This is a genomic window from Nostoc sp. FACHB-152 (genome assembly GCF_014697475.1).
In the GTDB taxonomy this organism is placed as follows: domain Bacteria; phylum Cyanobacteriota; class Cyanobacteriia; order Cyanobacteriales; family Nostocaceae; genus Nostoc_B.
In genome coordinates this window covers 1-57,671 of the sequence record NZ_JACJRV010000032.1, presented here as the reverse complement: position 1 = coordinate 57,671, position 57,671 = coordinate 1, and the positions used below count along the sequence as shown (strand labels likewise).

Here is a 57,671-nt window from a genome sequence, read left to right as displayed (position 1 = left end):
AGAAATAATTGTAGCAATTGAGCCTTTGGATTTATGCCACTTAACTGCTGCTGTTAAATCTAAGTCAATTAAAGCATCACCGCACAACACAACAAAGGTATCATCGAAAAACGGTGAAAAATCTTGGATGCGTCGCATCCCTCCAGCTGAACCAATTGCTTCCCCTACTAATTTACCGTCGTCAATTTTCCCTTCAAAAGAATAAGCAATCTGTACACCAAAACGTTGACCATCACGGAAGTAGTTTTCAATTTCCTCCGCCAAATGGCTAACGTTGACCATAATCTGATCAAATCCGTGTTGGCGCAAAAGTTCCAAAAGGAATTCCATCACTGGCTTTTGCAGGATGGGAATCATCGGTTTGGGAGTCGTGTAGGTAATCGGACGAACGCGAGTACCCTTACCTGCTGCGAGAATCATCGCTTTCATAAATTTTATTCCTCAACCACAAGCCAGTTTACTTTTAATGAGTGATACTTAACCATCAGTTTTATGTCTGTTCTAAGTAACTCCTAGAAACAGGGATAACAGGAATTTGCTGCTTATTGCAACGATAGCTGGAGATAGACTATAAGCGTAGGCATCGTCCATCTTTTAAAGATACTCAAATTTTGATGTTAACTTCAGTATCTCTGTTTAAATTACGTATATTTTCAGTGAATTATTAGTTTAGTTTATAGGTTGTTCTACGGGATTTTGGGTGTTATTTGTTTCACTAATAAGCTTAATTTTAATTTCTTGGTAAAATTCCTCTTGAAATAGTTCTACTTTAGATTGAGCTGACAACAGCAGTAAAGCCCAAAAAACACTAACTAAGTGGCTGTGTTCTGACTCATGGCTGGAATTATTGTCTTGCGGTTGCTGTTTTGTTTGAGACCATAACTGTACAAGTTGTTCAAGATTTAAATAATTCTGTTGTTGCAGTAAATCTTTACCAGCATAATGCAAGACTTGTTCTAATTCCCTAGCCACCTCTGTGAGATTTTCTTGGTGAGCCAATTCTAGTGCTTGACGCATCGTTCGGACACTAGGCTGACGCTTGGCACGGAGCGGTTTATCAGCTTTTTGAACAAGTTTTAATTGATTGGCCATCAGCTGCAATTGCTCAATTAGCTCTTGCAGGGTGACGCGGCGTTTGGGCGGCGGCATTGCAGAAGGACGGCGGCGCAGGTGTAACTCTAAAGGCAAACGACGCTGATGTAATAGACCGTTTTCGATCTCAGATATGGCATCATCTTCTAGAGTTTCTTGGACTTCTTCAGCCGTTGACCATTGCATCAAAGTGTTAGCTTTGAATAATACAAGCATTGATGCTGATAAAAAAGCTTGTCCAGACTGCGATAAATCGGCTTCGTAGCCTCTGGTTGTAGCCTCCGGTGCCATGAATTCTAAATAACGGTCAATCACCTCAATGACTTTGACATCCCAAGGGTCTATTTCCCCCCGTTCAGCTTGGTCAATCAGGAGTGTTATTGTCTCTAAAAGCTCGGAAGCATCCATTCTGATTTCCGAATTATGGAAGTTGTGATTTGAGGTCGGTGAAACAAATCCCAGCAAAATAGTGTAGTTAATTTTTTATTTATGGACAAACTAATATATCATTAGGTTTTTATACTGGAAGTTAAGTAAGATAACTTAATAAGTGCTTAGTCAATGGTCATTAGTTCTTTCCCCTCTGCTCTCTTAATTGCCTCCTAGTTTTTATCTTCATTGGGTGGATTGTGAGGAATAGTAACGGTTGATACGAAATTTCCTCCTTTATTGCTTTTGATCGCATCAAACGTGCCTTTGATAGTCCCAGCGATAGGAACAGCCACAAGTGTACCCAACAATCCGGCAATTTCAAATCCCATCAAAATAGAGACAAAAATCCAAATCGGATTGAGTCCAATAAAATCTCCTAATAATTTTGGGGCTAACAAATTATCTTTAATTTGCTGCATAATAATCGCTGCGATCGCAACTTGCACTGCTAACCAACCATTTTGTAGCATTACCAAAATTGTTACCAAACTAATGCCAAGGGCCGCCCCAATAAAGGGAATGAGTTCTGAGATGCCAATAACTATGGCAAACAATAGAGCAAAAGGTACTTTGAGTCCAATAAAGGTTGGGGTGAGAGTCAGCACCATGAATAAACCCAGTAATAATTGACTCAAAAAGAATCTTTGAAAATTTAGCTGCAAAGATACGGTTAAAGGTATTCCAATATGAGAGGGCAGAAGATTAATCAAACCGTACCAGACGCGCTCGCCATATAACAGCATATAAAATGCCAGCACAACCACTAACACAATATTTAATAGTCCTGATAGCAAAGTGCCGGCTACGCCGACTGCACTAGAAGCTAACTGCTGCACCAGACTTTGAATACTGCTATTAAGTTGACTGCTAAATAGTCGTAAGTCTAAGCGTAAGCGTCGCTGTTTGGCAAATGCCTCAAGCTGTTCTAGGTTTGCTTGACTAGCACTTAGCCAATCAGGAATTTTATTTAACAGTTGAATTGTTTGGTCAATAACTATCGGAACTAAAGTAACGCCTAAAATACCAACTAAAGTTAAAGTTGCCAGCAAAACTATGATTACTGCCTGGGTACGAGTAATGCGGGCGCGTTCAAAAAACTTCACTGGGTAATTAAGTAAAAACGCCAAAATCGCCGCGATACTAAGAATCGTAATCGGATGCTTAAAATAAGTGAACAGTACCGAGAGCAGCCAAACATTGAGAGCGAGAATTGGGCCGCTCAGACCGTAGAATAACAAAGTTTGCAGAGAGGCTGAACGGCGCATAGCATCTAATTAATTTAAATATTTTAAAAATAAGCTTATAAAACTGATATTGATACTGACAATGGTCATAGATATTTTTAACAAAGACCTGTATAAGTGTATCTGTTATAGAGAACATAAATGACGATGGACACCAGCATAGCCGACCTCCGCAAAGACTACACCTTGCAAGACTTAACTGAAACTGAGGTTGATCCTAATCCATTTATACAATTTAAAAAATGGTTTGAGCAGGCATTAGCTGCTCAACTTCCCGAACCTAATGCTATGACTTTGGCGACGGCAACGCCAGATGCCCAACCAGCAGCCAGAATGGTACTACTAAAAGACTTTGATGAGCGAGGCTTTGTCTTCTTCACCAATTACAACAGCCACAAAGGACAAGAACTCGCAGAAAATCCGCAAGCAGCGTTGGTTTTTTGGTGGGCAGAATTAGAACGCCAAGTCCGTATTTGTGGGCGTGTGGAAAAAGTATCTGAACAAGAGTCAGATGGATATTTTAATAGTCGTCCTCCCAACAGCCGCCTAGGTGCTTGGGTTTCTAATCAAAGTGAAGTTATCGAAAGCCGTGAATTTTTAGAACAGCGAATGCAGGAATTTCAGAGTAAGTATGAAAATCAGGAAATTCCCCGCCCTCCTCATTGGGGTGGTTTGCGCGTTATTCCTTCAGAAATTGAGTTTTGGCAAGGTCGCCCTAGTCGGTTGCACGATCGCCTGCTGTATACTCTTTTAGATGATGGCAACTGGCAGATTGAACGATTGTCTCCTTAGAAAGAAAGGGGGCAGGGGTTTAGGGGTGTAGTTTTTCAAAACTCGTTCACCCTTACACCCTTACACCCAATCTCAACAACTAACCTTCTTGTGTAAGTTCTACTGTAGCTGCTGGTTGAGGCGCATACTGAATTCTAGGATCGGGCATGAAGTTGTATCTGAGGTACAGTCCGCCCCAGACGAACAAAATAATTAACAAAGCACCAATACCGAGAGGGCTAGGAAGCCAAAACACTACTTCTATATGATTGAGTTCACCGGGTTGCAGTCGCCATACCAGTTGATTACCTTGCTTTTGGGGTTCGGCAGCATTTTCGGTGAGTTGAATATTTTTAGCACCCCAAGGGGTTTTTAAGCTAAATTCCAAATCGAGAATTGCGCCTGTATCAGCGAGGACGTTACCTTTACTGGCGATTAAGGCCAGCGATCGCAAGTCTAAATCATAAATTAAACGATTTCGGACTACCAGTAAAAAATTATTTTGAAATAACAGTAAATTCGATTCAATTTTTGGCAGTTCTGAATTCGTTTTGTTGGCGTTAACTTCTACTTTTTGAGTGTTATGGGAGCTAAAGAATTCGTTGAATTTAGTTTGTAACTCTTGCCCATTACTAAAGGGAATTGTAACTATGATTTCTTCTTGAGAAATTCGGCGGGCTTTGCCTTCAAGTTTACGAGCGCGATTTTCTATACTATCTAACCATGCATAGACGTAATCACCACTAAAACTAGTGAGTCGTTCTCCTAACTTAATATGCTGCACTAGTTCACCGCTATTTGAGTGATTAAAGTTCACACCTACATCGTACTTAACACATCCAGACAGCAGCAGAGATGTGATTACTACCAGCCATAGCATAGGCTTTCGGGTGAAAAAGCCACGGTTAATGCGATCGCGTTTGATTGTTGTTTTCGACAACCCAAATGGTCGAATTAACCACATAAATATCTTTTGCAAGTTAGAAAAATTCATCACTATGCTTCTCCCAAAAACAACTCAAGTATGAATTAAAAAGCTAACCAAGCTAAATAAGAAATAATTACACCAATAGCAGCGATCGCCACCCAAATAAAGCGATTATCTTTAGTATTAACCTGACTTAGATCAACAAATTCTGGTTCAGCAGGTTTTTTCTGGGGAGAAGATTTACCAGTATTAGGAGTAATACGTACTTTAGCTTCATTATCTGATAATGCACCCAAATCTGGAATTTCAGTCATCCATTCGCTGGGGCGTTTGAGCCTTGGTGCTTGTAAGATGTAGAGCAACCGCCGAGCTTGTTTATTAACTTCTGAGTGAGGATGTCGTTGGAGTTGTTTGCAAAGTGCGATCGCTTCTTCATTTCTGCCGGCTGCTTCATAAGCTGTTACTAGCCAAATTTGCGCTTCACCCCCTAAGCGGGAATTACGCGCTAACAATGCGCTTGCCTTTTCCAGATTTTCTATGGCTTCTCGATATTGCCCATTTTCAATAGCAACTCTTCCGGCTTGGTAACGCTTTCTGGCAATTTCTAAACTTTGTTCACTCACGTTCTGCATAAAAATTAGTACTGCCGTAATTTTGCCTATGCCAGTAATCTTTTTGTAATCTTTATGAGAAACTGGCACTCTTCAAGTAAATAAACTTTTAAAATTTTAACTAGTAGTCATCTGTAAAAATCCCTAATTATTCAATACAGGTGAGCAAAATATGGTTAAAATCAAGCTTTCTCAACCCCATTGGTTAGGAGCAGGAATTACTCTGGTATTGATGAGTACCGCAATTGCTCCAGCCTCAGCCCAAGAAGTAATTGTGATTGATCACAACAATCCTTATGGTGTGAGCCAGCCACCTGCTGTTGGTTCTTTTATTTATGGTAGTCCGATTCCCACACCCATGCCTGTAGATCCAGCAACAGGGCTTTTACCTAGCCGTACTACCTACCCCAGCACTATCTATCCTGGTTATGATCCTTACGTCAGGCATCACAGGTTTAATGATTCCATACTGGTGAACCCCACTATTGTCAATCCCACAATTAGAGATTCGACAATAGTTAATCCAGTGATTATTAATAATTCCTGGAGACGAACACCATTTAGAGGGCGATCGCGGGTAATTATTAGAAGTCCTTGGTAATGTTGTTAGTCCTTTGTCATGAGTCATTCGTTAAGACAAAGGGCTAACGACAACAAAGTTACATAAACTGCGAACCCAAAATCATCGTCCCGATACCAACATCGGTAAAGATTTCAAGCAACAGCGCGTGGGGAAAACGACCATCGATAATGTGTGCAGCACGAACTCCTTGAGCAAGCGATCGCACGCAACAATTGACTTTGGGAATCATCCCCCCACTGACTATTCCTTCAGCAATCAGTTCACGTGCTTCCCGAATATCTACTTTCGGAATCAACGTAGACGGGTCTTTGTAATCTTTTAAAATCCCTCTAGTATCGGTCAGCAAAATTAACTTTTCTGCCCCAAGTGCCGCAGCAATTTCGCCAGCGACAGTATCTGCGTTAATGTTATAAGCTTGTCCCGAATCGTCGGCGGCTACACTCGACACTACCGGAATATAGCCATTACTAGAAAGAGTTTCTAAAATTTTGATATTAACACCGCTAACTTCGCCCACAAAGCCGATACCTTCTTGACCTTGGGGACGAGCAGTAATTAAATTACCATCTTTGCCACACAGCCCCACAGCCATACCACCAGCTTGGTTAATCAAAGAAACAATCTCTTTATTAACACGACCGACTAAAACCATTTCCACCACATCCATTGTAGGAGCGTCGGTAACTCGCAAACCATTTTTAAATTGTGGTTCAATGCCTAATTTATCTAACCAACTGTTAATTTCTGGGCCGCCACCGTGTACAAGAATTGGGCGTAAGCCAACACAAGATAAAAACACAATATCCCGGATTACCTTGTCTTTAAGGGTGCTATCTTTCATCGCCGCACCACCGTATTTAACAACTACAGTGCGTCCTGCAAATTGTTGAATGTAAGGTAGTGCTTCGCTGAGTACCCGCACACGGGTAGCTTCAGCTTGCCTGATATACTCAGTATCGTTGACCATCATGGTTGAGATTTAAAACTTATGCAGTCAGTGTAAAAGACTTTTTCGCTGGTCACAATCTCTCTGTTAAAACTGACGCATGAAAAAGAAAAATCAAGGACTTGAGTAAATAGTGCAGGGATGCAAATGTTTACTCAGATTATTAAGAATCTATTCTGACTGCATCTGTTGGTTGCATAGAAAAATATACTAAAAGTAACCTGAGATCAGGATAAGCTCAAACGCTGATTCTTTCGTTGGTTTTGAAAGCCTGTAACTCTTATTTTCTCGTTCAAGGGATCAAAATTTAGTCTTTAACCCGAACTGAGGTTAAAAGTAAAACACACGCATCACTCAAACTTAAATGCAGGGTGTTTATGATATTAAAACTTCTTGGGATAGGGTCATTATTAGCTGCAAGTCTACTATCAGCAGCACCAGTCATGGCACAGGTTAGTTATCCAATGACTTGCCGTGGTGGCGGAACACTAACTATTAGCAACGATGGAAACAATGGTGTAAAAATCGGTTTTCAGCCAGGAAGAGGAGCAATATACGAGGGCTTGGAACCTGGTCAGTGTACTTGGTCAGATCGAAGTTTGCGTCCAGGTGAACCAACTGTTATTTGTGACAATGGAGCAAGATCTGCACAATACGTGGCTCGCCTAGTTCGTACTGACGGTTACATGACCGTAGATGTCTACAATAATGGTCAAGGCTGTATGCAAGTAACTCGATGGGTTACCTAGATATTGCACCAAAATAGTTGTTTGAAAAGTATTGGGCGAATATAATTCGCTACTACACAGGCAAAGTCCGCCTGCGCAGACTAACCAAAAATTAAGGGTTTCAATTCTAATAGGATAGCTTGTATTGATTGGCTCATAAGGCTTCTAGAAATCGCCCTCCCGGAAAGTGACAAAAGCGGGATAACATGAAAAAAGTTAGCGTTGCTGAGTGAAAATATGAATTTGTCTCACGCAAAGGCGTAAAGTTACAAAGAAAAAGAAAGGCTAATATTGACCACTCATGACTCAGCTTGCTGGTGAGATGCATTTGTTTTCAACACACTAGGAATTGCTTCCATAACTTTGTTAGCGATTTGTTCAGGTGTTTCGCCTGCTTGTACTATGATGTGCAAATCAGCTTGGGCGTAAAGTGGTTGGCGTTGTTCGAGGAGCGATCGCAATTTACCTTGAGGATCGGGATCTTGCAGCAGTGGTCTTGTGGTATCCTCAGCCAAACGGGCATAAAGTAGTTCCACTGGTACATCTAGCCACACAATTAAACCGTGACGCAGGTAACTCCAATTTTCTCGCCGCATCACAATTCCGCCACCTGTGGCTACTGTGAAATTGAGACGCGCGCTAACTTGTGCCAAAACATCACTTTCTAATTGGCGAAATGCTGCTTCCCCTTCTTCGGCAAATAGCTGATTGATGGATTTACCTGCGGCTTTAGAAATAACATCATCAGTATCGACAAAGTAATAACCCAACTGTTTTGCTAGTAAACGCCCTACCGTTGACTTACCAGCACCCATCATCCCAATTAAGTACAGGCTGACTCCTTGCAATAAGCTGCTCACCAGTCACTTTACTCCAGTAAATTCTCAATTCCTCACTTTACTTTAAATCTCGGCACTCAGACGAATCTCTGGGATATGGTTTTGTAAGTGGGCGGCAAAAATTGTCTGACTCATTAAAAAGTAGCTTTCTTGCTCTTCACTTAATTTTAAGTTTTCCTCGATTAAGCGTTCAATTATATACTCTGTTAACACTGGAGTTTGAGAAAAGCTACAAGCTTGTTTTTCGATGAGCGATCGCCTATGTAATAAATCTACAGCTTCTAAGATTAATCTTTGCGATAGCCTCGGTGATAAACCTGGGATGAGATTTTTTTGTAATTGGCGTACAGCAACAGCATTCTGATTCATTGCCAACCAGTACATCATATGCTTTTCTAGTTGCGACAATCGATTAAATTGTTGGTCTAATATGGCGCGCATCTCGCCAAAAACTACAGTTCCTTGGGCAATAAAATCATCAATATTACCATCAAACAACTCTTGAATTGTCGTAGCTACTAATTTTAAAAATAGGGGATTTCCTGCATACTTTTCTAATAAAATTCGACATTTATCTTCTGAGATATTAGCCAACCCTTTAAATTTCAGAATTGAAAGACTGTCTGATTTATTTAAACCAGTTAATCTTAAACAGTGAACAGGTAGAGTATTTCCTTCTAAAGCAGCTATTTCAGTGGGTTTTTCTCTGCTGGTTAATAGCAAGCAGCTTTGATGTTGAGATTCTCCGACGCGCCTAATTAGTTCTCCATATAATTCATATCCGGAACGATATTGAATTTGCGTCAGAGGAAAGGGAGAAATTACATTCTTGCTCCTTGGATGGCTAGCTGTGAATGTAGCATCATTATCGCCACTGGCTAAAATTGCCTCAAAATTATCAAAAATAATTAAACAGCGCGCATTACGCAAAAAATTGATCAATTGGGAAATGCGCCCTTCTAAAGTTTCTGCAACTACCGTCTCTGGTGTTGGCAATAAAATTTGAATTAACTGTTCAATTATCTGTCCTGGGGAAGGGGAAAGACGGAGCGATCGCCAGATAACATAATCAAACTGATCTTGAATTTCCTGTGCTAGTTTCACCGAAAAAGCTGTCTTGCCAATACCACCCATACCCAAGAGTAGTAGTAAGCGACAATCTTCTTGTAAAATCCATTGCTGAGTTTTTGCAAGTTCTGCCGTTCTCCCTTGGAAAACACTCACATCAATTGCCTCACCCCAATCTTGAATTGATGTCGATTTAATTTTTACTACCTCAGGATCTTTTGCTTTTTGTGGTGTTATTGGAATGATTTCTGCTGGTAATTGGAATTTTGTTTTTTTATACCCAGCCTTTTCCAGTAAATAAGTTACGCGGCTCCAATTTTTTACCTTAACTGCGTAGCCAGCTGCATTACTCAGCATTTCTTCTATATATTTATATAATCCATTAGATAGATAGACTCTAACAGTACTACTACTGCGACTTTGATAAACGATACTAGCAATTTCCGCCGGGCTACAACCACACAGTAATCCTCTAAGAAATTTCTTTTCTACAGGTGTTAAAGCTTTACCCTTACTAGAAGCTAAATCTACGTATAACTTTTCTAACTCCCAATTAGTTTTAGCCTCAACAAATTCCTCTTCTACTTGATTTGAATTAGGTGCTGCCATTATTACTAATAATGTATTTAATATCACTTAGGCAAGATCCTAACTATTATTCTATGAAGTCAAAATAAATAAAGAATAAATTTATAACAAATTTGCTAACTGTTGTTAGGTGACTTGGAAGTTATTACTTAGATATCTTTAGACTTAACGGAAATTTTATAAAGCTTGTTTGAAACTTTAAGCGAACAAATTCGGTCAATACAAATTTAGGGAACTTTTTAGTCTTGCTGTGAGAATTTGAACTTGGACTCATACCGTGTTTTTAACATTACAGTATGGTCATTCTAAAACTCGCAGAAATGTAGGGCGTACCATCAATAATTTTTACTGAACAAGGTGTAAAAAATGACTGAATTTTTGAGCTTGTATGACCTAATCTTTGCAAAATTGAAGGTTTAACACAAAAACCGATACATATTTTACTGGATTAAGCCTAAATCAATATGGTGTGTAAAGAGGCATCAACCATGACTCGAATTCGTGACGTTGTACATCAAGCTTTAACAACTGGCTATTTAACAGTTGAAGCAGAAAATCAATTACGGCATTTATTGGCTACTCGCTATGACTTGGAAGATTTTAATGCTTTCATGACTTTGCAGGAAGCCGCGATGAATGGCAAAGTCAAGCAACAGTCTCGTGAGCAATGTCGGCTTTAAGGAGCAGAGGGGAAAAAACTAATGACACTTGACTCTTGACTAATTACTTACGTGGCTTATTGTCATCCCCAAATTCATCGTCTTCAAAAAATGACCAGTCATCGTCATCGGCATTATTGGCTGGTTCCTCGTCATCTGATTGTTTATAGGGAGGAATAATTACTCGATAATCAGCATCGTAAACAGATTCCGTCTTCCCTACAGCAGTGTTTTTTGGTTCGCGGTAGCTGTAAGAGTAAACTGAACCAGTCTGAGAAGAACTTTTTGGTTCCCTTTGGCGTTCTTCTGGTTCAAAGTTCTTTCCAGGTTGAGTTTTTGGTCTCGGAGGAGTTTGTGGTGGCTGTTCCTCGAAGTCCCAATCATCGTTTGTATTGCGGGTTTCCCAATCATCAAATTCTTCGCTGGCAGCAGCCTGATTTTGACTTGCAGATGATGGAGAAGTAAAAGGTGTAGATGTAGGTTCTTCCCTGCGAGGTGTTTTGACACGCCGTGAACTTGCTGTTGATTTCGACGGATTTTGGCGTGGTTGCCCCTCAAAATAACTCGATAATTTGAATAATGTAGTTAACAATACAGATGTTAATGCACCTGCTGTTGTCACAAATAAAATCCACATCGCTAGGGGTAATGGTTGGGTACGCATCCCCAAAAATACTAACGATATAGCAGGCGACCAGTTTTGGACTAACAACAGTGTTAGCCCTCCTAGTATTGCCACCAATAAAATTAAACGAATTACAGCCATAAAAAAGGATGAATAATTAAGGACAAAGGATGAAGTATAAAGGATGAAATTTAGATTTCACACTTCACACTTCACACTTCATACTTTAACGATGACCTTGCCATCTTTGAATGGGGATACAGTCAATCTCTAATTGATCTAAAGTACGGGCGACGACAAAATCCACTAAGTCCTCGATGGTTTGCGGGTTGTGATACCAAGCTGGAATGGCTGGGACAACTCTCACCCCTGTTTCTGCCAAGGTGGTTAAGTTACGCAGGTGAATCAGGCTAAAAGGAGTTTCACGGGGAACGATGACTAGTTTGCGTCCTTCTTTGAGTTGGACATCTGCTGCCCGTTCTAGTAAGTCGGAACTTAAGCCCGTGGCTAGCTTGGCCACTGTACTCATACTACATGGGATGATAATCATCCCTAAAGTCCGAAAGGAGCCACTGGCAATATTGGCTCCCACATCACTCCAAGGGTGACAGCGTAGTTTGCCAGCAATGGCTACTCCAGCTTGTTCCCGCCAGAATTGCTCTTGTTGAGTTGGTTCGGCTGGCATCTTAATTTCCTGTTCTGCTTGCCAAACCATGTAAGTTGATTTAGAGGCAACTAATTCAATTTCATAGTCGGCAGCCAGCAAATATTTGAGAGCGCGAACGGCATAAATTAGACCTGATGCTCCTGATACGCCAATGATTAAAGGCTTGGTGTGATGTGACACGCGTTTTTCTTAACAAAACTTATTCATCATCAGCATAAGGTTCTAAATCGTTAGGTTCAAGTTCACGAGATAGATAAATCTCCTCTCTGTCATCATTGACATTAGAACTACTGAACCCTTTAGGTAGGCCATCACTACCGACAGTAACTAAATCAATTTGTTGGCGGTAGTAATCGACACTTTTCACTTGTACGGATACGCGATCGCCTAATCGATAAGAAGCGCGATTTTTACGACCAAACAGGGCTTGTTGTCTGGCGCGATATTCATACCAGTCATCTTTGAGCGAGCTGACGTGAACTAATCCCTCAACCCGTAATGGCGCACTGGGGTGTTTTTGTTTGGGCGTGTCTGTGGTTGGGACTTCAATTTCCACAAAGAAGCCGTAAGATTGTACACCAGTAATTACACCTTGGAAGACCTGACCGATGCGCTGTTTCATCAGTTGGGCTTTTTGCAACCCTGCTAAGTCGGCTTCGGCTTCTTGGACTTCTTTTTCGCGGTCGTTGAGTTGAATAATTACCCTGGTCAAATCGCTTTGCAGTTCTTGTTGCAATTCTGGGGGTAAGACGTTCCAGTTAACTTCGATGTGAGAAGAAGAGTGACGCAGGTTAACGCGGTCTTTAACACGAGTATTGCGGCGATCTCGTCCGTGTTCTATCAGTCGATAGTAAACTCGTTGCAAGAGCAAATCAGGATAGCGGCGCAAGGGCGAAGTACAGTGAGTATACTGCGCTAATGCCAAACCAAAGTGATTTCCCTTAGTAGTGCTGTATGCTGCTGGCTTGAGGGTGTCTTGCAACAAATAAGTTAACACCTGTTCAGAAGGAGATTCGGCAAACGCTCTCGTTAACAGCTGGTAATCTAGGGGTTGAATATCCGCTTCGGGGTCTAAGGTCAGTTCTACACCTAAATTGATGGCCAGTTTCAGCATTTCTTGGACATCTTCAGGATCAGGTGCGCCCTGAACTCGCCAAATAGCTGGAATCCCTAAAGCACTTAAATGTTCGGCCATTAGTTGATTTACTAATAGCGCAAATTCTGTCAGGAGCGATCGCACGGTTAAATCGTTCACGACAACAGCACCTAACATCCCTTCATCAAAGTAAGGATTTTGATTAGGTGGCAGATTTAACTGCAAACTACCACGTGCTAACCGCATTTGTTTGACAGCTTGATATAAACTGTCTAGGTTTTGTAGCAGTTGTACAACTTCCTCTGATTCTTTGGAAGTTTGACCACCCAGAATTGCTTCAGCTTTATCTTTATTGATAGCAATATCTACATTAATCACACTCGGCTGAATTTCCCATTCCACAAATTCACCCGATGTGGGATCAATAGTAATCAAAAATGAGAGTGTCAGGCGATCGCTGCCTGCAACTAACGAACAACGGTCAGCTACAGTTTCTGGTAACATGGGTAGCACTAAATCGCCCAAGTACACAGAACGTCCACGTTTTAGGGCTTCCCGATCTAAAATTTCATCTGGGTGAATAAAGTGAGAAACATCCGAAATATGGAAGCCCAAACGCCAGCCTTTGTTGGTTTTTTCTAAACTCAAGGCGTTTTCGACAACCTTAGCATCAGCGTTGACACCAGTAATTGCTAAGGTAAATAAATTGCGTAAATCTAATCTATTTTTGATATCAGCTTTCAGTATTCTTTTTGGTAACTTAGCAGCTGCTTCTTGAACCGCTTCTGAGAAATTGCGGGATAGGTCGTGTTTACAAGTTACCAAATCGATATCAGCTGCGGCTTCGGCATCGCTACCCAAGATTTGTACTACCCTACCCAGGGGCGGATACTGGGCTAAGGGATAACGCAGAACTTCCACATGGGCAAGATGGTCGATAGCTTCTGCCAAAGTCATGCCGTTGGTTTGCAGCTTGAGTTCAAACAATAGCCTGTCATCTAAAGGTACTGCCCGGAAACCGGTTTCTACTTGTTTAATCCGAGCCAGTAAAGTATGGTTAGAACGTTCTAAAATTAACTTAACTTCACCTTCAGGAGAACGGCGACGGCTGCCTTCTTTCAAAACTCTGACCAAAACGCGATCGCCATTCCAAGCATTACTTAAATGACTTTCACGGATGTAGATATCTTCCGCGCCTTCTACATCTTGAATCGCAAAGCAAAAGCCCTTACTAGAACAACGGAGTTTGGCTTCAATCATCCCTTCTTCAAACACGCGGCGATATTTGCCCCGTTCTTTGACCAAAATTCCGATTTTTTCCAGAACTTCTAAGGCAATATGCAGCTTTTGTAAACTATCCTCATCTTCGCAGCCAAGTTTCTTTTCTAATACTTTCCGAGCTACCAATTTATCATCGGTGAAATTGGCCAGGAGTGTAGCGATTGAAAATTCCATGCAGTGAACCGACCTTTGGTCAAAACATCATGTTGGCTTAATCTGGTTCTTTTCTGTATACCCTCACGGTCTACAGATACTAACTAACTGGAAACTAATTGCCCTGAGGCATGGGTTCCGAAGTTCCGCGCTAGGTAAATCAACTTACCCTGAGATACAGTCGATCCCGAAGACTTAGAACTTCTCACTGCACGAGCATTTCAGAGTTAGCTTGCGCTTTCTGCCCCTTCACTTAACCAAACTGATATAGTACGCCTGATAAGGGGGTTTTACCTACTAAGTAATTACGCGACGGGTTTTTGAGCAGCTGGCTTAGGATTACTCTCCACACTACCCAAAAGCCCCAGTTAGGAAAAACCACAGGTGTTTGATTGTCTAGCTTGAAGGTGCTTTTACGCCATCTGACTCTGATGTTTAACTAAGAGAAACTGCCGATAAACCTAATTTTCCCATCTGTAGAATCGGTAACAATTAGACCAGCAGCCGTACAAGCAGTGAGGGCGAACCTTATCTCCATTATTGTAGATGTAGAGCGTACTCCCAGGAAATAATTCTAAATAGAGAATTAGGTAAATAGTATAGCATTGAAGGTTATATCACCTAGCTAAGAGGGGCGGTAGTCGATAATTGGGTGAAAAAAGAGTTACTGCCGCAATTACAACACACAAATACGGCACAAAAATTACCTTGAACTTTAAGATATCAGAAAAATTGGCGCGAAGGTGCGGTGGTTAGAGCAGGCGATCGCATTGGATAACAAATAAATCTTTTAGATTTAATTCCCTTTTTCTCTGCCGAGAACGGAATGAGGGACTTAAAATTAAAATATTTCCATAAATTCACTGTGGACAACCTTGTTATCTCCCACTACAGTTTCAAATTTTTAAAACTTGGGTGATCAAGATATAAGTACACAGACCCAACAAACTGGGGCATATAGATAGCATGAACCCGGTGATTTAGCAGACATTAGATTTTGGTGACAGTATGATGTTGGCTCAATTTCAGAGCTTGTATCCCAACGGCAGTTTGATTTCAGAATTAGTAGATATTTTTCAAGGAAAATATATTGTTCGGGCTAGCGTGCAAATTGACGGTGTAATTCGTGCTACTGGGTTGTCAGCAGCAGAAACCGTAGAAGCCGCAGAAGACCAAGCTAGGACTAGAGCGTTGATGGTTTTGGGTGTTGCAAGTTCGCCACAAACTCAGGCTGAATCATCCCCTAAAACAACAATTCCAGTACAGTCGAGTCCTGCTGTTAACACAACAGTAGATTTACATGAACCCACTTTTGCTTCTAAAAAAGATAGGAACTTGGAATTAACAAGTAGTAAGACAGAAATACCTCTACCATCTTCTAGTATTCAAAATCCTGCCCCAGATTTATTTGCTACAAATACATTAAGTAACATTACAAGTGATACTTACACCCCAGATTTGAGTCCTAGCTTGCCTTTGACTACTAGCCGAGAACCAGCATTTGCTCCCCCTGCGGATGATTTGGAAATCGAAGTTACTCATCAGCCAGAAACTCCAACTTTTTCCGGGATGACTGCTAGTAATGTCACTCCATTTACACCGCGTAGTTACAGTTCTTCTGAAACTACAGCTACTTCAACAACAACCAGCAAAAGGAAAAAGAAAGCTGAACCAGTTGATTTATCTGATGTAATTGCCAAGACTGATGTTGAACTGCAACGTTTAGGCTGGACACCAGAACAGGGAAGGGAGCATTTGATTAAAACCTACGGTAAGCGGGGACGCACCTTGCTGACAGAAGAAGAATTGCACAGCTTTTTACAATACCTGCAATCTCAACCTGATCCGATAGCTGGGTTTTAAATGGTTGTTAGTCATTAGTCATTAGTCATTAGTCATTTGTCCTTTGTGATTGGTAAGGGCTAATGGCTAATAATTTGGCTATTAAAAACTATGGCATTTATGAAACCAGAAAATTTATCGCAGGTACTAGCTAAAACTGATGCAGCAATTCAGCGTTTAGGGTTGACAGCAGAGTGGGTAAGAGATTATCTGATGACAACTTATGGTAAGCAAGGGCGTAGTTTGCTAACGGAAGAAGAATCACGAGATTTTCTCAGCTTTTTAGACATTCATCCCACGCCACCAGACGATTTTCCACAACAACCATCAGAAGAATTTCTGGCTAAAGTGCTACCTAAAACTGATGCCCAAATGCAGCGTTTAGGCTTGAGTGTAGAGTGGGGACGAAATTATCTAATCAAAACTTACGGTAAGCGATCGCGCGTTTTATTAACTGAAGAAGAATTACTTGATTTTCTCCATTACCTTGAATCGCAACCCACACCTATAGATGAGTCTACATAAATTAGTAGGGTGAGAATTATAATTCCCACCCTACAACTTAATGACTAATAACTAATGACAAATGACCAATGACTAAACCACAGCCATCGGACGGCTACCAGCAGCGTGACGGTCAATTACTTGGTCAATCAAGCCGTATTCTCTGGCTTCGTCGGGTGACATGAAAAAGTCGCGTTCGGTGTCTTCCGCAATGCGCTCAATTGGCTGACCAGTGTGTTCAGCAAGAAAATCGTTGAGTCGCTTCTTGTGATACAAAATTTCCCGCGCTTGAATTTCAATGTCTGTTGCTTGACCTTGTGCGCCGCCTAAAGGTTGGTGAATCATAATCCGCGAATGGGGTAGACTCATCCGCTTACCTTTAGCACCAGCACTGAGGAGAAAAGCTCCCATACTTGCCGCTAATCCGGTACAAATGGTACAGACATCTGGACGGATATGCTTCATAGTGTCAAAAATACCCATACCAGCAGTTACCGAACCGCCAGGGGAATTGATGTACATATAAATGTCTTTTTCCGGGTCTTCTGCATCCAAGAACAGCATTTGGGCCACTATCAAGTTAGCTAAGTTGCTGTCAATCTGTTGACCCAAGAAGATAATCCGCTCACGCAACAGTCGTGAGTAGATATCAAAGGCGCGTTCGCCTCGACCCGATTGTTCAATAACGATAGGAATCATGCAGCGTTCTTGTAGCTAATTTACATCTATTTTATCGATGACAACGGTTAATGGCTGGTGTTACTTTCCGGAAACTCTATTTGTAGGGTGTGGTTTACCGCCTGTGCGGATGATCCTAAGACAACTAATGATTTCATTGAGTCTGCCAGATATCAATCATGATTTACAGGCACTTTTTCTCAAAGGAAGCGTCTGGAGAAATATCCTTGTTTGCTGAGGGTGGTCAATTAAATAATATTTGACGCACTTACTCTAGCAATTAGGAAATGCTACCCCCTTAGTTATCAGACTGCTGGAACAATATCTTTAAAAGTGGGTTCTGTCAGTAAACGGTAACTTTTTGCAATTTATTTACTAATTTTAGGGCGATCGCCTTGAAAACCCCGATAAATTCGGAATCTCATTAGTACGGGTTGTATTTAGAAAAACAGATTTTATTTGCAGTGCTATCACTTGAGGGAGACCTGCCATGCTCGAAAAACTTGTGCAAGCCGCCATCATTACTTTCTTGCTCCATCTGATAGCAGGAATTAATCATAATACAAAAATTCAAGCAAACGTCAAAACACCAGTACCGGAAACATCAACAACAATCATCAGTTTTAAGTGGCGGTCTTTGCCTTAGCCTGATTGTGTATGACCTTTGGTTTAGGTCTTTAGTTGAATTTTGTTGAGGTGGGTATCTCGCTTCATGCTTCAAGAAGGTAGACTGGGCAAATAAGGCATATATCTGAACAATATCATGACTAATCGCCTTGCTGAAGCTAAGAGTCTCTACCTGCGTAAACACGCCGAAAATCCGATTGATTGGTGGCCTTGGTGTGATGAAGCTCTCGCCACTGCAAGGGCTGAAGATAAGCCGATCTTTCTTTCAATTGGTTACTCCAGTTGCCACTGGTGTACTGTGATGGAAGGTGAGGCTTTTTCTGATGCTGCGATCGCTGATTACATGAATACCAATTTTCTGCCTATTAAGGTAGACAGAGAAGAAAGGCCAGACATCGACAGCATTTATATGCAGGCGTTACAAATGATTAGCGGTCAAGGTGGTTGGCCTTTAAATGTCTTTCTCTCCCCTGAAGATTTAGTTCCTTTTTACGCTGGGACTTACTTTCCTGTCGATCCTCGCTACGGTCGTCCTGGTTTCTTGCAAGTGCTGCAAGCTCTCAGACGCTACTATGACACGGAAAAAGAAGACTTACGCCAACGCAAAGCCGTAATTTTAGATTCCTTGCTCACCTCTGCGGTATTGCAAAATGATGATCCCCAAGAAGTTCAAGAAAATGAACTTCTTCGCAAAGGTTGGGAAACTAGCACAGCAATTATTAATTCCAAGCAACACGGTAATAGCTTCCCGATGATTCCCTATGCAGAATTAGTACTGCGAGGAACTCGGTTTAATTTGTCATCTGGGTATGACGGTAAGCAAGTTACTACACAACGCGGATTAGATTTAGCACTGGGTGGTATTTATGACCATGTAGCTGGCGGCTTTCATCGCTATACTGTTGATCCCACCTGGACAGTGCCTCACTTTGAAAAGATGCTTTATGATAACGGACAGATTGTAGAGTATCTAGCAAATTTATGGAGCGCAGGTATTCAAGAGCCTGCTTTTGCTAAGGCGGTGGCTGGTACTGTGCAATGGCTACAACGTGAAATGATAGCCCCGGAAGGATATTTTTACGCTGCTCAAGATGCTGATAGTTTCACCAGTGGTGATGTAGCAGAACCAGAAGAAGGTGCTTTTTATGTGTGGAGTTATAGCGAATTACAACAACTGCTAACACCACAAGAATTAACCCAATTACAACAAGATTTTACAGTTAGTTCTCAGGGAAATTTTGAAGGGCTAAATGTATTGCAAAGGCGTAACGCTGGACAATTGAGTACAGAAATAGAAACTGCACTAGCTAAACTATTCAAGGCTCGTTATGGTGACACACTAGAATCATTAGAGACGTTCCCGCCAGCGCGTAACAATCAAGAAGCCAAAACCTATAATTGGCCTGGTCGCATTCCTTCGGTGACGGATACAAAAATGATTGTGGCTTGGAATAGCTTGATGATTTCTGGGTTAGCCAGAGCTTACGGAGTATTTCAAGAATCTTTGTATTTGGAATTAGCAGCACAAGCAGCTAACTTCATTCTGGAGCATCAGTTTGTAAATGGACGTTTTCACAGGCTGAATTATCAAGGTGAGGCGACAGTGTTAGCGCAGTCTGAAGACTACGCCTTTTTTATTAAAGCGTTATTAGATTTACAAGCTTGTTGCCCAGAGCAGAAACAATGGTTGGAAAAAGCGATCGCTATCCAAGAAGAATTCGACGAATTTCTCTGGAGTGTAGAACTAGGTGGATATTATAACACATCGAGCGATGCTAGTCAGGATTTGATTGTGCGTGAACGCAGCTATGCAGATAATGCTACACCTTCGGCTAATGGAGTGGCGATCGCAAACCTTGTGCGGTTGGCATTACTCACCGATAATTTGCATTATCTGGATTTAGCAGAGCAAGGCTTAAAAGCTTTTAGAAGTATCATGAGTAACCATCCTCAAGCTTGCCCCAGCTTGTTCACAGCCTTAGATTGGTATCGTAACTCTACCTTAATTCGCAGCACCACTGAGCAAATTAAATCTCTCATTCCTCAATATTTGCCTGTAGCTGCGTTTAGTCCCATCTCAAATTTACCAGAAGGAAGCATCGCTTTAGTTTGTCAAGGTTTGAAGTGTCTTGCACCCGCGACAAGTTCCGAGCAAATGTTACAGCAAGTGCAGCAAAGCCAGACTAGAGGATGATTACTTTTTGTGAATCAGAAAACTGATAAAGTCTATCTACTACATAAAGCAAGATGGCAATGAAAACGGAACAAGAAAGAAAAGAAATAATTGAATCTATTAATGTGTTGTTAAACCAAGCATACGACAGTGTTTTAGATGAAATCCTCGCGTATTTACAAAAAATTGATGAGATAGAAGATGAGGAAGATTTACAAGCTATTCAAGAAGCTAGAGAAGATAGACGCATCAATGGGACTGTGTCTTGGAATGAATATAAAGGATATAACAAAGAAACGGCTTAATGTATCGAATTGAACTGACCAAGGGTGCTATCAAACAACTAAATAAACTACCAAACAACATTAAAGAACGCATCGATGCCAAAATTTTAGATTTAGCTATAGAACCGCGTCCAAATGGAGTTAAAAAAATAAAAGGTGATGAAAATTCTTATCGTATTCGAGTAGGATATTACCGCATAATTTATGAAATATATGATGATATTTTACTAATAACTGTAGTTAGAGTAGGGCATAGAAGTAAAATTTATAAAGAAGAAACATGACAAATCAGAAAATCTCAGGTCTAGTGGCAAAATTGAGATGCAGTAAAAGATAAGAATGTAGAATAACAAACAACAAATGACCAATGACTCACAACTGTTATCAGCCATTGTGTTAGCTGGCGGTAAAAGTTCGCGTATGGGACAGGATAAAGCTTTGCTTCCTGTTCAAGGAGTCCCTCTGTTACAGCGAGTTTGTAATATTGCGGCGGGTTGTGCTGATACTGTTTATATTGTCACTCCCTGGCCGGAACGTTATCAAAATTTACCATTGCCCCGTTGCCAGTTTATTCAAGAAGTGCCTTTGTCTGGTGAAACTGGGAATGAATCTTTAAACCACGGGCCGTTGGTAGGGTTTGCTCAAGGACTAGCAGAAGTAAAAACTGATTGGGTACTGTTACTCGCTTGCGATTTACCAAAGTTGCAGGTTGAAGCGTTGCAAGCATGGGTGGCTGAACTGGATAGTGTTGGGAAAGATGCGATCGCAGCTTTAGCACATCATACTAAAGGTTGGGAACCTCTGTGTGGTTTTTATCGCCGTCATTGTTTGCCACAACTCCTAGATTTTATCAACCAAGGCGGGCGATCATTTCAGCAGTGGCTTCAGCAACATCCTGTACAAATTTTGTCTGTCCCCGCCGAAGAAATGTTGCTTAACTGTAATACTCCAGAAGATTGGGCATTAATTCGGGAAAAACTATGAACTTTCCCTGTTCCCTTCTGTACGTGTAATTCCTTATCGACTCAATGGATTTTTGTTCTGTGCTGTTGAAGCTATAGTTTGTTCAATTCTCTTCAACCTAGTTTCTGGACGTTTTGCACTTTCAATCCAAGATAGAATATTTTTCTTCAAGGAATTACTAAATGCTGCAAAATTAACGTTAGCTGGAGAGTTGGCTTCTAACGCTTGTTGCAAATCTCTAGGAATAGTTAATGCTTCGATCGCATCTAAGGAATTCCATGAGCCATTTTTTTTTGCTTCTGCAATTTTAGCTAGACCAAATTCCGTCATTAAACCTGCTGCAATTAGCTCTTCAATATATTGCTTATTTAATTTTGACCAAACACTTTTCGGTTTGCGTGGCGTGAAAATTTGCTGATAGAGGTTTTCATCTAATGATTTAACTTTACTGTCAATCCAGCCAAAACATAAAGCTTCTTTGACTGCTTCGCTGTATCTGACGCTTGGTATACCACTTTTGACCTTATAGTAAATCAACCATACACCAGGGGAAGTGAGATGATTTTTTACTAACCACTCCCGCCATGCTTGGCGATCGCTAGCATAAACAGATTCTAATTGCTGTTCAAAGTTGGTCATAGTCAAAGGAATAATGTTGAATTTCTCTGTATTTTTACTTGAGTATTTTTGATGAAATAGTTAGCAGATAATATTTATATAAATGATTTTTATTGCCAGCTTTTCAGTGGAAATACATAATTTTTATAAGTAATTATAATTCAATCATCTCTATATAAAAAAACAAATAATTTAAACAAAACCATCTAGACAAATTAATATAAAATTCCTTATTAATAGATTCATGATTTAAGACAAAGGAAAGTCATGAAAAATTATGTTTTCACTAATTTATTCGCCGCAACAGCTTTGGTAACTGGCTTGTGGGTGGCTGCAAAACCAGCAAATGCTATTAATATCAAAAGCAGAGATGAAGCCCCAATTGATTTCAAAGAGAATATCCAAAACTTTAGAGATTTTGTGGGCAAAGAAGCTCGCTACCTATCACCTGAGACAATTGGCGCGCATAAAGTTGACCTAACTCAATCTCATCTTCAACTGAAATATGCTCACGATACTAAAGTCTTTTTTATTGGTGAAACAGCCGGTGGATATCGTAACCGTTTAGATTTTAAGGCAACTTCTGGTAACACAGTCACCACAGGGAAAATTTTTGGGGATACATCTTGTAGTACAAAAGATAGTTCTTTTCAAAATTTTAGCGATTTCTGCCAAAATCCTAACAATGCTTTAGCAAATAAAACCAAACAAGACAGCCCTTTAAATGTTGGTGATTGGGTAAACTTAGGTCAGTTCCAAGCTGGTACTACACTTGATTTTTTGCTGCACTCTAACGACATTAATGGCGGTATTTATGGAAAAAACCAACAAGGACAGACAGTGAAAGGCGTGTTTGGTTTAAATGACGCTAGTAATCCTGATGGTTTACAACACGTTATGTCTTATGTGTACAAAAACTTCTTAGTTTTAGGTTATGAAGACCTATGGGGAGGTGGCGATAAAGATTATAACGATGTCGTTTTTGCCATCGATATTGGCCAAAGAAACGCCCATCAATTAACAAAGGGTGTTAGTGTTCCAGAACCTTCTGCAACTATGGCGTTGCTTGGTATAAGTGCGATTGGTTTACTCAAAACTCGTCGTTCCATGAAAAAGGCCAAGAGCTAAATTAAGAATTTGCTGCCTGTGTCAAACTTTCCTAGCGTATCTATTCGCAGGAGAATTATGATTTCGCCTAAAATTCAGGGTAAGAAAAGAATTTTTCTGTTCTAAGTATGAAAAAATAGTAATGACTTCTGTGTATTTTTTCAGACATTATTTTGGCATCTGCGTGACGAAAAACCAAGCGATCGCTTTTTTCTTTCATTAAGAAGCGATCGCTTCTTTTCATAATAGATAGTTTGCGTAAATGTAGTTAATTAATAGCGAATTCTGGGATCAACATAAGCATTGATAATATCAATTAGAATACTTGCCCCAACAACGATCGCTCCAAAAAATACCAATACACCTTGAACTGTAGGATAATCGCGATCGCTGATTGCTTGATACAAACGATTGGCTAAACCAGGCCAAGAAAATGTCACCTCAGTTAAAATCGCTCCACCCAACAAAGAAGCAAAGGTTAACCCCAAGACAGTAATTACTGGAATTAACGCATTTTTTAAAGCATGAGCCACTAAAATTTTATTTTCTGGAATACCTCTGGCTCTAGCTGCTTCTACATAGTCAGCGCGGAGAGTTTGTTTTAAATTCACCCGGACAATGCGCTCAAAAATTCCACTGAGCAAAATCCCTAATGTCAGACTAGGAAGGGCAAGATGATGCAAAGAGGCAAAAAACTGAGTTAAGTTGCCACTAAGTAAACTATCAAATGTATATAGCCCGGTAATTGGCGATGGTGGCTGTAATGTCGGCGGAAAACGGTTAGAGTTAGGAAACCAACCCAGTTGTACAGAGAAAATTAACTGCAACAGCATTCCCGCCCAAAACATTGGTAATGCGTAGGTAATAATTCCGAATAACCGCCCTCCCACATCAAAATACGTTCCCGGACGAGAAGCGGAAAGTGTACCTACCAAAATCCCGACAACCAGAGCCACAGCCATACTAAATACGGCTAACTCCACAGTCGCCGGGAAATATTGCCCGATGATGTCCCAAACATTTTGTCCTCGACTTGTTAAAGAAGTTCCTAAGTCAAAGCGCAGTAAGTTGCTCAAATAATTTAAATACTGAAGCCAAATAGGTAGATTTAATCCCAATTGCTTGCGTAATTCTTCTTTTGCGGCTTCTGGCGCACGTCCGCCAAGAATCGCATCTGCGGGGTCTCCTGGTGTAGCTCGCAATAATAAAAATACGATAGTAATGATAGTTAACAGCTGAAGTGGTGCTAGGAGCAACCGCGACACAATGTAATACTGTAGGGCTTTCGAGCGAGACATATTTTAGTTATGAGTCAAAATTCAATGGTCAAGAGTCAATGGTGAGCCAGTGCGTTGGGCGGGTTTCCCGACTTGAAGCAACTGGCGTTAGCGACGCAGGAGCGTCACCCGAAGGGTCAAGAGTCAATGGTCAATAGATAATAATTACGCTAATTCAATGAATCAAACTTTTATAATTACTAACTTTTGACTATGGACTTTTGACGCTTGACTAATGACTATTTTTTGATTGTTTTATAAATCAAATTCTGGGTAGGATCAAGTTGCACATTACTTACGCCTTTTTGGGCAAATACGTAGTCTTTGTTTTGCCAAAGAGGAACATATGGCACATCATTAGCTACTTGCGTTTGAATTTCGGCAAAGATTTTTTGCCGTGCTGCGGGATTTTGTTCTTTGCGTTGTTGGTCGATGAGTTTATTAATGGTTTCGCTATAGTAAAACGAACCCTGTGTTTGACTACCACCATCTTCGCAGCCTTTAGCATCGGAACCTTTTTGACAAGCCAAGAACGGTTGGACGTAGTTATCTGGATCTAAAAAGTCTGGATACCAATCAAGCAAAGCGGCAGGATACGAACCTTTAGTAATATCTTTATAGAAAGTAGCACTTTCTACTGTGTTGACTTCTAATTGTACTATGCCGTCCATTTTAGTATCGGCAAGTGATTTGAGTGTCTGTGCTGCCAAACTGCGAGTTGGTGAACTTGAAGGATACCAAACTGGAATTTTGACCGGATTTTCTTTAGAGAAACCAGCTTTGGTTAATAATTCCTTAGCTTGATCAAATTTACCATCACCATATTTATCTTTAAATAATGGCTGGGAAACATTGAAAGTAGTAGGAATCATACTGTAAAGCGCATCAGCTTGACCGTATAAAACTCGCTCATTTATTAGTGGACGATCAATAATTGCCGCGATCGCTTGTCTAACTTCTGGTTTATCTAAAGGTTTTTGATTGCGATTTAATACCAGATAACTTACCACACTACCCTGTGCGCTAATCGCTTGCCAATCTCCTTTTTTACCGCCTTCTTCTAAGCTACGAATTTGATCAGGTTGTAGTGATAAATAAGCTACATCTACTGCACCTGTACGAAAGGCATTAAACAAGTTAACTGGACTCGTTTGAATTTGAACGTTAATTCCTTTATTCGCAGGTTTTTCTCCCCAATATTTATCAAATACATCCATACGCAGTGAATCTGTACCGTACTGCGCTAATTTGTAAGGGCCAGTTCCCACAAATGTATTTGGTTTAAATTTACCAGCACCAATTTCATAAGCTTTGGGTGAAACTGCACATACTCCAGAGAACGCTAGTAAAGAAGGAAATGCAGCAAAGGGTTTTTTAAGCTTAATTGTTAGCTCATTCTCACCTGTAGCGGTTACTGAGCCGACTGTATCAGCTAATAAAAAAGAAGGTTTACCTTTATTTTCAATAAATCGCTTAATACTAAACTCCATTGCTTTGGCGTTGAAGGGTGTGCCATCGTGGAACACTACTCCTTGGCGCAGAGGTATGGTGTAAGTTAAACCGTCCTGACTCACTTTTGGTAAACTTGTCGCCAACTGCGGTTTAATTTCTGTACTACCTGGTTCGTAAGTATAAAGGCGATCGCTCATATTAAACACTAAACCCAACGATGCCAACTCATAAGCATCTGCTGGGTCTAAAGTTCTCGGTTTTGCGGTTGTACCTACAGTTATACGACCATCCCCTGTAGGAGTATTGACAGCCCCTGATGGCGAGGTCGTTGTTTGTGGCTGAGGTTTACAACTGATAACGAAAATTAAACACAAACAGAAAAGAGATAGGAATTGTGTAATCCGAACCCAGCGTCGTAGGGACAAGGGAAATAAAGTCATACCTTTGATAGTTTTCAAATTAGCAGTCAGTCATTCTACTGTATGTGTGGCAATCATACCCAATTTTTTCTAATTAAGGCAGGCTCAAGGCAGTTCCGATGAAACAAATTTCACAGCAAAGCATGAAAGATGGGCTAGAGATTAGAGGTTAGGGAATAGTATTTTTACTCTTGACTCAGTACTTTCAACTCAGGCGATCGCGACTACTTCCCTGTAAAAATCACTGATGTAATTGGATATTACAGATAATCAAAACATCATTCTTTCATTTTGCTTAACTATTGAGTTATATCAAAAAATGTTACAGATACTCATGTTCATTGCTTCAGTATCGTTAATGTAATAAATGTAATATATAGAACGAAATTAGATTAATATTTAGCAAATTTATCAGACAGTATAGGCAGCAAAAATCCGAAAATTTGTATCCTTGAAGATAAATCTCATTAACTAAATAAAATTGTTTTAAATTACAAATATTTTTTAACAAAATTTGTTAAGCTGCTCAATTAGCTCTAGCTGTTAACATTTATAGCGAAAAGCAGAAGCTAGGTTCCAGCAGGCAGAAGGTAAAAATATTAGCGTGCCTCCTTCCTGGCATACACAATTTCAAAATGCCCTGAGTTATCTGACTACAACTATAAAGTTTAGCAATCAGCTATTGAGGGTGGTTTTAACAAGAATTATGAGTAAAATTGCCATCTTATCTTAAGTGGTAAAGTTTCTTTGTTTACAACATCTACCGTAAAAATTCTACTAAGGGTGTAGATATCAAAATTAATAGTCAAAATAGCGAGATGAAACCGTGAAATATTTTTTTCTTTCTGATGGATGGACTATAGGTAGAGTATGGTCATCTGGTGGATTGTGGCAAATTACTGCGTGGCGACGGCAACCAGATATCCAACAAATGAAGATTTGTATAGTAGAAAACAATGAATTGTTATGGCTTTATCGAGCTGAAGAGGCTGTTTTAACAGTGGAAGTTGTACCTATAACACCAGAAGTTGCCAGCCAAACAATCGGTCAAGTAGTGCTAAAGCGTTTAATGAGTTCTGAACAGGTAATTGAACGTCTAAATACAGCTGAAGCTAGGTGTCAGCTACAAAACATCCAATTGGTAACACAGTGATTTAGCTGAGTAATCGAAAAGAGGGGGGGCTTGGCCTTAAGTACCTCTCCTCTTACCCCTGCCCCCTGCCCTATTTCCTCTTCTGGCTCCCTACTCCCTTGATCTACGCAAATGAAATTGTGACGAAGATTTGTGGGAAGATAACACAGATGGGATACCGATCGCATCTATTTACACGCTTGCAAACAATTCCATCAATAGTTACACTTTTTAAAACATTCTCATTTTTGCATGGCGATCGCGTAGACGATCAAAAGGCAGCTGCCACAAGGGTGACTCGCTTGATTACCCAAATACCCGCAAGGTGTTTGCCGAGTTCTCTAAGAATCAGGGAGAGTTTTCTGAAAAGAACCTCTAGGGAAAGACAAGCAATATCTACCCAACAAGGTAAAGCTACCGCAGCGTCTAAGTGTTGCCAAAGCCACACAGTCTGAAATCATCAAGACTGAGCCGTGGTCAAACTCAGAACCCTGGCAATAAAAAAACTCAGAGATTTCTTTGACAAGCGGTATTCGCCCATTCAAAGAACTCAGTAAAAAAATTGCTTTGTAAACATAACTCTTCGAGGAGGAGCGTAGTCGATGGGACTACCTTGGTACCGAGTACATACAGTTGTTCTGAACGATCCAGGGCGGCTGATTTCTGTACACTTGATGCACACAGCCCTAGTGGCAGGCTGGGCTGGTTCAATGGCGCTGTATGAACTCGCTATTTATGACCCCAGCGATCCAGTTCTTAACCCCATGTGGCGACAAGGGATGTTCGTGCTGCCCTTCATGGCACGTCTAGGTGTTACCCAATCTTGGGGTGGCTGGAGCGTCACTGGTGGCCCTGCTACCGATCCTGGTTTCTGGTCGTTTGAAGGTGTGGCTGCTGCTCACATCGTACTTTCTGGTTTATTGTTCTTAGCCGCAGTTTGGCACTGGGTTTACTGGGATTTGGAACTTTTTAGAGATCCCCGTACTGGTGAACCAGCGTTAGACTTGCCAAAAATGTTTGGTATCCACCTGTTCTTATCTGGTTTACTTTGCTTTGGGTTTGGTGCATTCCACCTCACCGGACTTTACGGCCCAGGGATGTGGATTTCCGATGCCTACGGAGTTACGGGTAGCGTGCAAGCAGTAGCACCAGAATGGGGGCCAGATGGATTTAACCCCTTTAACCCTGGTGGTATTGTGGCTCACCACATAGCTGCTGGTGTGGTTGGTATTATTGCTGGTTTATTCCACCTGACAGTTAGACCCCCCGAAAGGCTATACAAAGCTCTGCGGATGGGTAACATTGAAACCGTACTTTCCAGCAGTATTGCTGCGGTATTCTTCGCGGCTTTCATCGTTGCTGGTACCATGTGGTACGGTAGTGCTACAACTCCTATTGAACTGTTTGGCCCTACCCGCTACCAGTGGGATCAAGGCTACTTCCGTCAAGAAATTGACCGTCGTGTTCAAGCTAGCGTGGCTAACGGTGCAAGCTTGTCTGAAGCTTGGTCACAAATTCCTGAAAAGCTGGCATTCTACGATTACGTTGGTAATAGCCCTGCTAAAGGTGGTCTGTTCCGTACAGGCCCTATGGTTAAGGGTGATGGTATTGCTCAGTCTTGGCAAGGTCACGCTGTATTCACAGATGCTGAAGGTAGAGAATTGACTGTACGTCGTCTACCCAACTTCTTTGAAACCTTCCCCGTAATTTTGACCGACAGCGATGGTGTTGTCCGCGCTGACATTCCTTTCCGTCGGGCAGAATCAAAGTACAGCTTTGAACAAACTGGTGTCACCGTTAGCTTCTACGGTGGCGACTTAAATGGTAAGACCTTCACAGATCCTGCTGATGTGAAGAAATATGCCCGTAAGGCTCAAGGCGGCGAAATCTTTGAATTTGACCGTGAAACCTTGAACTCTGACGGTGTATTCCGTACCAGTCCTAGAGGTTGGTTTACCTTTGGACACGCAGTATTCGCTTTACTGTTCTTCTTCGGACACCTCTGGCACGGCGCTCGGACAATCTACCGAGACGTATTTGCTGGTGTAGAAGCCGACCTAGAAGAGCAAGTCGAATGGGGTCTGTTCCAGAAAGTGGGTGATAAGTCAACCCGCCGGAAGGAAGCCCTCTAAAATAAGGATGAAGTATGCAGGATGAAGTATGAAATTCATTACTTCATCCTCATCACTTGAACCACTATGTTTCATTTATTACTGGCTAGATAAGCAGGAGCTTTTAATATGGAAAGCGTTGCATACATTTTAATTTTTACTTTGTGCATAGGCGTTCTATTTTTTGCGATCGCCTTCCGCGAACCTCCCCGCATTGAGAAAAAAGACTAGTAGTAGGTTACTATTACTAAGCTTTTCAAAGTTAAAATCCGCTGTTGTTATTTAACAGCGGATTTTTTTATTGCTATTCATTATTCTGATCAATAAATAAATATATATATATATAGCAATCATAGTAATTTTTAGGAGAACTCATTCTGATAAAATCTATGCACCAAAAGGCTTTTAAGCTTGTTTACTATATATTGTATTTTTTGTTTTAGCCAGAGGGAACAATAAGACAAGGTATTAAGTATTTCAGGCTGGCTCAAAACTTATCAAATGCATAAAATTTATATTCAAGCTCAAAATTTTATCAAATATTTAGCATCGGCTAGATGGCAATATATATACTACGCGCTGGCAGCATTTAACCTTCTAACAGTTTCAACTAGTTTATACCTCAACCATAAAATCATGAATATTTACACACATTCGGTTGAGGTCAATCATCAGTGGGCTAAAAGGCTACAATCTTATGCTGAAATCAATGAATTTTTAACGGAAATTAATGCTCCAGGGAATAATATTTTTGATTCTCGTGATATTGCTGGTGAAAGAAAAAAACTCAAAGCAGCCCAAGATTCTTTTCAAAAATTTGTTCGGCTGATTCGAGATGAGCTAACAACTCAGGTTGTTCCCACACAATCACAACTGCTGCTAGAAAATTTAGACGCAGCAGAAGCCGCAACAACAAAAATGGTGACAGAATCCCAACTAATTTTTTTCTATTTTAGTCAGCAACAACCAGAAATAGCTGGAAGACATATGGCGAAAATGGATCAGGAATATCACCAAGCTAATCAAATACTAGTTCAATTTCGCAGAAATATTAGCCAAATTCAACAGCAACTTTTAGAACAGCAGCAAGAGTATGCTAAAACTTTTTTACTGTACGAAATTGCGATCGCCACGGCAATCTTTATCATGGTTATTTGCGTGACGTTATACGGCCATCAGTTAGCCAATAAAATGAGATTAGATGCCCAATGTAAAGAAAAATCAATCAGAGATTCACAAACAGCGCAATCACTCTTAGAAGAACAAAAACGTCAACTAAAGCTGACTTTAGAGAATCTCCAAAAAACTCAATCACAGTTGGTACAAAGTGAAAAAATGTCTAGTTTGGGTCAGCTTGTCTCAGGGATTGCTCACGAAGTAAATAACCCTGTTAATTTTATTCATGCTAACCTCAGCTATCTCCAAGAATATTCTTTAAGTTTACTTACATTAATTCAACTTTATCAAAAGTATTATCCCAGTCCTGTAGCAGAAATTCAAAATCACGAGAACAAAATTGACCTAGAATTTTTGCAGAATGACCTACTCAAAATAGTTGATTCTATGTCAATTGGGACGCAGCGTATCAGTAAGATTGTGCAATCGCTACGTAATTTTTCCCGCATGGACGAAGCTGAGTGTAAACCAGTGGATATTCATGAAGGTATTGATAGCACCTTACTAATTTTGCAACACCGATTAAAAGCAACTAATACTCGTCCTGAAATTTTAGTAAACAGAGATTACAGCCATCTGCCAACAATAGAATGCTACGCTGGGCAGATGAATCAAGTATTTATAAATATTCTGGCAAACGCCATCTATGCTTTAGAAGAGGCCAATCAGAACCGAACTTATCAGGAAATTCAAGCTCATCCTCATAGCATTACTATTTCTACATCCCTGATTAACTCTGAATGGGTAGAAATTGCGATCGCAGACAATGGTAATGGAATTCCTGAAGCTATTCAACCACGAATCTTTGACCCATTCTTTACAACTAAACCTGTGGGTAAAGGTACAGGTATGGGTATGTCTATTAGCTATCAAATTATTACTGAACAGCATGGTGGGAAGCTAGAGTTTTCTTCTGTGGCTAACCAAGGAACAAAATTCGTGATTCAAATTCCTATTCAGCAAAAAGTGCCTCAGACTGTCTAGCTATTCAATTTTCCTTTATTTGTGCCTTCTACCCTATGGCAGATTGCAAGAGGCTATTTATCTTATGATATAATCTTCTATCTGGAAGTAGATATATGTTAACACTAGCTTTCTACGCTAGGATTAATAAGGGATGTAAGTGTACACTAGCATTCAGTGGCTAGCAGATACATCACGATTATGTCACAAAACTTTACGGAGACTAGAACCAGGAACAAATCAGCATGGTCAATCAGAACTTAACCGCTACAGAAATTGGATTTACTCACGAAGATTTCGCTGCTCTACTTGACAAATACGACTATCACTTTAGCCCTGGAGATATTGTACCAGGAACGGTTTTCAGTATAGAGCCGCGCGGCGCTCTGATTGACATCGGTGCTAAAACAGCAGCATATATACCCATACAAGAAATGTCTATTAACCGGGTAGACAGCCCGGAAGAAGTATTACAGTCGAACGAAACAAGAGAATTTTTCATCCTGACCGATGAAAACGAAGATGGTCAGTTGACCCTTTCGATTCGTCGTATTGAATATATGCGCGCTTGGGAGCGTGTGCGTCAGTTGCAAGCAGAAGACGCAACAGTTCGTTCTGGCGTGTTTGCCACAAACCGTGGTGGGGCGTTGGTAAGGATTGAAGGATTACGTGGTTTTATTCCCGGTTCCCACATTAGCACTCGCAAACCTAAAGAAGAATTAGTAGGTGAAGAGTTACCATTAAAATTCTTAGAAGTAGACGAAGAACGCAACCGCCTAGTTCTATCTCATCGTCGCGCATTGGTTGAGCGGAAGATGAACCGCCTGGAAGTTGGCGAGGTAGTAATTGGGACAGTTCGTGGTATCAAGCCTTACGGTGCGTTTATTGACATTGGCGGTGTTAGTGGCTTGTTACACATCTCAGAAATTTCTCACGAACACATCGATACACCTCATAGTGTGTTCAATGTCAATGATGAAGTGAAAGTCATGATCATTGATTTGGATGCAGAAAGAGGGCGGATTTCTTTATCTACCAAACAGTTGGAACCAGAACCCGGTGATATGATTAAGAACCGCGATTTGGTCTATGATAAGGCCGAAGAAATGGCAGCTAAGTATCGGGAACAACTGTTAGCTAAACAACAAGGCATTACTTTAACACCAGCTGCTGAAGAAGATATCCCAGCAGCTATTGAAGAAGACATCCCAGCAGCTATTGAAGAAGATATCCCAGCAGCTATTGAAGAAAATATCCCAGCAGCTATTGAAGAAGACATCCCAGCAGCTATTGAAGAAGAAATTCCAGTAGCTATTGAAGAGTAAGCTCAGTAAATAATTGCATTAAAGCCTGAAAAGAGAGGGTCAATCCCTCTTTTTTTATTTGCTGATTAGTGATGAGAGGTGATAGGAGACAGGTTACAGGTCAATACGGTTCCGGATAAGCATTTTGAACTAAGAATTGGTTTGGGGTAAGGGTTAAAGGTTTTTTCTGACCCTTTCCCCTTTAACGTAACCGTATTCGGTTACAGGTGACAGATTTAAAAGTCTTGTGTTGAATGGGGGAAAAATTTTGGTAACTATTCAATGTAAAAATGTGAGTTTTCCTAATATTCAGGCAATTTTTTTTGACAAAAATGGTACTTTAGAAGACTCAGAAGTTTATTTGCGATCGCTTGGACAAAAAGTAACACGGATTATCGATGCTCAATTTCCCGGAATTGGTGAACCATTATTAATGGCTTATGGGATTAATAGCGACTCCATCGACCCAGCAGGGTTATTGACAGTAGCTAGTCGCCGAGAAACCGAAATTGCTACAGCAGCCTATATTGCCGAAACTGGTAGAGGATGGTTTGAATGTCTAAGAATAGCGCGTCAAACCTTAGACGAAGCAGAAAAATATCTGGAAGAATCTCCCGCACCCATGTTTCCAGGGAGTTTGGAGTTGTTACAATCGCTGTCAGCCGCAGGAGTAAAACTCGGTATGATATCAGCAGCTAAAACAGGAGAAGTTAAAGCTTTTGTCGCCAGGTATAAGTTGAATGATTATATTCAAGCGCAATTAGGAGTGGATGAAGGCCCTGGCAAACCAGATCCATCCTTGTTTTTACAAGCCTGCGAAGTTTTGGGAGTAGAACCAGGTGCAGCACTAATGGTAGGAGATGCCGTTGGCGATATGCAAATGGCAAGGAATGCTAAAGCCGCAGGCTGTATAGGCATTACTTGGATTGGAAAATCAGATCATGTCCAAGGTGCAGATGTAGTGATTAATCAACTGAATGAAATTCAAGTTTTAAGTCTCTGATTTGAATCGTACTCCAGCCTGAACTGGATCAAAATCTGCGGGAAAATGAGTATTGCGATCGCAATCTGCTTTTTCTAGCTTCGCGCCTTGGAGATTAGCTTGGCGGAGATTAGCCGACATTAATAACGATCCCCGCAAGTCTGCATCTGTTAAGTCAGCTTGAGAGAGGTCACAATAGCTGAGGTCAGTTCCCCTAAGATTAGCACCTCGAAGATTTGCCGCATTTAAGTCAGCATAACTGAGGTCAGAACCTTTGAGGTTAACCCCTGGCAAATCCGCATCACCGAGTTCGGCTCTAACAAAATCTCGTTGCCCCTCAGCGTACTTTTCTAATAGAGTAGCCACTGTATTAATGGGCTGTTGATAATTTACTTCAGACATAAAACAGCCTCAAATATTTTTGATTCCCATTTATCATAAAACTGCGGATGCAAAAAATCACACTAGCAATTGCATCGATTTATCAAATTATAGAAATAGGAATTTACATAAATTTTTGCATTCCTCACAAGTTCCTCAATTTTTTTATATATGCATAAATATTAATCATGTTTTCAATTTCCAGATTTATAAATAATTTTTAAGTAGGAGATTTTAATATTTATAGTACCTATAAGTCAGTCTGCTAAGGAGCTTCATGGTTTTTCATTTGGCTTGACAGAGTTCAGTTTTTTCTGTTTGTTCTATTTAATATATTGAAATCGACCCAAAAATCCTGAATGCAACTATCATGGTGATCGGTTAAGGTATACAGTTATTGACCCCTAAGTTTGTAGGTGACATGACCCGGAATTAACTTTGAATTTGGCGATCGCATCTTAGACAAGGCGATCGTCCTGAGAAAAATTATGCAGGTTCTCGCCAAGTTTAAAAGTTTCTGGGTGAAATAAGACCTATGCTCAACGGGAGCATAGACTCCACGGCAAAAATTCCATCAATTTTTTACTCAGCACTTTTGACAAGGAGGATGAATGCAGAAAACTCTCAAACCAAAAAGCGATCGCGCCATAGATATATTGAAGGCAGAGAAGCTTAATCCCCTTGATGCTATTTTTGCACCGCAAACTGTAGCGGTGATTGGTGCTAGTGAAACGGTTGGTAGTGTAGGCCGCACCTTGCTGTGGAACTTAATTACTAATCCTTTTGGGGGAACAGTTTTTCCAGTCAATCCCAAGCGAAACAGTGTTTTAGGCATTAAAGCCTATGCAAAAATTTCTAATATACCCGAAGCCATTGATTTAGCAGTGATTGCTACGCCAGCACCAACAGTTCCCGGAATCATTGCCGAGTGTGTAGATGCAGGTGTGAAAAGTGCGATCATCATTTCTGCTGGCTTTAAAGAAGCTGGTGCTGCCGGCGAGGCTTTAGAACGAGAAATTATGGCACAAGCCCGTCGTGGTAACATTCGCATCATTGGCCCTAACTGCTTAGGGGTGATGAGTCCGTTGACAGGATTAAATGCTACCTTCGCCAGTGCAATGGCTCGCCCAGGAAACGTAGGTTTTATTAGCCAAAGTGGGGCTTTGTGTACGGCGATTCTTGATTGGAGTTTTCAAGAAAATGTTGGCTTTAGTGCCTTCGTTTCCATCGGTTCAATGTTAGATGTGGGCTGGGGAGACTTAATTTACTATCTCGGTGATGACCCCCACACTAAAAGTATTGTTATTTATATGGAATCTATCGGTGATGCGCGGTCTTTCATCTCCGCAGCACGAGAGGTTGCACTCACCAAACCAATTATTGTCATTAAAGCAGGTCGTACAGAAGCAGCAGCTAAAGCCGCCGCTTCCCATACAGGCAGTTTGGCTGGTAGCGATGCAGTGTTAGATGCAGCTTTTCGGCGTTGTGGAGTGTTGCGAGTTAATAGTATTTCTGACCTATTCGATATGGCGGAAGTATTAGCAAAACAGCCTCGTCCTCAAGGGCCGCGGTTGACGATTTTAACTAACGCTGGCGGGCCGGGAGTACTGGCTACAGATGCTTTGATTACGGCTGGTGGTGAACTGGCATCAATTTCACCAGAGGCGATCGCATCCTTTAACGAAATCCTACCAACTCACTGGAGCCATAACAACCCGATTGATATTTTGGGGGACGCTGACCCCCAACGTTATACTCAAGCTTTAGAAATTGCAGTGAATGATCCTAATAGTGATGGCTTGTTGGTAATTCTCACACCCCAAGCCATGACAGATCCCACCCAAACAGCAGAAAAATTAAAAGCCTACTCGCAAATCGCTGGTAAACCGATTCTTGCCAGTTGGATGGGGGGAGCAGAAGTTACTGCTGGCGAAACAATTCTCAACAGTCAACATATCCCCACTTATCGATATCCCGATACGGCGGCGCGGGTATTTAGTTATATGTGGCAGTCTAGCTATAACCTCCGTGGTATCTACGAAACCCCTGTATTAACTCCTGCCTGTCCTAACTCAGGGACACAAAACTGCAACTTGGTGGAAAACATCATCCAAGCTGCACATCAAGCCGGGCGGACACTGCTGACAGAATTTGAATCTAAGCAGATATTAGCGGCTTATGGCATTCCAGTTGTCGCAACTTGTGTAGCTACCAGCGAGGAGCAAGCTGTTAAATGTGCTGAGAGTATTGGCTTTCCGGTAGTTGTGAAACTGTATTCGCATACAATTACCCATAAAACCGATGTCGGCGGTGTGCAGTTAAACCTTCGGGATGCTGACGCAGTTAGACAAGCTTATCGCAGCATAGAATCTTCTGTGCAGGAAAAAATTGCAAAAGACCCTCATTACTCAAAACTGGGCAATCACAACTCACCACCGTTTTTAGGGGTGACAGTCCAACCGATGGTGAAAACAGATGGCTACGAACTGATAATTGGTAGTAGTCTCGATCCCCAATTTGGGCCAGTGCTGTTGTTTGGTGCAGGGGGACAACTAGTAGAAGTGTTTCAAGATCGAGCGATCGCATTGCCTCCCCTAAACACAACCTTGGCGCGACGGATGATGGAGCAAACAAAAATTTACAAAGCCCTCAAGGGTGTGCGGGGGCGAGAAAGTATTGATATGCCTGCCTTGGAGCAATTGATGGTGGCATTTAGCCAACTAGTAGTTGAACAACAGTGGATTAAAGAAATTGATATTAACCCTTTGTTAGCGGTTCCCCCAACTACCTTAAATCCGGGAGGATTAATCGCACTAGATGCGCGGGTTGTGCTGCACCCACCAGAGATGATCAAAGATCAACTACCCAAGTTAGCAATTCGACCCTATCCAATTCAATATGTCCAAGATTGGACGATGAAAGACGGTACACCAGTCACAATCCGTCCCATTCGCCCAGAAGATGAGCCGTTGATGGTGCAGTTTCACGAAACACTCTCAGAAGAAAGCGTTTATTTTCGTTACTTCCACCTGATTAAACTCAGCCAACGAATTACGCACGAGCGACTCATCCGCATTTGCTTTAATGATTACGATCGCGAAATGGCATTAGTAGCAGAACACCAAAACCCGCAAACAGGAACGCGGCAGATTTTGGGAATCGGCAGATTAAGTAAACTGCACGGTTCTGATGCTGCGGAATTTGCTACGCTGGTGAGCGATCGCTACCAGTATCAAGGTTTAGGCACAGAGTTAGTCCAGCGATTACTGCAAGTGGCGCGTCAAGAAAACATTAAACGGATTACATCTAGCATCTTGGCAGATAATTATGGAATGCAACGAATTTGTAAAAAACTAGGTTTTCACCTTGAGCCTACCAGCGACTCAACCGTGATCCAAGCTGAAATTGCTCTGCAATAACAGCGAATAGGAAACAATTCACTTCATGGAGTCGTTGACAGTTGAGTGTCAACATCATTCTATATGCACAATAAATATGGAGCAGCTAAACTCTAACACCTGTTATATGATGTGCGGATGATTAGTTATAGTTGGGTGTATCTGTGCAGAAACCGTAAAAACCCTCTCACCTGCACCCTTGCACCCCTGCGGCCTTAATCATAAGTCTTTCACCGAACACGATATTACCTGTCATCTACCATTTGTTATATTTTTATGTCTTTGTCGCCTCTCTTCCTGGTGCTTGTGTGCGGAAAAAACTCAGTACAGATGCTAACGACTGCACTTAAAACCTTACAGTATAGTACTTCAGGAACTTTTAACGTATAGTCAATCTTACGAAACTAACAAAAAACTTGATATAAAGTTCCGCAATTGCCACCAGGACAAGTGAATATGTATCATGTCATCTTTAACTAGAAAATAAGTACATGGTGTGAATTTACAAATTTCCACTACTGTCATAACGTGCAATATATATATTTAGCTTGTTCCTCCTATGGCCGCAAAAGACACAAAAATTCAATTTCCTCTTTGGCAGTATCTTAACCAACCATTATTTAGCCGTGATTATCAATTAGAATTAAATCCTCGCCGCTTTGCTCATAGCTGGCGCGTTGGACTGTTAAAAAGATGCTGGTATAAAGAATGTGATGCTAAAGGACATCAACAGTCTTAATTTTAAATATTAAATAATTTTGTAGAGTAACTGGTTGCCAAAAGTTTCATTACCTCGGAAAATGGCAAATATATTAGAGGTTTACATCGGTGGGTTTTATTAAAAAATTTCTACTTTTGTAAAAAATCTATCAATTATTTAAGGGTGTGTAACCCAGTTAACACACCCTTATATTTTTGTGATCAACAGCCAAAAAATTCACATTTTTGTTCACATATTTTACTTGTAACAATTCTCAAAAATTAAACATATGAATTATGAATTGGGATAAAGTTCGACTGTCTTGCTAATAGCTCACGCACTTCTGCATCGGTTGTTTGCGAAAAGTCTTCATACCAAATACCGATCGCATACAATGACTCTGGCATAACTAAACAAACTATTTCGTCTACTTCAGCTTGCAATTGCTCACAGGTTGAAGGGGGTGCAACAGGAACAGCTACAACAATACGTTGGGGTCGCTGTGGTTGCAATATAGCAATTGCTGCCAGCATAGTTGAGCCTGTCGCAATCCCATCATCTACTAAGATTACAGTACGATTTTTGACTTCTGGTAGAGGTCGATCGCCTCGGTAAGCGCGATCGCGTCGCTGCAATTCCCGCATTTCCTTAGCTGTTACTTCGTCAATTATTTTGTGATCAATACCCAAACTATTAATCACATCGTAATTTAAAACCCGCACGCCACCTGTAGCGATCGCACCCATCGCCAGTTCTTCATGATTGGGAACACCAAGTTTTCTCACTAAGCATATATCTAACGGTGCATTCAGGCTATTTGCTATTTCAAATGCTACGGGTACACCACCCCTAGGCAAACCTAACACTAACACCTCTTTACACTTAGCATAGATTGTTAGTTGTTGCGCTAATAATTTGCCAGCTTCAGCGCGATTGCGAAATTTACTGGTCATGATGCTCATCTCCTGCTAACAGTGATGCATAGCTGACATTGAAGATGAAAAATTGTCATTGTATTAGTCTTAACTTTGGATAAAGGCGATCGCTTTCAGAATCAAGGGCAAATCGCTATTCAGGTTAGAAAGTTTATCCAATACCTTTAATTAAACTTCTAGAATATCTCTTCTACATTAATAGTAGCTTCATATTAAGTTAATTGTTTCAAGTCGATAAAAAATCCCAAAACAACAATAATCTGATTCTGATGAAGCTAATATTAAAGCCAGAATGAGCAACTGACTTCTGCTTTGCGACTTAATTTATAATTACGCCATTCAGCCTATTTATAGTAGATTGCTGGTGAATGAAAAACGAATTTTTTGCAAAAAGCCTTATACTGATATGCTTTCAAGCCTGTAGCCAGTTACCTACTGTAGAAAATTTTTTGCTGATTATTGATATTATCTAGTAACAAGAATACTGTTATTTTCATTTAGTTAAAAACTTTACACTTATAACTTTAGCTTAATTTTATTAGCATAATTAATAACTCTTAACTTACAAGCACTCTAATGTGTAAAAAATTATCATAACTCTGATAGCGTTTCTCAGTACAAGATGTTAAATTCTTAATATCACCATAGTTTTGCTCCTTATTAGCCAAGGTTTAGCAGCCAAAGGCTAAACACACGTAGTTATATTTGCAACTCAAAAATTGCGTAATTAGCTGTCATCAGACTTAGACAAAGTACTACAGGATATACACCTGTTAGTAAATTGTATGCTCCTCTAACACGTGCGAAGTTTACAAGTCTTTTACTTAATCTTGGCGATTTACTTGCTATGGACACACTTGCTTACCTGCATTTAGCAGAAACTTATGAAGCGGCTATTAATTCCGGACAGGAAAATATTCCGGATTTTGATTTATGTTTTCCAGAAATAGACTGGGAACAAGAACAGCGAGGAGCTTTGATGCTATTGATCTCCTTGGCATTGGGAGTCAGTTCTTTAGGTTGGGCTAACACGGCTCAGGCTTTAAAAAAAGGTGAAAAAAGTCCACAAGTAGCGTCTGTGCAACAAAAATTGCAAGCAGCCGGATACTTTCAACAAGCTGTCACTGGATATTATGGCCCCATCACCGAAGCGGCTGTAAAGAGATTTCAAAAAGCTCATGGTATCAAGGCTGATGGAGTGGTTGGTTCTAAGACATTAGCAGCATTAGAATCTACTTTAGGAACAGTTAACCCATCATCAGTAACCACTAAGCCGGCTGTCACTAGTTCACGAACAGTTAATCCATCCCCAGGGAAAACTCAGCCTACTGTTAATATTTCAAAAAAGCTACCATCAGCTAGTTCTCAAGTCATCTTGCAAAGAGGTGATCTTAGCTATGAAGTGATGTCCCTCCAGCGCAAACTGCAAGCATCTGGATATTTTGACCAACCAATCACAGGAGATTTTAACGCGGCGACAGAAGCGGCGGTAATCAAATTTCAAAAAGCTCACGGACTTGTTGGTAATGGAATGGTGGATACTCGGACTTTAGCTGCATTGGAGTCTGGTGCAGCAAAAAAAGCGGTTTCACCCTCTCAGCCCAGCACCCCACCGGCTGTAGTTACTCCCCAAAAAAGACGATCGCCTCAGACTTCACTTTTACGCAGAGGTGATATCAGTACACAGGTGCAGTCTGTCCAAGAACAACTGCAAGCAGCTGGATATTTTGACCAACCCATCACAGGAGATTTTAACGCGGCGACAGAAATAGCGGTGATCAAATTTCAAAAAGCTCACGGGCTTATTGGTCATGGAATGGTGGACAAAGGAACTTTAGCTGCGTTAGAGTCTGGTGCAGCAAAAAAAGCGGTTTCATCCTCTCAGCCTAACATTCCACCAGCTGTAGTTACTCCCCAAAAAATGCGATCGCCCCAGACTTCACTTTTACGCAGAGGTGACATCAGCACTCATGTGAAGTCTGTCCAAGAACAATTGCAAGCGGCTGGATATTTTGAGAAATCTATTACCGGGACGTTTGATGTAGCAACAGAAATAGCTGTGGTTAAATTTCAAAAAGCTAACGGACTAATTGCTGATGGAATTGTTGGGCCGAAAACATTAACAGCACTCAAAGGCCAATCTAGTAAATCGGTGACTCCTCATCCTGGAGTGATAGATAAATCTAAACAACTCAAAAATCCAAATTTAGAAAAACTAGTACCTACACCAAAGGTGCATTCTACAAAAGTAGCATCTGCGCCTGATGTAGGCGATCGCCAAGATTCGCTAGTTAGCAACCAGCCTCAACAATTAGATAACTTAACCCAAGAAGCAACACCGCCTGCATCAGAAACTAATTCAACAAAGCTAATATCTTCACCTTCTGAAACTACAACAAAAAATTCTCCTAGTCATCCTCATAAGATGACGCTCAAAAAAGTTATTTCTGGACAGATTTCTCCTAAATCTGTTGTGCATTCTGGCAATGGCTTATTTTTTGCCCAAAATATGATGTATAACCACACAATCACGGTGTACAATCGACAGCATAAATTAGTCAAAGTCATTCCTGACAAAGTAGATTTATCAAAATATGGTTACTCTAAATTCAAGGGTAACTATCAAGGCGCACCGGTTGAAGCTAGTTTTTCTCAAGATGGCAAGTACGCTTGGATTTCTAACTACCAAATGTATGGACCAGGATTTAACAATCCTGGTAGCGACAAATGTAATCCATTGCAAAAAACTGACAAGAGTTTTTTATATCGGATAAATACAGAAACTCTGGAAATTGACCACGTTATTCAAGTTGGGTCTGTACCTAAATTTGTAGCCGCAACTAATGATGAACGTTTAGTACTAGTGAGTAATTGGTGTTCCTGGGATTTGAGTGTTGTAGATCCGGCCAAAAATCGGGAAATCAAAAGAATTAAACTTGGGCCTTATCCTCGTGGTATAGCAATAGATGCAGCGTCAAATAAGGCTTATATCGCCGTCATGGGTTCTTATGATATTGCTAAAGTTGATTTAAAAGATTTTTCGGTTAAATGGCTGAAAAATATTGGTCATTCACCACGTCATTTAAACATAGATCCCACAGGCCAGTATCTCTATGCTTCTTTAAACGGTGAAGGAAAAATAGCCAAGATTAATTTGCCTCAAGGAAAATTAATCGGTAAAGTTTCTTCAGGCAACGCTCCACGTAGCATGGTGCTATCGGATGATGGGGAGCTACTGTATGTTGTTAACTACAGCGATAATACAGTTAGTAAAATTCGTACTAGTGATTTGAAAGTAGTACAGAAGATTAATGTTGGTGCTAACCCCATTGGTATTACTTACGATCCACAAACTAGAGAAGTTTGGGTTGCCTGCTACTCTGGTAATATCATGGTATTTCAAGATTAAATATTAACTGTCTCTCCCGAATAAATACTAATAGCTTCTATACAAAGGAGAGACAGTTTCTGATATTGTTTCCTTGGGACGAAACCGCGCAGATGGTAGAATGAGGATATAACCTCACCTAAACAATTTCAAAAAATAATTATTAATTAGATTTATTAAGATAAGTAACGAATATCCAGTTGCAGAGCCTAATTTAAAAATTAATAGTTTGAAAATGGATAAATTACTTTTTATTTTAAAATCAGGATTTCCACGGTTATTCCTAAGGGTAAAGTTAATTAAGATAAGATCAATAAGATTTAAGTGTTGAAATATAGCAATTACATTTTTACTAACAAATAGTTTTTGTTAGATAGAAAGTAGAGAAAAGTTTGCCTAATACAGCTTTTCAACTGATTCTACTTTTGTTCTTACTGCTTTGATAAGTCTGACCAATATTGGTTGAGGAAAGCTATATATCAATCAATAGAAAATAGGGCAAATAAAAATTAGTTTGCAAGATTTAATTGCAAACTTATAAATTATTGCCAAGCACTATGTATGTAGAGAAAAAAATTTGGAGATGGCTGACTTGTGCATCATAGAAAACTAGTATGACTCACCCGGAATTAATGGTATCAAATAACGCAATTGATGAATTTAGAACTTGCACTCAGCTGCAATACAATGGCCAGCTGAATATCAAAAACCCTAAAGGACAAAAGTGGTGTTTTTATTATCGTCTAGGGCGCATAGTTTGGGCGACAGGAGGCACTCATCCTTTTCGGCGCTGGCGCAGACATATGGCACAGTATTGTCCGCAAATTGATGTAGAGAAAATGCAGTTTCGCCAGCAAGATCTATCAAGTAATTGCTGGGATTATTACATTTTACAAATTTTATACAAAAGACAAAAAATTCAAAGAGAACAAATTCAAGCTATTGTAGAAAGCACGATCGCTGAATTGTTGTTTGACCTAGCCCAGCACACAGATTTTGTTTCTATCAGTTGCGATCGCAATCAAGAAATTATTTTAGACACTCCCATGAGTTTTACAAGCGCAGATTTATCTGTCAAACAGATGCAAGACTCTTGGAAAATGTGGTCAGAAGCTGGTTTGGCAAACTTTTCTCCTGACTTAGCACCAGTGCTACGCAGACCAGAACAACTCCAACAACAAGTAAGTCCATCTGTTTACAAAAACTTTGTTAGTTTGATTGATGGTAAACAGACACTGCGAGATTTAGCAGCGAACATGAAGCAGAATGTTTTGCCTGTGAGTCGTTCGTTACTTCCCTACATTCTCAAAGGTATCATTGAATTAATAGAAGTACCTGACTTACCTGTGCTATTTTCGGAAAACAATAACCCTATTTCCACGCAACCAAAAAAATCCCATATTCCATTAGTAGCCTGCGTGGATGATAGTCCCCAGGTCTGTAAAATGCTAGAAGATATTGTGACTTCTAACGGGTTAAGATTTATGAAAATTCAAGACCCAATTCAAGCACTCCCGACCCTAATTCAAAATAAACCAGATTTAATTTTTTTAGATTTAATTATGCCAGTCGCTAGTGGCTACGAAATTTGTACTCAGTTGCGACGAGTATCTGCTTTTGCTAATACACCCGTGATTATCTTAACGGGCAACGATGGTTTATTAGATAGAGTACGCGCTAAAGTTGTTGGTTCTACTGATTTTATAGCTAAACCTGTAGTAGCCGATAGGGTAATGAGTGTAATACGTAAATATTTACCTGTGCAGACACTATCAACAGCTACACAATCAAAAGTTAGCAGAATACCTAGCTTAGAAGTGAAATTAAAACATTAGTTAATAATTTTTGATGATTGATAGGAGGTAAGCTACTAGTTAAAACTCATAATTAAATTAACAGTAGAGACGTAGTTTTATTTAATAAGTTGTCCCAGATGGAAATTATGTCACTTTCTCTAAATTTTTGAGAAAGTGCCAATTTTTGCTTCTAAATACATCATAAACTTAAGTGTTAGTTCTATAACATTTATAAAAGTAATCAATCAAAATTAGCTCAAGCAAAAACTTATATCTATCTCTTCCTTCCTTAACTTGTAATTGTTGTTTATATTTGAAGGCGAAGTTGTCAGGGAATTTCTATGAATACTGTTTTAGTTGTTGAAGATAGTTTGACCGATATGGAAATACTCAGCCGTTACTTGCAACAGGCTGGCTATTCTGTAATTAAGGCAACAAGCAGCGAAGAGGCTCAAACAAAGTTAGATCTAACTAAGCCAGATTTGATATTTTTAGATGTAATCTTGCCTGGTAAAAGTGGATTTGAAATTTGTCGAGAAATAAAATCTAATCCTGAAACTAGCAAAATACCTGTGGTTTTTTGTTCAACTAAAAATAGTGATGTTGATAAAATGTGGGGCAATATGCTAGGAGCAGAAGCTTATCTAGCTAAACCTGTTGATCGAGAAGAATTAGCAATAATACTGAAGCAATTCCTCAATTAACATTGGTTTAATTTAAACTAAGAATAATTAATAGTAATGCTTATAATTAATTATTCTTTTTCCCTAAAAATATTATTCAGATTTCAAGGAATAAATAGCTTTGGAAACACAAGAAAAATTTTTAAGCTTTACTTTAGGTAGCAACGATAAGGCAGTAATATCTTTGCAACACGTTACAGAAGTTTTGCAAGTTTCATTGACAGACATATGCAGTGTACCTCAAATGCCTAGTTGTGTTTTGGGTATATATAATTGGCGCGGCGAAATGCTTTGGCTAGTTGACTTAGAAGAGTTACTAGGCTATCCATCACTTTTGCAAGGATTCAATCTTATCTCCAAAATGATGACTGTCATCTTAGAAATCGATGGCAAGTATCTAGGATTTTTAGTACGAAATTTGATGGATATTGAATGGCTAGATCCTAATCAAATTAAGTTGCCATCTGCAAATTTATTCTCGCCTAAAATCTCTGAGTTTCTCCAAGGTTACTTTATAAATGCTGTGGAAGAAATGGTATTTAATCTTGATGCAGCAGCAATTGTTAAGTATCCTATGTGGGCAAGTCAGAATTGAACTTCAAATTTCTAAAAATACAGCCACTCAAGACTGTATTTGACAAATTATTTAATAATAAATGAGGTGTTTAAAAATGACAATTGCATATCACAACGGTAAAGAAGAAAATGATCAACAACTTCCGGCAGCAGAAGCTATAGAGCCTTTGGCTGTCAGCGATACAATCACACATATGTCTCATCTTGAAGTATCTACACTAAATGTAGTTGCTCAGGAATTTAAAATGTGGCGGCAGCAGTTACAAGCTATCACAATCGTAATGCGCCAAGCTACAGATATAGATAACTTACTCAAAGTTACTGTAGCTCAAGTTAGAGAAAAAATTACTTGCGATCGCACCTTAATTTATCAGTTTAATTCTCTAGATTCTGGCAGTGTTTTAGCAGAATCAAGAACATTAGGCTGGACACCTATGTTAGGTGAAAATTTACCTGGAATTATTTTTGGCTTATATAACAATCAAGATTATTTAGAATCTGTAACGATTGAAGATATCGACAAAATTCAAGTTACACCTTATCAAAAACAATTACTTGATAAATATCAAATTCAAGCAAGTTTAAGTCTGCCGATTATATTTGAAGGCAAAGTCTGGGGAGTAATCGCAGTTCATAATTGTTCTGGCAGCAGACAATGGCAGGAAGCAGAAATAACTTTTCTCTCACAAGTTGCTACCGAGTTAGCCTACAAATTGCAGAGCTTTGAATTTCAAAGAGAATTAGAATTTAAAACACAAGCTAAAAAATCTGTAGCGAAAGTTACTGAAAAAATCATTCACGTATCAGATATCGATAATATTTTTCAAACCACTACTCAAGAAATTCGGCAATTATTGCGATGCGATCGCGTTGCTGTATATCGATTTAATCCTGATTGGAGTGGCGAATTTGTTGCTGAAGCAGTAGGTCATGGTTGGGTAAAATTAGTAGGCCCAGGTATTAAAACTGTTTGGGAAGATACACATTTACAAGAAACCCAAGGCGGACGGTATCGCCACCATGAAAGCTATATTGTCAATGACATATATAAAGTAGGGCATTTTCAGTGCCATATTGAAATTTTAGAGCAGTTTGAAGTCAAGGCTTATATTATCGTTCCTGTCTTTTCAGGGGAAAAATTGTGGGGTTTATTAGCAGTTTATCAAAATTCAGGTTCCCGCAACTGGCAAGAATGGGAAGCTAACTTTTTAGAACAAATTGGTTTGCAATTTGGTGTAGCTATTGCCCATGCGGAATACCTTGAACAAATGCAAGTGCAATCTCAACAATTAGTGCAGATTGCTGAACAAGAAAAAGCCTTAACCAAGATAGTCAACCGCATTCGCCAATCTAAAGATGTGGAAAGCGTCTTTAAAACAACTACCCAAGAAGTTAGACAATCATTAAGATGCGATCGCGTTGCTGTTTATCGTTTTAATCCTGACTGGGGCGGCGAGTTTGTCGCTGAAGCAGTAGGTAGCAATTGGACAAAACTGGTGGGGCCAAATATCACAACAGTTTTGGATGATACTTACTTACAAGAAACTAAAGGAGGCCGATATGCTAAAGGTGAAAATTTTGTAGTTAATGATATCTACAAAGTTAGTCTAGCTTCCTGCCACATCGAAATTTTAGAGCAATTTGAAGCTAGAGCTTATATTATTGTGCCGATTTTCTTTGGCGAACAATTATGGGGCTTGTTAGCAGCATATCAAAACTCTGGCACTCGTGAATGGAAACCTTGGGAAGTTAACTTTTTAAATCAGATTGCCTTGCAATTTAGCATAGCTAAATCGCAAATAGACTATTTACAACAAGTACGAATTAAATCTGAAAAATTATCTCAGATAGCAGAACAAGAAAAAGCTTTTACTAAGATAGTAAACCGGATTAGACAATCATTAGTAGTAGATGAAATCTTCAAAATTACTACTCAAGAAGTCCGGCAATTATTACGATGCGATCGTATGGCAATATATCGCTTTAATCCTGACTGGAGTGGTGAATTTATTGCTGAGTCAGTTGGTCATAATTGGGTGAAACTTGTCGGGTTAGACATCAAAACAGTTTGGGAAGATACTCACCTCCAAGAAACTCAGGGAGGACGATATGCTAAAGGTGAAAGCTTTGTAGTCAATGACATTTACAAAGTAGGTCATTCTCCTTGCCACATCGAGATTTTAGAGCAATTTGAAGTTAAAGCTTATGTAATTGTTCCTATTTTCTTCGGTGAAAAATTATGGGGTTTATTGGCAGCTTATCAAAATTCCAATCCTCGTGATTGGGAAGAATCACAAGTAAGTTTGTTAGCACGGATTGGAGATCAATTAGGACTAGCTTTACAACAAACTGAATATCTGCAACAGCTACAAACACAGTCAGCAAAACTTGCAGAAGCAGCAGGACGGGAAAAAGCCGCTAAGGAATTACTGCAACAAAGATCTATACAACTGTTAATGGCACTTCGTCCCGCTTTAAATGGTGATTTGACAGTACGTGCGCCAATTACAGAAGACGAATTAGGCACAATCGCCGACGCTTACAATAATACTTTGCAAGCACTGCGGCAAATTGTCATTCAAGTGCAAGCTGCTGCCCAGCAAGTCGTACAAACTTCTGCTAATAGCAATGCTTCCTTGGCTGGACTGAACCAATTAGCACAACAACAGTCTGAAGACATTACTTCTGCTTTGGGTGATATTCAACAAATGGTAGATTCTACCCAAGCAGTGGTAGCTAATGCTGAGTTAGTGCAAATAGCAGTACAAAAAGCCAATCAAACAGTCGAGTCTGGTGATACGGCAATGAACCTGACTGTAAAAGCTATTGAAGCAATTAGAGAAACTGTTGCCCAAACTAGCAAAAAGATTAAGCGTTTAAGTGAATCGTCACAAAAAATCTCCAAAGTAGTCAATTTGATTAGCAGTTTTGCTACCCAAACCAACGTTTTAGCTTTGAATGCAGCCATTGAAGCAACGCGTGCAGGTGAATATGGCAAAGGCTTTGCAGTTGTAGCCGATGAAGTGCGTTCTTTATCTCGTCAGTCCGCAGCAGCAACAATTGAAATTGAAAAGTTAGTTCAGGAAATTCAAACCGAAACTGGAGAAGTCGTAGGAGCGATGGAAATAGGCATTCAGCAAGTTGTTGAAGGCACAAATTTAGTGAGCGAAACCCGTCAAAACTTAAATGCCATAGTTTCTGCAACTGCTGAAATTAGCCAATTAATTCAACAGATTACCGCAGCCACTCAAACACAAATGAGTCAATCTGAAACTGTGACGACATCAATGCAAGATGTTGCAGCTATTGCTAATAAAACCTTTGCTGAATCTCAAGAAATTGCTGCGATTTTCCAAGATTTATTAGGTATGGCGCAAGAACTATTGGTCACTGCAAGTAAGTTCAAAGTTAATTAATCAAAAGGGAGTAGAGAGTGGGGAAAAGAAAGTAGGGATTAGTAAATATAGAAGTTTTATAATTCACCACTTCAAATTCACCACTCCTTCAACACTCCTTCAACACTCCCCCAAATTATAATTATGATTACAGATGCTGAAATTCGTGAACAAGGTTATGTCTATTTCCTAGCAGAAGCCCCAGAATTATTACAAACAATTGAGCAAGAACTTTTGAGTTTTGCGGAAGGGGAAGGTAATAGAAAGAATAAAGTTCATTCTTTAATGCGGGCAACTCATACACTCAAAGGTGGTGCTGCTACTGTTGGGCTAGAAACAATTCAGATGATTGCCCACTCTTTAGAAGATGTATTTAAAGCGTTGTATAACCCAGATATAGTTATTGATGCTGATTTAAATACACTCTTACTTAAAGCTTACGAATGTCTGCGTTTAGCCATAACCGCAGAATTAACAAGTACTAACGTTGATGTTGAAGAAATTATTCAAAGAGTAACGGCTATTATTGTACAACTACAAGAAAAGCTTGGTGATGTTTTTGGCGATGATAATTATATTCCGACTTCTCAAGAATTAGGATTTGATGTGGTTCAGTCCATATTTGAGGTAGGAGTTCAAAAACGTCTAGAAAGTATTGCTACAGCTATTAATAATCCTCCTGATAATGCGGAATTTATCGATTTTTTAAACTCAGAAGCGGAAGTATTTCTTGGACTTGCGGAATCTTTAGATTTAAGTGGGTTAGGCGAACTTGCAAAGACAATTATGGCTGCGCTACAAGCAAACCCTGCTCAAGTTCAGCAAATTGCCACAATTGCATTACAAGATTTACAAGCAATACAAACAACAATATTATCAGGCGATCGCGCTTATATACCTACACTTTCGCAAGATTGGCAAAACTTAACGCAAAATTTTTCAAATAATTTAGCTACTGATCAGTTCGATAAAATTACAAATGAATTTTACGAGTTTTTAACCACATCTAGCAATAATACTCATGAGTGTATTAAGCCGGAAACTGCTAAGTTATATATTAAAATAGTTCAATGTATCTTGGGTTGGTTCCATCACCAAAGAGACATCCCCAAGCAAGAGCTTAATTTATCTCTGTTAGTTAGTAAAATAGATAGAGAAAATAAAATTAATTATATTGAAACTTGGCTAAAAGAATTTTTATCTTACGTTCAAAATCCAGAAGATAGTTATAATCTTTGCGTTTATCGTCACGGGATTATTTTTATTGTCCTGCTGGCAGTAGCTAAGTTTGAGTATGATAATCAAAAGACTGATAATTCCATAGTTTTAACCCAAAAATTACAAAGTGAAATCTGTACATTAGCAAAAGAATATAAAAATTATCCGCCGATAACTGCCCAAGAAAAAAATTGGCTGGATCATCCAAATTTACAAAAGCTTTTAGTTATTAAGGAAATATCAAAACCTGCATTTCATGAAACTGATAATCTTCTAGAATCAATCTGGGGAGGGGAAGCAGAAGATAAATCTAACCAGAGTGAAGAAATGGCAACAGTTGATGATTCAGATAACGTTAGTACTTTATCTACAGGCGAAGATACAGTTGTAGAGTTAATGCCAGAAGTAGTTAATAATATTAACGAACAAATAGAAGATAAGATTCAAATTAGCCCAAATAAAAAAGCACGTCAACATTCATTCGTGCGTGTTGATGTTGAATCATTAAGAAATCTCAACTACCTAGCAGGAGAATTGCTAATTCATCAAAAGAAACGTAATTTTTATGATGAACAAATGCAAGAAATGGTTGAGCAATTCTTACTACATCTGAACAAACACCAAACAGTATTAAATCAATTACGGGACTTACCGCTACATTTACAAAGCCGTACCGCTCAAGCTACGCAAAATTTTGCAACCGTGAATTTTGATTCACTGGAAATGGATGTATATACAGAATTTCATTTATCCTTGTATGAAGCAATAGAAGAGGCTTTACAACTCCAAGAAATTACAGAATCTCTCGATTTAATCATCAAACAAGCTACTCAATTAAGTGAGAAAAAACAAAATTTAGTTTTCAATATTATTGATAACTTAGTAGAAGCCAGGATGTTGCCTTTAGGCGATATTTTGAATCGTTTTACCCCAATGGTGAAAAAGTTAGGAAACATTTATCACAAAAATGTAACGCTACAACTGGTTGGTACAGAAGTACTTGTTGATAAAGCGATCGCTGAAAAACTTTATGAGCCATTATTACACTTAGTACGTAATGCTTTTGATCACGGTATTGAACCTCCAGAAGTGCGTCGAGAATTGGGTAAACCAGAACAAGGTTTAATTGCAATCCGTGCATATCATCAAAGTAGCCAAACTATTATTGAAGTTCAAGATGATGGACAGGGATTAAATCTAGAGAGCATTCGTAAAAAGGCAATTGAGATGAACCTTGTTACATCTCATGAGCATGAATCAGAATTATTAGATTTGATGTTTGCACCTGGGCTATCCACTGCTGAACAGGTAAGCAATATTTCAGGACGCGGTATGGGTTTAGATATCGTGCGTTCTCAGATGCAATCGCTCAATGGTTCAATTTCAGTTCAAACTTGGCCGCAAAAAGGCACAAAATTTATCCTTAAGATACCTTTTTCTATGACTACTGACCAATTAATGCTTGTTCAAGCAGGAGGCGTTGTTTATGCGCTGCTTTTAGACAGTGTTGAAAAAATCTTAATTCCGACATCGCAACAAATTAAGGAATTGGAAGGTAAAAGAGTTTTGCATTGGCATACAGACCAGGATGAAACTTTAGTCACTTTATTTCAACTTTCTGAGTTGATGTCTTATAACTGTTCATACATTAACAGTCATAGCCTTAATAATAGCCAAAATACACTTGATACAAGATTCATGAATAATCCTGTGTTGCTCCTCAAGCACAATCAAGGTATTTTTGGTTTAGAAGTTGACCAAGTAATTGGTGAACAAGAATTAGTAATCAGGCCTTTGGGCAATGCGATCGCACCACCAAAATATGTTTATGGTTGTAGTAGTTCTGCTAATGGCAATCTTATTTTAGTTATCGATGGTTCTCTACTTTTAGAATCTCTTAATTTGCCAGCGACACCTGCAATTACATCATTAGTAAGTCAACCAGAACCAACCGTAGAAGATGAGCTTGTATTGACTCCATTAAATAATAGAGAGTCATTAAACCAGAATCCAGAAGCTAATTACCAATCACCAAATGTAGTTTTAATCGTAGATGATGCTATTAGTTTGAGACAAACACTGTCTCTCACCCTACAAAGAAGCGGTTATCAGGTAATTCAAGCCCAAAATGGTGTAGAAGCCCTAGAACAGTTACAAAAAAATCCGCATATTCAACTTATTATTTCAGATTTGGAAATGCCGCGGATGAATGGTTTTGAATTATTAACAAACCTTACACAAAATCCAAATCTCGCTAAAATTCCTGTAGTAATTTTATCCTCTCGTAGTGCTGAAAAACATCGACAGTTGGCGCAGGAACTTGGGGCTAAAGCTTATCTAACTAAGCCTTATTTAGAATATGAGTTCCTTTCAACTATTGGTTCTCTAATTCATAATTAGTTAAAGATGAGCGATGTTGGTTAATGCAAAACATTAGTCAAGTCAAGGTACTATTGTTTTAGCTTCAATCAACTTTGACATAGTTATCCATGCTGAGAGCGATCGCAGTAAGAACAAACAAAAAACTACTCTCATCTGTACTTCTGTTTGTTCTATGCTTTACCTTGGTAAGCGTGCATTCGTTTGGGCAAACAATTATGACCGCAGCACCGCAACTGCTGACAGATCCATTTTTGCAACTGCCAACTGCAACATCAGTACGAGTAGTATGGTTTACTGAGTTTGCTGGTAATCAACATCTAGTCACCTACGGTGAAGATTTAGAGAAAACTGCTAAAGCCACTACTACTAAACTTAGCCGGACACGCGAAGACCAAAAATCTAGAGTCGGGAAGCAAACCCAAGATGGACAAGTATATCAACAACCTGTAAAGCGTGACATTTGGCGACACGACGCTGAAGTGACTGGTTTAAAGCCTGGAGTTAGGGTAAACTATCGCGTCACTAGTACCAGAGAAGATGGCGAAACTGTCAGCAGTGATGTGTTCACCCTTGCACCTAAACCTGAAGCAGGTACATCGTTAAAAATTCTCCTCACTTCCGACCATCAACTCAAGCCAATGACCGCCGCAAATTTGCAAAAGGTGGTCGAGACAGTGGGAAGAGTGGATGCTGTGTGGTTTGCTGGTGACTTAATTAATGTGAGCGATCGCGCTTCGGAATGGTTTGATGATAATCGGGGGAATGCTTTCTTTCCTGGTTTACAAGGTCGTGCTAAATATCAAATGCAGCATGACGGCGTGACTGCAACCTACACCGGCGGACAAATCATTCAACACGCACCGATGTATACTTGCATTGGTAATCATGAAGTCATGGGTAGGTTTGCCAGAAAGGGGAGTTTAGACCATGAATTTGATGATACATTTCCCCGTGCGGTGGCTCAAAGACTTTATAGCGGCAAATCTTTAATCGATAATTCTTACAATACAATTACCTACGAAGAAATTTTGACCTTACCCGAAAGTAAGGAAGGTGGAAAAAAATATTATGCAGTTAGCTTTGGTGATGTGCGGTTAGTAGTTCTGTACATTACAAATATGTGGCGCACCCCTAAGTTAAACGAAAACTATACAGGTAGATATCGAGAAGCCGAACAAAATTTAGATAATCCTGAAAACTGGGGTTATGGACAGCTGATTTATGAACCAATTGCTCAGGGTAGTACACAATATAATTGGCTAGCAGCAGAACTCAAAAGTCCAGAATTTCAACAAGCAAAATATAAAATTGTCATGTTCCATCATCCACCGCACACGCTGGGTGATAATATCGTCCCTGCATACACCGACCCAGTGCAAATTATAGAACGGGATGATCAAGGTAAAATTACATCAGTGCGTTACGAATATCCTAAAAATGCAGATTACATCATCCGTGATGTAATGCCATTACTAGAAGCAGCCAACGTACAGTTAGTATTTTATGGACATTCCCATTTATGGAACCGCTTCGTTAATTCTCAGGGAATGCACTTTTTAGAAACATCAAATGTTGGTAATAGTTATGGTGCGGCTTGGGGTGAAAGAAAGCGAGAAGTCCCAACAAATTATCAAGAGAAATATGTTGTACTTGGCGACCCCAATGGTTTAGAACCAGTAGTGCCAACCATTGCGCCTATCGTAGGTGAAGATGGTAAAGCAATGCCTTATATTGCTAGTAATGATATCACCGTTTTTAGTATTTTTGATACAGATACAGGCACAGTTAGCAGCTACCGTTTTGATACACGCAAACCTGATTCAGAAGTTATGAAGTTTGATGAATTTAAGTTGCAATAAATATCTTTTATTCATCTTCAATACCTAAAGAACGCAATCTTTCTGCTAACCGTTCAGCACGTTCCCGTTCCTGTTGCAACTGGGATTGTGCTTGTAATGCTGCTTCTTCTGGGGTTGGTACTAAAGCACCTTCAGCCGTAAAATAGCGTAATTTCTCTGCATCAATACCTAAATATAAACCTAATTCCTGACTCCAATACCAACCATTAACGTTAGGTGAAATCTCTTGATATTCACTACCAGCGCGAAAATCACGATTACGCAATTGTTGACGACTGAAATAAATTGTCAGATTCGCGCCGATAAAGTAATCATTGCGATCGCGCCATAACCATTCTAAACAAGTAACCAGAATTAATAGCTGGGCGTGCAGAGAACTTTCCATTTCTGGCTCATCGCTATATAGCTGACTAGCGTCAGGCATCATGGCATCTAATTGTTGAGGAGTTAAAACTATTTGCCTTACTTTACAACTTTTGGAAGTAATTTCTATTATCTTAGATAGATGCAGTTGCCTCACAATTTTTACTAACAAAAAAGCCAGAATGTAAAGCGATATTACAAACATTGCAAAAATATTTAGAAATTGTCTGGAAGCCAAACATGGCTCTAACGTAGAACCTATAGAGAGACTTGAGGCAACTGTGATGAACAAGGGCGATATTAAAAACTATCGATTTGTCTGTACCCTAACCTTTGGCGATATCTACGGTCAAATAATTGTCTGGTTAATTACAATCGTTATAAGTTTGGCATCTGCCTTAGCTTTAATGGGTGCTAGGCGACCTGTATATGCTTTGGCAACAGTAGGTTTAATTGTTCTGCTATCGTTACCTTTCTTACTGTTCGCTTTTGTAACTACATTGTTAAATCATATTGAACTAACTGCTATAGAACCAGGTACAAAAACCGAACCCATACCAGGTAATGTTTCTCAGCAACAACCTGTACAAGCTACTAGTTGAATGGTAGAAATTTAGTGGGTTTTAATAATTGTCTATGTTGAATAAATTAACTTCCCTGTCAGTTGACAGGGAATTTTTTTTGTCAAGATGCAAAATCTCTACAATAGAACAGCATCTTTTTGCAATCGGGGGCTAGTTATGTTGTCACATGATGTGATTATTGTCGGGGGTGGATTGGCTGGGTGTCGTGCGGCGGTGGAAATTGCCCGTACTGACCCTAGTTTAAATATTGCTGTAGTGGCTAAAACTCACCCTATTCGTTCTCACTCGGTTGCTGCCCAAGGTGGTATGGCAGCATCGTTAAAAAATGTTGATACCGAAGACTCTTGGGAAGCACACGCTTTCGATACTGTTAAAGGTTCTGATTACTTGGCAGACCAAGATGCAGTGGCAATTCTCGCCCAAGAAGCACCAGATGTGGTAATTGACTTAGAACATATGGGGGTTTTGTTCTCTCGTTTACCCGATGGTCGCATTGCCCAACGGGCTTTCGGTGGACATTCCCACAATCGCACTTGCTACGCCGCCGATAAAACTGGTCACGCAATTTTACATGAATTGGTAAATAATTTGCGGCGTTACGGTGTGCATATTTATCAAGAGTGGTACGTCATGCGCCTAATTTTAGAAGAAGGTCAAGCAAAAGGTGTTGTGATGTATCACCTTTTGGATGGACATATTGAGGTCGTCAGGGCAAAGGCGGTAATGTTTGCTACTGGTGGTTATGGTCGCGTTTATAACACCACTTCCAATGATTACGCTTCTACAGGCGATGGTTTGGCGATGACTGCGATCGCAGGTTTACCCCTCGAAGATATGGAATTTGTGCAGTTCCATCCCACTGGCTTGTATCCGGTCGGGGTATTGATTTCCGAAGCAGTGCGGGGAGAAGGGGCGTATCTAATTAATTCTGAAGGCGATCGCTTTATGGCAACCTACGCACCCAGCCGGATGGAACTAGCTCCTCGTGATATTACCTCACGGGCGATCACCTACGAAATTCGGGCTGGGCGTGGTGTTCATACTGATGGTAGTGCTGGCGGGCCTTTTGTCTATCTCGACTTGCGCCACATGGGTAAAGAAAAAATTATGAGTCGCGTTCCCTTCTGCTGGGAAGAAGCCCACCGCTTAGTCGGCGTTGATGCAGTGACTCAACCAATGCCAGTCCGCCCAACAATTCATTATTGTATGGGTGGTATACCTGTTAACATTGATGGTCGAGTTCGCAGTAGTAATGATGGTTTAGTTGAAGGCTTCTTTGCTGCTGGGGAAACAGCTTGTGTTTCCGTTCATGGGGCAAATCGTCTAGGTAGTAATTCGCTATTAGAATGTGTAGTTTATGGTAAACGAACTGGGGCGGCGATCGCTCAATATGTACAGAAACGTAAATTACCTACTATTGAAGAACAACGCTATATCAAAGAAGCCCAACAAGAAATCCAAGCCTTACTAGAACAACCAGGACAATATCGCATTAACCAAGTCCGCCAAGCTTTTCAAGATACCATGACCGAATTCTGTGGTGTTTTTCGTACTCAAGAATTAATGAGTCAAGGTTGGGAAAAAATCACAGAAATCCAGCAAAAATATAGTCAAGTTTATTTAGACGACAAAGGTAGTTGCTGGAATACAGAACTTGTAGAGGCTTTAGAACTGCGAAGTTTGATGGTTGTTGGGCAAACCATTCTAGCATCAGCCTTAAACCGCCAAGAAAGTCGCGGCGCACACTTCCGCGAAGATTTTCCGCAGCGAGATGATGTCAATTTCCTCAGACATACAATGGCTTACTATTCACCCGCAGGTATTGATATTCAATATCGCCCCGTGGTGATTAATATGTTTGAGCCACAAGAAAGGAAGTATTAGTTTTAGTAATAGGGTGATATCAAAATCATCCTATTGCTTGCTAATTATGTATGAGTGTTAAACAATGATCGTGCAAATATTAAGCCTCAATACGTAACATTATATGGCTCTCCCAGAGTAACTATGGTAAAATAATATAAGAAAATTAAATAAAACTTAGATAATTTAGATTGGTTAATAGAGAAAACCCAAGCTATAAACCGAAT

General features: G+C 40.0%; 48 protein-coding genes (1 of these 48 running past the window's edge). 30 read left to right on the top strand and 18 right to left on the bottom strand.

Translation table 11 applies throughout. The features are described 5' to 3' along the window. The 3 genes from H6G76_RS20390 to H6G76_RS20380 all read right to left on the bottom strand — a co-directional run. Positions 1-429, bottom strand: the 5' portion of a protein-coding gene (locus H6G76_RS20390; protein ID WP_190704652.1) for a sugar phosphate nucleotidyltransferase. 738 nt of this gene lie to the left of the window's left edge; the window shows 429 of its 1,167 coding nt (coding positions 1-429); the start codon lies at positions 427-429; its stop codon lies off the left edge, out of view. A 240-nt stretch (positions 430-669) separates the two neighbouring features. Beyond that, positions 670-1,500: a segregation/condensation protein A gene (locus H6G76_RS20385; protein ID WP_190704649.1), complete on the bottom strand. Its 831-nt coding sequence runs from the start codon at positions 1,498-1,500 to the stop codon at positions 670-672. Positions 1,501-1,694: 194 nt separating this feature from the next. Beyond that, positions 1,695-2,789 carry an AI-2E family transporter gene (locus H6G76_RS20380; RefSeq protein ID WP_190704646.1) on the bottom strand — a complete coding sequence of 365 codons (1,095 nt, stop codon included), beginning with the start codon at positions 2,787-2,789 and terminating at the stop codon, positions 1,695-1,697. 126 nt (positions 2,790-2,915) lie between these two features. Between H6G76_RS20380 and pdxH the strand changes: the two genes are divergently transcribed. Next, a complete protein-coding gene (pdxH, locus tag H6G76_RS20375) occupies positions 2,916-3,560 on the top strand; it encodes a pyridoxamine 5'-phosphate oxidase (protein ID WP_190704644.1) in 645 nt (214 codons plus the stop codon). A gap of 79 nt (positions 3,561-3,639) precedes the next feature. Here the strand turns inward: pdxH and H6G76_RS20370 are convergent, their stop codons facing one another. Continuing rightward, positions 3,640-4,533 carry a DUF3153 domain-containing protein gene (locus H6G76_RS20370; protein WP_190704641.1) on the bottom strand — a complete coding sequence of 298 codons (894 nt, stop codon included), beginning with the start codon at positions 4,531-4,533 and terminating at the stop codon, positions 3,640-3,642. Positions 4,534-4,568: 35 nt separating this feature from the next. Next, the gene (locus tag H6G76_RS20365) at positions 4,569-5,099 is read right to left on the bottom strand and encodes a tetratricopeptide repeat protein (RefSeq protein ID WP_190704694.1); all 531 of its coding nucleotides are present in this window, start codon (positions 5,097-5,099) and stop codon (positions 4,569-4,571) included. 151 nt (positions 5,100-5,250) lie between these two features. On the opposite strand from H6G76_RS20365, the gene H6G76_RS20360 reads away from it, so the two are divergent. Beyond that, positions 5,251-5,679, top strand: coding sequence for a hypothetical protein (locus H6G76_RS20360; RefSeq protein WP_190704638.1), 429 nt, complete (start codon positions 5,251-5,253; stop codon positions 5,677-5,679). A gap of 58 nt (positions 5,680-5,737) precedes the next feature. On the opposite strand, the gene argB is transcribed toward H6G76_RS20360, so the two are convergent. Continuing rightward, positions 5,738-6,631, bottom strand: a complete 894-nt coding sequence (gene argB / locus H6G76_RS20355; protein ID WP_190704635.1) for an acetylglutamate kinase — start codon at positions 6,629-6,631, stop codon at positions 5,738-5,740. 353 nt (positions 6,632-6,984) lie between these two features. Here argB and H6G76_RS20350 point away from each other — a divergent pair, with 353 nt between their 5' ends. Continuing rightward, positions 6,985-7,356 (top strand): hypothetical protein, encoded by a 372-nt coding sequence (locus H6G76_RS20350; protein WP_190704633.1) that lies wholly within the window; start codon positions 6,985-6,987, stop codon positions 7,354-7,356. Positions 7,357-7,634: 278 nt separating this feature from the next. Here the strand turns inward: H6G76_RS20350 and H6G76_RS20345 are convergent, their stop codons facing one another. Continuing rightward, complete coding sequence (locus tag H6G76_RS20345) at positions 7,635-8,195, bottom strand: shikimate kinase (protein ID WP_190704631.1); 561 nt, start codon at positions 8,193-8,195, stop codon at positions 7,635-7,637. 42 nt (positions 8,196-8,237) lie between these two features. After that, positions 8,238-9,851: an NB-ARC domain-containing protein gene (locus H6G76_RS20340; RefSeq protein ID WP_190704629.1), complete on the bottom strand. Its 1,614-nt coding sequence runs from the start codon at positions 9,849-9,851 to the stop codon at positions 8,238-8,240. Positions 9,852-10,318: 467 nt separating this feature from the next. Here H6G76_RS20340 and H6G76_RS20335 point away from each other — a divergent pair, with 467 nt between their 5' ends. After that, the gene (locus tag H6G76_RS20335; RefSeq protein WP_190704627.1) at positions 10,319-10,510 is read left to right on the top strand and encodes a hypothetical protein; all 192 of its coding nucleotides are present in this window, start codon (positions 10,319-10,321) and stop codon (positions 10,508-10,510) included. 43 nt (positions 10,511-10,553) lie between these two features. On the opposite strand, the gene H6G76_RS20330 is transcribed toward H6G76_RS20335, so the two are convergent. The 3 genes from H6G76_RS20330 to H6G76_RS20320 all read right to left on the bottom strand — a co-directional run bounded on the left by H6G76_RS20330 (position 10,554) and on the right by H6G76_RS20320 (position 14,332). Beyond that, the gene (locus tag H6G76_RS20330) at positions 10,554-11,255 is read right to left on the bottom strand and encodes a LapA family protein (protein ID WP_190704625.1); all 702 of its coding nucleotides are present in this window, start codon (positions 11,253-11,255) and stop codon (positions 10,554-10,556) included. Positions 11,256-11,340: 85 nt separating this feature from the next. Continuing rightward, the gene (locus H6G76_RS20325) at positions 11,341-11,961 is read right to left on the bottom strand and encodes a flavin prenyltransferase UbiX (protein ID WP_190704623.1); all 621 of its coding nucleotides are present in this window, start codon (positions 11,959-11,961) and stop codon (positions 11,341-11,343) included. Between the two features lie 19 nt (positions 11,962-11,980). Continuing rightward, a complete protein-coding gene (locus tag H6G76_RS20320) occupies positions 11,981-14,332 on the bottom strand; it encodes a ribonuclease R family protein (protein WP_190704620.1) in 2,352 nt (783 codons plus the stop codon). A 990-nt stretch (positions 14,333-15,322) separates the two neighbouring features. Here H6G76_RS20320 and H6G76_RS20315 point away from each other — a divergent pair. Both H6G76_RS20315 and H6G76_RS37770 read left to right on the top strand, forming a co-directional pair. Beyond that, positions 15,323-16,174, top strand: a complete 852-nt coding sequence (locus H6G76_RS20315) for a hypothetical protein (protein WP_190704691.1) — start codon at positions 15,323-15,325, stop codon at positions 16,172-16,174. A gap of 90 nt (positions 16,175-16,264) precedes the next feature. Further along, positions 16,265-16,678 (top strand): hypothetical protein, encoded by a 414-nt coding sequence (locus H6G76_RS37770; protein WP_190704696.1) that lies wholly within the window; start codon positions 16,265-16,267, stop codon positions 16,676-16,678. 72 nt (positions 16,679-16,750) lie between these two features. Here H6G76_RS37770 and clpP read toward each other — a convergent pair whose 3' ends face one another. After that, a complete protein-coding gene (gene clpP / locus H6G76_RS20305; protein ID WP_190704617.1) occupies positions 16,751-17,356 on the bottom strand; it encodes an ATP-dependent Clp endopeptidase proteolytic subunit ClpP in 606 nt (201 codons plus the stop codon). Positions 17,357-17,825: 469 nt separating this feature from the next. On the opposite strand from clpP, the gene H6G76_RS20300 reads away from it, so the two are divergent. The 5 genes from H6G76_RS20300 to H6G76_RS20280 all read left to right on the top strand — a co-directional run bounded on the left by H6G76_RS20300 (position 17,826) and on the right by H6G76_RS20280 (position 21,403). Continuing rightward, the gene (locus tag H6G76_RS20300) at positions 17,826-17,981 is read left to right on the top strand and encodes a hypothetical protein (protein ID WP_190704614.1); all 156 of its coding nucleotides are present in this window, start codon (positions 17,826-17,828) and stop codon (positions 17,979-17,981) included. Positions 17,982-18,098: 117 nt separating this feature from the next. Then, the gene (locus tag H6G76_RS20295) at positions 18,099-20,156 is read left to right on the top strand and encodes a thioredoxin domain-containing protein (protein WP_190704611.1); all 2,058 of its coding nucleotides are present in this window, start codon (positions 18,099-18,101) and stop codon (positions 20,154-20,156) included. Between the two features lie 53 nt (positions 20,157-20,209). Beyond that, positions 20,210-20,440 carry a hypothetical protein gene (locus H6G76_RS20290; RefSeq protein ID WP_313934806.1) on the top strand — a complete coding sequence of 77 codons (231 nt, stop codon included), beginning with the start codon at positions 20,210-20,212 and terminating at the stop codon, positions 20,438-20,440. Beyond that, the gene (locus H6G76_RS20285) at positions 20,440-20,703 is read left to right on the top strand and encodes a type II toxin-antitoxin system RelE/ParE family toxin (protein WP_190704609.1); all 264 of its coding nucleotides are present in this window, start codon (positions 20,440-20,442) and stop codon (positions 20,701-20,703) included. The genes H6G76_RS20290 and H6G76_RS20285 overlap by 1 nt, the downstream gene beginning before the upstream one ends. A 76-nt stretch (positions 20,704-20,779) precedes the next feature. Further along, complete coding sequence (locus tag H6G76_RS20280) at positions 20,780-21,403, top strand: molybdenum cofactor guanylyltransferase (RefSeq protein WP_190704607.1); 624 nt, start codon at positions 20,780-20,782, stop codon at positions 21,401-21,403. Positions 21,404-21,436: 33 nt separating this feature from the next. On the opposite strand, the gene H6G76_RS20275 is transcribed toward H6G76_RS20280, so the two are convergent. Continuing rightward, positions 21,437-22,021: a YdeI family protein gene (locus tag H6G76_RS20275; RefSeq protein WP_190704604.1), complete on the bottom strand. Its 585-nt coding sequence runs from the start codon at positions 22,019-22,021 to the stop codon at positions 21,437-21,439. Between the two features lie 246 nt (positions 22,022-22,267). On the opposite strand from H6G76_RS20275, the gene H6G76_RS20270 reads away from it, so the two are divergent. Beyond that, positions 22,268-23,128 carry a DUF4114 domain-containing protein gene (locus H6G76_RS20270; RefSeq protein ID WP_190704602.1) on the top strand — a complete coding sequence of 287 codons (861 nt, stop codon included), beginning with the start codon at positions 22,268-22,270 and terminating at the stop codon, positions 23,126-23,128. Positions 23,129-23,379: 251 nt separating this feature from the next. Here the strand turns inward: H6G76_RS20270 and H6G76_RS20265 are convergent, their stop codons facing one another. Beyond that, complete coding sequence (locus H6G76_RS20265; RefSeq protein ID WP_190704599.1) at positions 23,380-24,405, bottom strand: ABC transporter permease; 1,026 nt, start codon at positions 24,403-24,405, stop codon at positions 23,380-23,382. 218 nt (positions 24,406-24,623) lie between these two features. After that, a complete protein-coding gene (locus H6G76_RS20260; RefSeq protein ID WP_190704596.1) occupies positions 24,624-26,276 on the bottom strand; it encodes an ABC transporter substrate-binding protein in 1,653 nt (550 codons plus the stop codon). Positions 26,277-27,081: 805 nt separating this feature from the next. Between H6G76_RS20260 and H6G76_RS20255 the strand changes: the two genes are divergently transcribed. The 7 genes from H6G76_RS20255 (at position 27,082) to H6G76_RS20225 (ending at position 33,944) form a co-directional block, all read left to right on the top strand. Beyond that, entirely contained in the window at positions 27,082-27,408 is a 327-nt protein-coding gene (locus tag H6G76_RS20255) for a hypothetical protein (RefSeq protein ID WP_190704593.1), read from the top strand. 119 nt (positions 27,409-27,527) lie between these two features. Beyond that, positions 27,528-27,842: a hypothetical protein gene (locus H6G76_RS20250; RefSeq protein ID WP_190704591.1), complete on the top strand. Its 315-nt coding sequence runs from the start codon at positions 27,528-27,530 to the stop codon at positions 27,840-27,842. A 147-nt stretch (positions 27,843-27,989) separates the two neighbouring features. Then, complete coding sequence (gene psbB, locus H6G76_RS20245; protein WP_190704588.1) at positions 27,990-29,519, top strand: photosystem II chlorophyll-binding protein CP47; 1,530 nt, start codon at positions 27,990-27,992, stop codon at positions 29,517-29,519. Between the two features lie 108 nt (positions 29,520-29,627). After that, positions 29,628-29,729 carry a photosystem II reaction center protein T gene (locus H6G76_RS20240; RefSeq protein WP_190704585.1) on the top strand — a complete coding sequence of 34 codons (102 nt, stop codon included), beginning with the start codon at positions 29,628-29,630 and terminating at the stop codon, positions 29,727-29,729. A gap of 405 nt (positions 29,730-30,134) precedes the next feature. Next, positions 30,135-31,658 carry a sensor histidine kinase gene (locus tag H6G76_RS38075; RefSeq protein ID WP_199337457.1) on the top strand — a complete coding sequence of 508 codons (1,524 nt, stop codon included), beginning with the start codon at positions 30,135-30,137 and terminating at the stop codon, positions 31,656-31,658. Between the two features lie 224 nt (positions 31,659-31,882). Further along, positions 31,883-32,962: a 30S ribosomal protein S1 gene (locus tag H6G76_RS20230; RefSeq protein ID WP_190704580.1), complete on the top strand. Its 1,080-nt coding sequence runs from the start codon at positions 31,883-31,885 to the stop codon at positions 32,960-32,962. Positions 32,963-33,209: 247 nt separating this feature from the next. Continuing rightward, the gene (locus H6G76_RS20225; RefSeq protein ID WP_190704576.1) at positions 33,210-33,944 is read left to right on the top strand and encodes an HAD family hydrolase; all 735 of its coding nucleotides are present in this window, start codon (positions 33,210-33,212) and stop codon (positions 33,942-33,944) included. On the opposite strand, the gene H6G76_RS20220 is transcribed toward H6G76_RS20225, so the two are convergent. After that, entirely contained in the window at positions 33,933-34,325 is a 393-nt protein-coding gene (locus tag H6G76_RS20220; RefSeq protein WP_190704573.1) for a pentapeptide repeat-containing protein, read from the bottom strand. The two genes, H6G76_RS20225 and H6G76_RS20220, sit on opposite strands and share 12 nt — an antisense overlap. A 590-nt stretch (positions 34,326-34,915) precedes the next feature. Here H6G76_RS20220 and H6G76_RS20215 point away from each other — a divergent pair. Together H6G76_RS20215 and H6G76_RS20210 are read left to right on the top strand one after the other, a co-directional pair. After that, positions 34,916-37,723, top strand: coding sequence for a bifunctional acetate--CoA ligase family protein/GNAT family N-acetyltransferase (locus H6G76_RS20215; RefSeq protein WP_190704570.1), 2,808 nt, complete (start codon positions 34,916-34,918; stop codon positions 37,721-37,723). Positions 37,724-38,261: 538 nt separating this feature from the next. Then, positions 38,262-38,441 (top strand): hypothetical protein, encoded by a 180-nt coding sequence (locus H6G76_RS20210; RefSeq protein ID WP_190704567.1) that lies wholly within the window; start codon positions 38,262-38,264, stop codon positions 38,439-38,441. 242 nt (positions 38,442-38,683) lie between these two features. Here H6G76_RS20210 and H6G76_RS20205 read toward each other — a convergent pair whose 3' ends face one another. Then, entirely contained in the window at positions 38,684-39,355 is a 672-nt protein-coding gene (locus tag H6G76_RS20205; protein ID WP_190704562.1) for a phosphoribosyltransferase, read from the bottom strand. A gap of 829 nt (positions 39,356-40,184) precedes the next feature. Between H6G76_RS20205 and H6G76_RS20200 the strand changes: the two genes are divergently transcribed. The 7 genes from H6G76_RS20200 (at position 40,185) to H6G76_RS20170 (ending at position 54,634) form a co-directional block, all read left to right on the top strand. After that, the gene (locus tag H6G76_RS20200) at positions 40,185-42,746 is read left to right on the top strand and encodes a peptidoglycan-binding protein (protein ID WP_190704559.1); all 2,562 of its coding nucleotides are present in this window, start codon (positions 40,185-40,187) and stop codon (positions 42,744-42,746) included. Positions 42,747-43,339: 593 nt separating this feature from the next. Continuing rightward, on the top strand, positions 43,340-44,560 hold the full coding sequence (locus H6G76_RS20195; RefSeq protein ID WP_190704557.1) for a response regulator: 1,221 nt from the start codon (positions 43,340-43,342) through the stop codon (positions 44,558-44,560). Positions 44,561-44,862: 302 nt separating this feature from the next. Further along, complete coding sequence (locus H6G76_RS20190) at positions 44,863-45,225, top strand: response regulator transcription factor (RefSeq protein ID WP_190704554.1); 363 nt, start codon at positions 44,863-44,865, stop codon at positions 45,223-45,225. A 100-nt stretch (positions 45,226-45,325) separates the two neighbouring features. Beyond that, positions 45,326-45,799, top strand: a complete 474-nt coding sequence (locus H6G76_RS20185) for a chemotaxis protein CheW (RefSeq protein ID WP_190704551.1) — start codon at positions 45,326-45,328, stop codon at positions 45,797-45,799. Between the two features lie 76 nt (positions 45,800-45,875). After that, entirely contained in the window at positions 45,876-49,196 is a 3,321-nt protein-coding gene (locus H6G76_RS20180) for a GAF domain-containing protein (protein ID WP_190704548.1), read from the top strand. 123 nt (positions 49,197-49,319) lie between these two features. Beyond that, positions 49,320-52,793: a hybrid sensor histidine kinase/response regulator gene (locus tag H6G76_RS20175; RefSeq protein ID WP_190704545.1), complete on the top strand. Its 3,474-nt coding sequence runs from the start codon at positions 49,320-49,322 to the stop codon at positions 52,791-52,793. A 197-nt stretch (positions 52,794-52,990) separates the two neighbouring features. Then, on the top strand, positions 52,991-54,634 hold the full coding sequence (locus H6G76_RS20170) for a fibronectin type III domain-containing protein (protein WP_242056466.1): 1,644 nt from the start codon (positions 52,991-52,993) through the stop codon (positions 54,632-54,634). Between the two features lie 7 nt (positions 54,635-54,641). On the opposite strand, the gene H6G76_RS20165 is transcribed toward H6G76_RS20170, so the two are convergent. Next, on the bottom strand, positions 54,642-55,091 hold the full coding sequence (locus tag H6G76_RS20165; protein ID WP_190704685.1) for a Uma2 family endonuclease: 450 nt from the start codon (positions 55,089-55,091) through the stop codon (positions 54,642-54,644). A 190-nt stretch (positions 55,092-55,281) separates the two neighbouring features. On the opposite strand from H6G76_RS20165, the gene H6G76_RS20160 reads away from it, so the two are divergent. After that, positions 55,282-55,599, top strand: a complete 318-nt coding sequence (locus H6G76_RS20160; protein ID WP_190704540.1) for a hypothetical protein — start codon at positions 55,282-55,284, stop codon at positions 55,597-55,599. 138 nt (positions 55,600-55,737) lie between these two features. Further along, positions 55,738-57,465 (top strand): succinate dehydrogenase/fumarate reductase flavoprotein subunit, encoded by a 1,728-nt coding sequence (locus H6G76_RS20155; protein WP_190704535.1) that lies wholly within the window; start codon positions 55,738-55,740, stop codon positions 57,463-57,465. The last annotated feature ends 206 nt before the right edge of the window (positions 57,466-57,671 follow it).

What these genes read in the sequence shown, in the direction of transcription:
- H6G76_RS20365 (WP_190704694.1), bottom strand. Translation starts at nt 5,099, where the DNA reads ATGCAGAACGTGAGTGAACAAAGTTTAGAAATTGCCAGAAAGCGTTAC.
- H6G76_RS20160 (WP_190704540.1), top strand. Translation starts at nt 55,282, where the DNA reads ATGAACAAGGGCGATATTAAAAACTATCGATTTGTCTGTACCCTAACC.
- H6G76_RS20280 (WP_190704607.1), top strand. Translation starts at nt 20,780, where the DNA reads ATGACCAATGACTCACAACTGTTATCAGCCATTGTGTTAGCTGGCGGT.
- H6G76_RS20195 (WP_190704557.1), top strand. Translation starts at nt 43,340, where the DNA reads ATGACTCACCCGGAATTAATGGTATCAAATAACGCAATTGATGAATTT.
- H6G76_RS20270 (WP_190704602.1), top strand. Translation starts at nt 22,268, where the DNA reads ATGAAAAATTATGTTTTCACTAATTTATTCGCCGCAACAGCTTTGGTA.
- H6G76_RS20285 (WP_190704609.1), top strand. Translation starts at nt 20,440, where the DNA reads ATGTATCGAATTGAACTGACCAAGGGTGCTATCAAACAACTAAATAAA.
- H6G76_RS20380 (WP_190704646.1), bottom strand. Translation starts at nt 2,789, where the DNA reads ATGCGCCGTTCAGCCTCTCTGCAAACTTTGTTATTCTACGGTCTGAGC.
- H6G76_RS20240 (WP_190704585.1), top strand. Translation starts at nt 29,628, where the DNA reads ATGGAAAGCGTTGCATACATTTTAATTTTTACTTTGTGCATAGGCGTT.
- H6G76_RS20190 (WP_190704554.1), top strand. Translation starts at nt 44,863, where the DNA reads ATGAATACTGTTTTAGTTGTTGAAGATAGTTTGACCGATATGGAAATA.
- H6G76_RS20210 (WP_190704567.1), top strand. Translation starts at nt 38,262, where the DNA reads ATGGCCGCAAAAGACACAAAAATTCAATTTCCTCTTTGGCAGTATCTT.
- H6G76_RS20215 (WP_190704570.1), top strand. Translation starts at nt 34,916, where the DNA reads ATGCAGAAAACTCTCAAACCAAAAAGCGATCGCGCCATAGATATATTG.
- H6G76_RS20290 (WP_313934806.1), top strand. Translation starts at nt 20,210, where the DNA reads ATGGCAATGAAAACGGAACAAGAAAGAAAAGAAATAATTGAATCTATT.
- clpP (WP_190704617.1), bottom strand. Translation starts at nt 17,356, where the DNA reads ATGATTCCTATCGTTATTGAACAATCGGGTCGAGGCGAACGCGCCTTT.
- H6G76_RS20170 (WP_242056466.1), top strand. Translation starts at nt 52,991, where the DNA reads ATGACCGCAGCACCGCAACTGCTGACAGATCCATTTTTGCAACTGCCA.
- psbB (WP_190704588.1), top strand. Translation starts at nt 27,990, where the DNA reads ATGGGACTACCTTGGTACCGAGTACATACAGTTGTTCTGAACGATCCA.
- H6G76_RS20220 (WP_190704573.1), bottom strand. Translation starts at nt 34,325, where the DNA reads ATGTCTGAAGTAAATTATCAACAGCCCATTAATACAGTGGCTACTCTA.
- pdxH (WP_190704644.1), top strand. Translation starts at nt 2,916, where the DNA reads ATGGACACCAGCATAGCCGACCTCCGCAAAGACTACACCTTGCAAGAC.
- H6G76_RS20260 (WP_190704596.1), bottom strand. Translation starts at nt 26,276, where the DNA reads ATGACTTTATTTCCCTTGTCCCTACGACGCTGGGTTCGGATTACACAA.
- H6G76_RS20275 (WP_190704604.1), bottom strand. Translation starts at nt 22,021, where the DNA reads ATGACCAACTTTGAACAGCAATTAGAATCTGTTTATGCTAGCGATCGC.
- H6G76_RS20350 (WP_190704633.1), top strand. Translation starts at nt 6,985, where the DNA reads ATGATATTAAAACTTCTTGGGATAGGGTCATTATTAGCTGCAAGTCTA.
- H6G76_RS20155 (WP_190704535.1), top strand. Translation starts at nt 55,738, where the DNA reads ATGTTGTCACATGATGTGATTATTGTCGGGGGTGGATTGGCTGGGTGT.
- H6G76_RS20200 (WP_190704559.1), top strand. Translation starts at nt 40,185, where the DNA reads ATGGACACACTTGCTTACCTGCATTTAGCAGAAACTTATGAAGCGGCT.
- H6G76_RS20340 (WP_190704629.1), bottom strand. Translation starts at nt 9,851, where the DNA reads ATGGCAGCACCTAATTCAAATCAAGTAGAAGAGGAATTTGTTGAGGCT.
- H6G76_RS20335 (WP_190704627.1), top strand. Translation starts at nt 10,319, where the DNA reads ATGACTCGAATTCGTGACGTTGTACATCAAGCTTTAACAACTGGCTAT.
- H6G76_RS20385 (WP_190704649.1), bottom strand. Translation starts at nt 1,500, where the DNA reads ATGGATGCTTCCGAGCTTTTAGAGACAATAACACTCCTGATTGACCAA.
- H6G76_RS20230 (WP_190704580.1), top strand. Translation starts at nt 31,883, where the DNA reads ATGGTCAATCAGAACTTAACCGCTACAGAAATTGGATTTACTCACGAA.
- H6G76_RS38075 (WP_199337457.1), top strand. Translation starts at nt 30,135, where the DNA reads ATGAATATTTACACACATTCGGTTGAGGTCAATCATCAGTGGGCTAAA.
- H6G76_RS37770 (WP_190704696.1), top strand. Translation starts at nt 16,265, where the DNA reads ATGGCATTTATGAAACCAGAAAATTTATCGCAGGTACTAGCTAAAACT.
- H6G76_RS20330 (WP_190704625.1), bottom strand. Translation starts at nt 11,255, where the DNA reads ATGGCTGTAATTCGTTTAATTTTATTGGTGGCAATACTAGGAGGGCTA.
- H6G76_RS20320 (WP_190704620.1), bottom strand. Translation starts at nt 14,332, where the DNA reads ATGGAATTTTCAATCGCTACACTCCTGGCCAATTTCACCGATGATAAA.
- H6G76_RS20265 (WP_190704599.1), bottom strand. Translation starts at nt 24,405, where the DNA reads ATGTCTCGCTCGAAAGCCCTACAGTATTACATTGTGTCGCGGTTGCTC.
- H6G76_RS20370 (WP_190704641.1), bottom strand. Translation starts at nt 4,533, where the DNA reads ATGAATTTTTCTAACTTGCAAAAGATATTTATGTGGTTAATTCGACCA.
- H6G76_RS20300 (WP_190704614.1), top strand. Translation starts at nt 17,826, where the DNA reads ATGCTCGAAAAACTTGTGCAAGCCGCCATCATTACTTTCTTGCTCCAT.
- H6G76_RS20295 (WP_190704611.1), top strand. Translation starts at nt 18,099, where the DNA reads ATGACTAATCGCCTTGCTGAAGCTAAGAGTCTCTACCTGCGTAAACAC.
- H6G76_RS20205 (WP_190704562.1), bottom strand. Translation starts at nt 39,355, where the DNA reads ATGACCAGTAAATTTCGCAATCGCGCTGAAGCTGGCAAATTATTAGCG.
- H6G76_RS20315 (WP_190704691.1), top strand. Translation starts at nt 15,323, where the DNA reads ATGTTGGCTCAATTTCAGAGCTTGTATCCCAACGGCAGTTTGATTTCA.
- H6G76_RS20360 (WP_190704638.1), top strand. Translation starts at nt 5,251, where the DNA reads ATGGTTAAAATCAAGCTTTCTCAACCCCATTGGTTAGGAGCAGGAATT.
- H6G76_RS20180 (WP_190704548.1), top strand. Translation starts at nt 45,876, where the DNA reads ATGACAATTGCATATCACAACGGTAAAGAAGAAAATGATCAACAACTT.
- argB (WP_190704635.1), bottom strand. Translation starts at nt 6,631, where the DNA reads ATGATGGTCAACGATACTGAGTATATCAGGCAAGCTGAAGCTACCCGT.
- H6G76_RS20175 (WP_190704545.1), top strand. Translation starts at nt 49,320, where the DNA reads ATGATTACAGATGCTGAAATTCGTGAACAAGGTTATGTCTATTTCCTA.